Genomic DNA, 42,953 nt, shown 5'->3' with positions numbered 1-42,953 from the left:
CTTCATGCTGGATCGTCCTTTTCATCGGTCGATCCACCTTATGCCCCTGTCTCAGAAACCGGCACCTCCTCTCTCAGACGCGCAACGAAATGGGCGAGGCGCAACGAAATGGGCGAGGCGCTCGCCAACTGGGTGTACTTGGCACTCGACAGGTTGCAGCCAATGGCATGAGGAACGCCGGTTGCGAGGTGACGAATACTGGGGCGGCGCTGGTCTCTTGCGGATCGGGCCTTCCGCCGCAGGCCCGCAACAGGCGCTTGCAAGCGGCAGCCGGTTGGCCGGGTCGAACGCCGCAGAAACGCATGAGCGACAAGATGCCGCGCGCAACCGCCAGGCCAGGAACGCGGCGCCGGCGGGAAAAGAGGGCAAGAGAGAGCCACCGGTCAGCTCTCTCTTGCCACCCGAAGGACCCTCACCACCACGCTTGGGTCAAACGGGCCGAACTCTCTGTCGGCCTGTCCTGTTTAGCCTGACGCAAGGTCAGGCGCAAACATCAACCGCTCCCGATTTTAGATAATTCTCCTTGGCCTCATCCGCCGGCTCGGCTAGGTTCGCGCCGCAATCCGAAACCAGGAGCACAGGATGGCGCAACGCCTTCATCTCGTCTTCGGCGGCGAACTGGTCGATCCTACCCGCACCGAATTCCGCGACACCAAAGACATTCACATCGTCGGCGTCTTTCCGAACTATGCCACGGCCCATGCCGCCTGGAAGGCCGAGGCGCAGCGCACCGTCGACAGCGCCCATACCCGCTATTTCATCGCCCATCTGCACCGGCTGCGCGACGAGGAACGCGAGGTCAGCCCGACCGAGGAACTGGGCGCCTGAACGCGCCCGCGCCGCCATGGCCCCCGTCACGGCGACCGCCTCGCTGGCACTCTGGCTGCACCTGCAGCGCCGCGGCGCCATGGCGCCGGGCGCGGAAACCCCGCCCGACCCGCCCGCGGGCGAGGGGCCGCTGATCCTGCTGCATCTTTCCGACCCCGCGCGCGAGGCCCCGCCCGTGGCGGCGCTGATCCGCGCCATGCTGGCGCGCCGCCCCGGCCTGCGCCTGGCCCTGACCGGCGGCGTCGCCCCCGAGGGACTGCCGCCCGACCTGCGCCTGGTCCGGCTGCCGCGGCCGCGCGATCCGACCTCGGTGCGGGCGGTGCTGGACCGGCTGGCGCCGCGCGCGCTGCTGCTTCTGGGCGAGCAACTGCCGGCGGCGCTGATCGCCGGCATGGCCGAGCGCAACCTGCCGACGGTCCTGGCCGAGGCGCGGCTGACGACGCAGACCGGGCGCGGCCACTGGCGCGGCGCGATCAACCGCGCCCTGATGGCGCGCATCACCCGCATCCTTGCCCCCGACTCCATCGCATTCGCCGCCGCCCGGCAACTGGGCGCGGCACCCGAGCGCATCGAGCTGACCGGTCCGGTGACCGAGACCCTGCCGCCCCTGCCGGTGAACGAGGCCGAGCGCCGGGCGCTGGCGCAGATCCTGGGCGGGCGCCACATCTGGCTGGCCACCAGCCCGACCCTGCCCGAGGTCACCGCGGCGCTGACCGCGCATCGGGCGGCGCTGCAGCACAATCATCGCGCCCTGCTGATCCTGGCCGGGCTGCCCGGGGACGCCCCTTCGGCCATCCGGGCCGAGGCGGAATCGCTTGGGCTTTCGGCGGTTTTGCGTTCGGACGATGACGATCCTTCGCTCGACGACCAGGTGCTGATCGCCGAGGACAGCCATGAGATGGGCCTGTGGTATCGGCTGGCGCCGGTCTGCTTCATGGGTGGCACGCTGCTGCCCGGTCCCGGTCTCGCGCCGCGCCATCCGTTCGAGCCGGCGGCACTGGGCTCGGCCATCATCCACGGCCCGGCGACGCAGGCGCATGCCGCGGAATGGGTGCAGCTTGACGGCGCCTCGGCAGCGCGCACGGTCACCGGCGCCGCCGGGCTGAGCCGGGCGGTCGCCGATCTTTCCGCCCCCGATCAGGCGGCGATGCTGGCCGGCAACGCCTGGTCGGTCAGCACCGGCGGCGCCGCCGTGCTGCGCCGCATCGCCGATACCGTCATCGACGTGATGGAGCGCCCGGCATGAGCCGCAGCGCCCCCGATTTCTGGTTCCGCCCCGCGGGGGCGGCGGCGCGGCTGCTGTCGCCGCTGGGCGCGGCCTATGCCACAGCCACCGCGCGCCGGCTGGCCCGCGGCACCCGCGCGCGCCTTGGCGTGCCGGTGATCTGCATCGGCAACCTGAATGCCGGCGGCACCGGCAAGACCCCGGCCACCATCATGCTGGCGCAGTTGCTGCAGACCCGCGGCATCGCGGCGCATATCGTCTCGCGCGGCTATGGCGGCAGCGAAAAGGGGCCGCTGCAGGTGCAGGAATCGCGCCACCTCGCCGCCGAAGTCGGGGACGAGCCGCTGCTGATGGCGGCCTTCGCCTCGGTCTGGGTCGCGGACAGCCGGCTTGAGGGGGCGCGGGCCGCCAGCGCCGCCGGGGCGCAGGCGATCCTGCTGGACGACGGTTTTCAGGACCCGTCGCTGGCCCATGACCTGTCGCTGGTGGTGGTCGATGCCGCGCGCGGTTTCGGCAACGGGTTGTGCCTGCCGGCCGGGCCGCTGCGCGAACCCGTTGCCCGAGGCCTGGCCCGCGCCGACCTGCTGCTGTCGATCGGCGACGCTGCGGCGCAGGCGCGGTTCGACCGGGAATGGGGCGCGCGCCTGGCGCTGCCGCATCTGCGCGGGCATCTGGCGCCCTTGCAGACCGGCATGGACTGGCAGGGCCAGCGCGTGCTGGCATTCGCCGGCATCGGCCATCCCGAGAAATTCTTTGCCACCCTGCGCGGCCTTGGCGCCGAGGTCGTCCGCGCCGAGGCGCTTGCGGACCACCAGCCCTTCACCCCGCAGCTTCTGACCCGGCTCGAGACCGAATCGCGGCTGTCCGGCGCGCAGCTGGTAACGACCGAAAAGGATGCGGCGCGGCTGCCTCGCAGCTTTCGCCCCAGGGTTCTGGTGCTGCCGGTGCGGCTGCAACTGCAGGACCCGGCGCCGCTGATCGCGCGGCTGGCGGCACTGGGGCTTTAGCAAGAAAGCCCCGGGCGATCCGGGGCCTTCCTGTGTGGGGCCTATTTGCCGGCTTCGGCCAATTTGGCGTCGATGATCTTCTTCAGCTCGTCCCAGGGCTGGTTCTGCACGGTTTCCCCGGCGATGACGAAGGTGGGCGTGCCCTCGATCGCGTCCTTGCTGGCATGGGTCTGGAAGGTGGCGACCAGATCGGCGACCCGCTGCTTGTCGTTCCAGCAGGCGTCCATCTGCTCGGGGGTCATGCCGGCCTTGGCGCCGATCTTGCGCAGATTGGCGGCGATCTCTTCGCCGGTCTTGGCGGAAAGCCAGGTCTTCTGGTCGGCAAAGATCAGGTCCGAGACGGCGTAATACTTGTCGTCGCCGCCGCAGCGCGCGAGAATCCCGGCCCAAAGCCCGACGGCATCGAAATAGACATCGCGCTGGATGAAGCGAACCTTGCCGGTGTCGATGTACTCCGCCTTCAGCCTGGGCCAGTTCTCCTCATGGAAGGCGGCGCAGTGGCTGCAGGTGAAGCTGGCGTATTCGACCATGGTCACCGTCGCGTCCTCCTGGCCCAGCACGATGTCGGGCAGGACCTTGCCCTCAAGCGTCGGCACGGCGGTCTGCGCATTCTCGGCGGGTTTCGCCTCTTGCGCCGCCAGCGGCAGCGCCGAGAGGGTCAGCGCGGCCGCGGCAGCGGCGACAAGAGAACGGCGAAGCAGCATCATGGATTGGCCTTTCGGTCGTTGGGGTCCCTGCGGGACAGGATGTTCAGCGCCATCTGCCGCATGGCGGCGGCAAGCGCGGGGTCGTGAAAGCCCGCTGCGACGCGATCGGCGGCGGCATGGCAGGCGGGATCGGGGGGCGCGGCGCGGCGCGGCGCGGCCAGAAAGGCGGCCTGGCCCTCGGCAAAGCCGGTGGGCGCGGTCTGGGTCAGCACGATGCGCGACACGGCGTTGAAGCCGTAGCATGCGTTCACCCTGTCGCGGATCTGCGGCAACTGCATCTCGATCATCGGCGCGCGCGCGCCGGAAACCAGCAGCGTCAGCGTGGCACCAAAGCCCTTGCCATGGCCGATCTTCACCGGACGGGCATGGGCGGCGATCTCGGGGCCGACGACATCGGCCCAATGCGTCAAGAGCCGCGCCACGGCAAAGCCACGGCTTTCGCCGGCCTGGCGCACCCGCTGCGCCACAAGCTGCGCCGCCGCCTCAAAGCCGCGCATCCGACGGCGAGGTTGCGAATCCTGCCTGTTCTGGGCCATGCTGTCCCGCCTGTTGAACCTGCCCGCCAGTCTGGACCGGCGCGCAGCCGGACGCCAGAGAGATGAGCCTGAAAATTGCGTGACACAAGGGTGATCGCCGCCGAACTGCAGCACTGGTATGACCGCCACGCGCGCGACCTGCCCTGGCGGGTGCCGCCCGGCCGCGGCCGCGCCGATCCCTATCGCGTCTGGCTGTCCGAGGTGATGCTGCAGCAGACCACGGTCGCGGCGGTGAAAGCCTATTTCCAGCGCTTTACCAGCCTCTGGCCCACGATCGAGGCCCTTGCCGGCGCCGATGAGGCGCAGGTGATGGCGGAATGGGCCGGGCTTGGCTATTACGCGCGCGCCCGCAACCTGATCGCCTGCGCCCGCGCCGTCGCCGCCATGGGCGCATTCCCCGACACGCGCGCCGGGCTGGCCGCCCTGCCCGGCATCGGCCCCTATACCTCGGCCGCGATCGCGGCCATCGCCTTCGAGCGCCCCGAGGCCGTGGTCGACGGCAATGTCGAGCGCGTCTGCGCCCGGCTGTTCGCGCTTCAAACAACTCTGCCCGCCGCCAAGCCGGAACTGCGGGCGCTGGCCGCCAGCCTGACGCCGCAGACCCGGCCCGGCGATCACGCGCAGGCGATGATGGATCTGGGCGCCACGGTCTGCACGCCGCGCAACCCCGCCTGCGGCATCTGCCCGCTGGCCGGCGACTGCCGCGCCCGCGCCGCCGGCATCGCGGCCGAGCTGCCGCGCAAGGCCGCGAAACCGGCCCGGCCGCAGCGCCGCGGCCTGGTCTGGATCGGCCATGCCGCCCATGCCGTGCTGGTCGAGACGCGCCCGGCGCGCGGGCTGCTGGGCGGCACGCTGGCCTTTCCCTCCAGCGGCTGGGACGGCAGCGACCTGCCGCCTCCGGCCATTGCCGACTGGCAGGAAATCGGACTGGTGCGCCATGTCTTCACGCATTTCACCCTGGATCTGACGGTGATGGCCGCGCGGCTGACCGGGGCGCCGCAGCGCGGCACCTTGGCGCCGCTGCAGGATTTCGACCCCGGCGCCCTGCCCGGGCTGATGCGCAAGGCCTGGGCGCTGGCCCGCCCCGAAATCGCCGCGCCCCTGCCCCGTGCACGCCACAGCTGACTGCCCAACCCCCGGCGCGAAAAGGCCCCGTCCAGCCTGCGCCGGACGGGGCAAGGTGGTCCCGGTCGCGCCAGAGCTCGCGATGCGTCGGGACCAGGCGATCGGGGGAATCAGTGGGCGCGGCGCTCGTCCGCCTCCATCTCGGCGCGGATCTGCTGGCGCAGGATGTCGATGGGCACCATCCGCCCCTCGCGGCGGAAATGCCAGTAGGTCCAGCCGTTGCAGCTTGGCGCGCCCTCAAGTGCTGCGCCGACCTGATGGATCGAGCCCTTGACATCATTGCCCACCAGGCTGCCATCGGCGCGAACCTTGGCCTTGTGGCGGCTGTTCATGGAATACAGTTCCTCGCCCGGGCGCAGCATGCCGCGCTCGATCACCTGGCCGAAGGGCACGCGCGGCTCGGCGCGCTTGGGGCGGATGGTGGCGATGGCATCGCTGTCAAAGCGGCGCACGCGGGCGATGCGCTTTGCGGCCACTTCGCGATAGGCCGCCTCGCGCTCGATGCCGATAAAGTCGCGGCCCAGCATCCTGGCCACCGCGCCGGTGGTGCCGGTGCCAAAGAACGGATCCAGCACCACGTCGCCCGGGTTGGTCGAGCCGACAAGGATGCGGTGCAGCAGCGCCTCGGGCTTTTGCGTCGGATGCGCCTTGCCCCCGTCCGCGTCCTTCAGCCGCTCGCCGCCGGTGCAGATCGGCAGCACCCAGTCCGAGCGCATCTGCACGCCTTCGTTCAGCGATTTCAGCGCCTCGTAGTTGAAGGTGTATTTCGCGCCCTCGGACCTGCTGGCCCAGATCATCGTCTCATGCGCGTTGGTCAGGCGCTTGCCGCGAAAGTTCGGCATCGGATTGGCCTTGCGCCAGACCACGTCGTTCAGGATCCAATAGCCCTGGTTCTGCAACTCGGCGCCGACGCGAAAGATGTTGTGATAGGATCCGATGACCCAGATCGCCCCGTCAGGTTTCAGGATGCGGCGCGCCGCCGCCAGCCAGTCGCGGGTGAACCGGTCATAGGCGGCAAAGCCCGAGAACTGGTCCCAATGCTCGTCCACGGCATCGACGCGGGAATTGTCAGGGCGGTGCAACTCGCCCTTGAGTTGCAAGTTATAGGGCGGATCGGCAAAGATCAGATCGACGCTCATCTCGGGCAGCGAGTTCATGATCTCGATGCAGTCGCCTGCAAGAATCTGGTTAAGGGGCAGCGTTCGCGCCATGGCGCGGGATCTGGTATCAAGCTTGCTCATCATTGCCTCGGGTTTCGGCTGTTTGGTCGCCGATTGCATTGCCCAATGATGATTCACCGCTGATTCGCCGTCAAATTCTTTATTGAATCAAGGTCTTGCGGTTTGATCTTTACACAAGATGTTGTGGATCGGCGCGAAGCTGCGCCTATGATGTGGGGTTATCCCCAGATCTAGCAGCGCCTGCCGGTGCGCCGGCGTCGGGTATCCGGCATTGCCCTCCCAGCCATAGCCGGGGTGCTGTTGCGCCAAATCCACCATGATGCGGTCGCGCATCACCTTGGCCAGAACCGAGGCCGCGGCGATCGACAGCGACCGCGCATCGCCCTTGACCACCGCCTGTCCGGGCAGATCCAGCCCCCGGGGCAGCATATTGCCGTCGACCAGCACCAGCGAGGGGCGCCGGCGCAGCCCGGCGATCGCCCGGCACATGGCCAGATGCGAGGCGCGCAGGATGTTCAGCGCGTCAATCTCTGCGACGCTGGCATGGGCCACCGACCAGTCGCAGCAGGCCATGATCTGCTGGGCCAGGGCCTCGCGCCGCCTCGCCGTCAGTTTCTTGGAATCGTCCAGCCCCTCGGGGATGCATGCGGCATCGAGGATCACCGCCGCCGCCGTCACCGGCCCGGCCAGGGGGCCGCGGCCGACCTCGTCGACACCGGCGACCAGCCGCGCCCCCTGGCGAAGTGCTGCCTCCTCCAGCGCATAGTCGGGCGGACTCATGCCTCGACGGTCACCCGGGCGATGGTGACCTCTTCCAGGTTCACGCCCGCGCCCTCGCGGTCGACAACCAGGAAATCCGCGGCGCGGTCCAGCGGCGTCAGCACCCCGTGCCAGACCCCGGCGCGCAGGTTCACCCCCATGCCGGCAGGCACCAGAAAGGCGATCGGCGTCCCGGGCCTGCCGCCCTCGTCCGGCGCCACGATCGACAGCCATGGGTCGGACCCCAGCGGCACGAATGCCTGGCTGCCCAGCGGGTGACGCTCGAGCAATGTGCAGTCATAGGGCAGGCTCACCGGCTCGGAGCGGAAGATCGAGATGATCGCCTCGCCCTCGCCGCGCTCGACCGTGGCCAGCGCGTGATGCCTTTCGCAGCGCCCGGCATTGATCATCTTGCTGGGCGTGGCGCGCGGGGTCAGCAATTCGCCGAATGGAGCGAATGCCTCGGCGGTGATCGGCCTCGTCTTGATGCTGGTCATGTCTTGTTCCGTTTCCCAAATACCCGAGGTCCGGGGCAGTGTCCCCGGCCTGTTGCTCAGAACCGCGGCAGCCGCGGCAGGAAGATGGTCAAAAGCCCCATCAGCGGCAGATAAGAACAGATCTGGTAGACGAATTCGATGCCTTTCGCATCCGCGATTACCCCCAGAACCGCAGCAGCTATGCCACCCATTCCGAAGGCCAGGCCAAAGAAGATGCCGGCGATCATGCCGGTGCGGCCCGGCACCAGTTCCTGCGCAAAGACGATGATCGCCGGAAATGCCGAGGCCAGGATCAGCCCGATCAGCACCGTCAGAACCCCGGTCGCGGCCAGGCCCACATGCGGCAGCGCCAGGGTAAAGGGCAGCACGCCCAGGATCGAGAACCAGATCACCTTCAGCGTGCCGACGCGGTCGCCCACCAGCCCGCCCAGCATCACCCCCGCGGCCATGCCGCCCATGAACAGGAACAGCATGACCTGCGCGCCCTGGGTCCCAAGTCCGAAGCGCTCGATCAGGAAGAAGGTGTAAAAGCTCATGATGCTGGAAATGTAGACATGCTTGCTGAAGGTCAGCGCCGCCAGCACGACGATCGCCGCACCGATGCGCCGGCGCGACAGGGGCAGCGCCCCGGCATGGCGCGCAGCCACGCTCTTCCTGCGGCCCTCGGCCCAGCTGCCGATGCGCCACAGCGCCGCCGAGCCCAGCATGGCGGCGATGGCGAACAGCGCCACCGAAGGCCGCCCCAGCGGCACCACCACAAAGGCCGCCAGCAGCGGCCCCATGGCCTGGCCGAAATTCCCGCCCAGCTGGAACAGCGATTGCGCGGTGCCGAAACGCCCGCCCGAGGCGATGCGCGCCACGCGCGAGCTTTCGGGATGAAACACCGCCGAGCCGACGCCGATCAGCATCGCCCCCGCCAGCAGCACCCAGTATTCATGCGCCAGCCCCAGAAGCAGCACCCCGACCACCGTCGAGCCCATGCCGACCGCCAGCGAACGCGGCATCGGATGGCGGTCGGTGACCATGCCCACCAGCGGCTGCAGCAGCGAGGCCGTCACCTGAAAGGCGAAGGTCATCATCCCGATCTGCCAGAAGGACAGCGAGAACTCCTCGCGCAGCAGCGGATAGATCGCCGCCAGCATGGATTGCATGATGTCGTTGACCATGTGGCACAGGCTGATCGCGATCAGCACCGCCCATGCGGTCACCGCGGCATCCGGGCCGCGGAAGGTCGAAGCTGCCGGCATGAAGTCACCTCTCGTGGCGTCCCCGGTTTGTCCTGCCCGACCGCGCGAATGTCAACCGCGGGGCACCCGCCGCGACGGCCGGACCGCAATCGCGCGACGGTTGCCGCATCCGCTTGCCTTGCGCCCCGGATTTCGGCACAGTTGCAGGCAAAACGACAAGACCACAGGCAAACAGAGCGAACCCGAGCATGACCCCCAACCGCCCCGGCAGCGGCCGGATCTTCTGCCTTGCGCTGACGCTTGCCGCGACGGCGCTGGCGCCGGCCGCGGCCCAGACCGGCGCCGCCACGGCAAGCGCCCAGACCTCGAACGCCTCGGCCAGCAAGGCCCTGGCCGCGATCACCGCGGCCGAGATCGAGGCCGCCAGCTATGACGGCGGCGACCTGCCGCCCGGCCAGTCCGCGCTGACCGCCAAGGTGCAGATCCTGCTCGACCGCTCGGGCATCTCGCCCGGGGTGGTGGACGGCTGGCGCGGCGGCATGAGCGAAAGCGCGATCAAGGCCTTTCAGCGCCGCGCGGGCCTGCCGATGACCGGGCGCATGGACCATGTGATCTGGGATCTGCTGCACGGCTTTGCCGCCCTGCCGCTGACCATGGAATACACGATCACCGAGGCGGATGCCGCCGGGCTGGTGGACAGGATCCCGGCCGATTACGGCGAGAAGGCCGGCATGAGCTCGCAGGGCTTCACCAGCGTGCTGGAAAGCCTCGCCGAGCGCTTTCACATGGACGAGAAATTCCTCGCCAAGCTGAACGCCGGCAAGCAGTTCCTGCCCGGCACCACCATTGCCGTGACCACCCCGGCCAAGCCGATCCGCGCCAGCGTCACCCGCATCATCATCGACAAGGACACGCGCCGCGTCGCGGCCTATGACGCCAAGGGCCGGCTGGTGGCGGATTACCCGGCCACCGTCGGCTCCTCGGACACGCCCTCGCCGCATGGCAATCATGTCGTCGATGCCGTGGCGGTGAACCCGACCTACACCTACAACCCGCAGCGCAATTTCAAGCAAGGCGAGAACGACAGCGTGCTGATCATCCCGCCGGGGCCGAACGGGCCGGTGGGCAATGTCTGGATCGACCTCAGCGAGCCGACCTATGGCATCCACGGCACCGCCACGCCGTCGCGGCTGTTCGTCAACCAGTCGCATGGCTGCGTCCGGCTGACCAACTGGGATGCGCTGGAACTGGCGCATATGGTCAAGCCCAGGGTCACCACGGTCGAGTTCCTGCCCGCGGGCACCAGCATTGCCGACGTGACCGGCACAGACCCCGCGGCGACGGCGACCACGGCGGCACCGGTCAGGATCGCCGCCACCCGCCCGCGGCCGAGGGCCGAGCGCCTGCCCGCACCGGAGAGTTCCGACATGGCGCAACCGGCGCAGCCGGTGCCGGAGGTGGCGCAACAGGTGCCAGCGGCGGCGCCCGATCCGCTGGCGGCCACGCTGAGCAGCGCCATGGCGGGCGCGGGTGTCACCGTGGTTCCGGCAGCGGCCCCGGCCGCAGCCCTCGCCGCCGGGACGCAGGCCATGCCCTCGGCGCTGGCCCAGGGGCCGGCACAAGCCGCGCCCATGTCGCAGGCAAGGCCCGCGCAGCCGCCCCGGCGCCTGCTGCCCTGAGCGCCTGCTGTCCTGAGCGCCTGCTGTCCTGAGCGCCTGCTGTCCTGAGCGCCTGTGCCGCGCGCGGAGATCGGCCATGGCCGCGCAGCCGCAGGAGAATTGGGGCAACAGAAGGATGCAGGCCGCCCCGGATGCCGGCGGATAGACCGGAGTGAGCCTGCCGCCCATCCGCCGGCACCGGACCCGGCCCGGCGGGGGCGGTCACTTGCCCATGACCTCTTCCTCGACGCGCATGCCGCCGACGACGCCCAGGGATTTCAGCTTGCGATGCAGCGCCGAACGCTCCATGCCGACGAATTGCGCCGTGCGGCTGATATTGCCGCCAAAGCGGTTGATCTGGGCCAGCAGGTATTCGCGCTCGAACAGTTCGCGCGCCTCGCGCAGCGCGAGGCAGGTGATCTGCGGCCCCAGCGCCAGGGCCTCACCATTCGTGCCGCCGCCGTTCTGCGGCTCGAGCTCGGACGGCAGGATCGGGCCGGTGCCGTCGCCCAGGATCAGCACGCGCTCGATCACGTTGCGCAACTGCCTGATATTGCCCGGCCAGCCCATGGCCTGCAGCGCGGCGCTGGTCTCCTCGGGCAGGGCGCGCAGCGCCAGCCCCTGGGCTGTGTGCAACTGGTCGATGAAATGCTCGGCCAGCAGCGGGATGTCATCGCGCCGCTCGGCCAGCGAGGGCACGGCGACCGGCACCACGTTCAGCCGGTCGTAAAGCTCCTGGCGGAAACGGCCGGCGGCGATTTCCGCCGCAAGGTCGCGGTTGGTCGAAGAGATCACCCGCAGGTCCACCCGCACCTTGTCGGTGCCGCCCGAACGCTGGAACTGCTGTTCGGTCAGCACGCGCAGGATCTTGGGCTGGGTGCCGAGTGGCATGTCCGCCACCTCGTCAAAATAGATCACCCCGCCATGCGCCTGTTCCAGCAGGCCCGGCTCGATGCCGCGCTCAGAGGTCTCGCGGCCGAAAAGCACCTCCTCCATGTGGTCGGGCTCGATCGTGGCGCAGGAGACGGTGACGAAGGGCGCCCGCGCGCGCGGGCTTTGCGCGTGGATGTAGCGCGCCGCGGTTTCCTTGCCGGCGCCCGGCTCGCCGGTCAGCATGACGCGGCCGTTTGATTTCGTTACCTTGTCCAGCTGTTCGCGCAGGCGCCGGAAGGGCGCGGAATTGCCCAGCATCTCGCCCGCTTTCGCATCGGCGCGCTTCAGCGTCGAGTTCTCGCGCCGCAGCCGCGAGGTCTCCATGGCGCGGCGGATCACCACCAGAAGCTGGTCGATGTTGAAGGGTTTCTCGATGAAGTCATAGGCGCCCTGCCGGATCGCCGCCACCGCGATCTCGATATTGCCATGCCCCGAGATGATCACCACCGGCACGTCGGGGTTGTTGCGCTTGACCTGCTTGAGGATGTCGATCCCGTCCATCTTGCTGTCCTTGAGCCAGATGTCGAGGATCATCAGCGCGGGTTCGGCGGCGTTCAGTTCCGCCACCGCCTGGTCGGAATTGGCGGCAAGACGGGTGCCGAAGCCTTCGTCGCGCAGGATGTCGGCAATCAGTTCGCGGATGTCGCGTTCGTCATCGACAATCAGAATATCGCTCATTTCGTGGTTTCCTGCTCGTGTTTGAGGCGGCGCGCCGAGAGGCGCACCGGCTGGCGTTCGCGCGGCAGACGGATCTCGGCCATGGCGCCCCGGCCTTCGGGGGCGTCGGTCAGGACCAGGCTGCCGCCATGTTCCTCGACGATCTTCTTGACGATCGGCAGTCCCAGCCCGGTGCCGCCGGGCTTCATGGTGACATAGGGTTCAAACAGCCGCGTGCGGTCGGCGGGCAGGCCGGGGCCATTGTCGGTGATGCGGATGGTGACGGCATCGGGGGCCACCGTCAGCACCAGCGCGACCCGCGGCACCCAGGCCTCGGGCGGGTCGGCGCGCAGCTCGTCGATGGCCTCGCCGGCGTTCTTCAGCAGGTTGGTGAACACCTGCCCCATCATGCCGGCATCGGCATCGACGATCACCGGCTGATCGGGAATCTCCGAGACCAGCGCGCCTTGCAGCGCGTCGCGCTGCATCAGCTCGGTCTCGCGCAGCAGCTTCGCGATGTCGGTTTCCTTGCGGTCGGGTTCGGGCATGCGGGCAAAGCGAGAGAATTCGTCCACGATGCGGCGCAGGTCATTGGTCTGGCGGATGATGACCTCGGTATATTGTTCCAGCGCCTCGCGTTCAGTGCCGGCGATCGGGCCGAATTTGCGCCGCAGCCGTTCGGCGGAAAGCTGGATCGGGGTCAGCGGGTTCTTGATCTCATGCGCGACGCGGCGGGCCACGTCGCCCCAGGCGGCCATGCGCTGCGCCGAGACCAGGTCGGTCACATCGTCCAGTGCCACCACATAGCCCTCGAGGCCGCCGGCGGCGCCGCGCCGGATCGCCATGCGCACCAGCAGGCTTTCGACGCGGCCCTCGCGCGACAGGCGCACCTCGTCCTGCACCGATTCGTTGACCGATTGCGCCAGGCGTTCGAACAGCGGTGCGAATTCCGGCACCGCCTCGGAGAGCAACCGGTCATGCGCGGTCGCCGGATCCAGGCCCAGAAGCCGCGTCGCCGAGCGGTTCAGGAAGTCGATCTCGCCCGCCGCATCGAGTCCGATCACGCCGGCGGTGACCGAGGACAGCACGGAATCGAACAGCCGGCGCTGGTCGTCGGCGGCGCGATAGATCTCGACCAGTTCGGCGCGCTGCTGCTTGAGCTGCCGCGTCATGCGGTTGAAGCTTTCGCCCAGGGTCTGGATCTCGTCTCCGGTGTCGGCCGCGGGAATCTGCAGGTCCAGATTGCCCTTGCCCACCTGTTCCGAGGCCTCGGCCAGCCGTCCGATCGGCCGCGACAGCCGTTCGGCGAACCACAGGCCCAGCCACATCGCCGCCGCCACCAGCAAAAGCGCAAAGCCCAGATACAGCAGCGAGAATTCCAAGAGCACCCGGCCGCGTTCCTGTTCCAGCCGCTGGTATTCGCCCACCGTCTGGCGGGTGTCGTCCAGCAGCCCCAGCAGGCTGCCGTCCACGTCGCGGGTGACGTAAAGATAGCGGTCGGCCAGCGGCTTCAGCGGCACCAGGGCACGGAATTCGTTGTTCTGCCAGTCCTCGATCAGCACCAGCCCGGTGCTTGCCGCCTGGTCGAACTGCGCCGGCGTCGGCTGTTCATACCAGAACTGATAGCTGCGCTCGCCGCGGGCGCGGATGGTGCCGCGGCCGTCGATGACATAGGCCTCGCGCAGCCCGCGCTGGATCTGCGCCTGGCCCTGGCCCAGCAGCAGCCGCAATTCGCCGTCGTCCAGCATCGGGTTCTGCCGCGCCGCCTGGGTCAGCGCCCCGGCCAGCAGCTTGGCGTCATTGGTCAGGTCGCGGCGGTGTTCCTCCTGATAGGCCTCGGCCGCGGCCAGCGAGGTCGAGACCACCTGCTGCACCTGGTTCGAAAACCAGCCCTCGAGGCCGATGTTCACCGTCAGCCCGGCAAACAGCGCCACCAGCACCGTCGGCACCAGCGCGATGGTGGCGAATATCCCCACCAGCCGCATGTGCAGCCGCGAACCCGCCGCCGACTTGCGCCGCGCCGCGACGATGCGCGCCATGCGCGCCGCCACCAGCCCGGTCAGCACGATCAGGTAAAGCAGGTCGGCCAGCAGCACCAGGCGCAGAGCCGACCCGCCCGTGCCGGCCCCGGCCAGGGGACCGATGACCGCAAAGGTCAGCACCGCCAGCAGCGGCCCCAGCAGCACCAGACCCAGCGTTGCCGCATTGCGATAGCGCCGCAGCCGCCAGCCACGCGCCAAGCGATCCCATGTGCCTGTCGACAGCGTTCCCGCCACCTTGCCCGTCCTCGCGTCTCGCCGCTGTATCGCGGCCGTTCTGTGGCCGTTCAGCGACTGATGCAGGGCCATCTGTGGCCATTTTACATCAATTTGCGACGCCTGGCCACATCGATGTTCAGGTCGGTCAGCTTCTTGCGCAAGGTATTGCGATTTATGCCCAGAAGTTCGGCGCAGCGCATCTGGTTGCCGCCGGTGGCGTCCAGCGCGATCTGCAGCAGCGGCCGCTCGATCTCGTGCAGGATGCGGTCGTAAAGGCCCGGCGGCGGCAGGTCGTCGCCATGCAGGTCGAAATAGCGCTGCAGATGCATTTCCACCGATTGCCCCAGGCGCATGGCGGCAGGCTCGGGCGCGGCAGCCGCCAGCGCGGCCGCGCGCGGCGGGGCGGCGGCCGCGGGTTCGGGTAGCGCCGCGCGCAACTCGGCCTCGGTGATCTCGGGCCCGGCGGCGGTCAGCGCCAGGCGGCGCATGAGGTTCTCCAGTTCGCGCACATTGCCCGGAAAGACATGCGCGCGCAGCCGCGCCTCGGCCCCCGGGGCCAGGTCGCGCTGCGGCAGGCCCTGGCTGCGGGCGCGCGCCAGCAGGTGGCGGGCCAACACCGGGATGTCGTCAAGCCGCGCGCGCAGCGGCGGCACGGCGATCGTCACCCCGGCCAGGCGATAGTAAAGATCGGCGCGCAGCCGACCGGCGGCGACATCGGCCTGCGGATCGGGGCCCGAGGTGGCGACCAGCCGCGGCACGGCATCGCGGCGGGCGCCCGATTCGGCGGCCTCGATCATGCCGACCAGCCGTGCCTGCGCGCCGGCGTCGAAACCGGCCAGATCCTCGATCAGCAGCGTGCCACCGCGGGCGCGGGCGGCGGCGGCATGCATGGCCTCGTCGCGCTGGTCGGCGGCGGTCAGCACCACCAGCTGCGCCTCGCGCCGGTCGGAGAGGTCGTGGAAGGACCGCGCGACCACGCTCTTGCCCACCCCGGCCTCGCCGGCGATCAGCACCGGCAGATCGGCCTTCAGCACCCGCGCCACCATGCGAAACAGGGTCTGCATCGCCGGCGCATGGCCGATCAGCGGCAGCGAGGGATCGGCGGCGACCGGCGCCGGCCCGGGGGCGGCGGGTTCCTGGCGGCGCTGGCGCCGCGCCAGCGCCTGCCCGGCGCGCGCCAGCAGGTCGGGCAGGTCGAAGGGCTTGGGCAGATAGTCGAAGGCCGCCGCCTCGGTGGCGCGGATCGCGGTGACAATGGTGTTCTGGGCCGAGATCACGATCACCGGCAGGCCCGGCCGCGCCCGGGAGATGGCCGGGATCATGTCGATGCCATTGCCGTCGGGCATCATCACGTCAGTGATGACCAGATCGCCGCGCCCCTCCTCGACCCAGCGCAGCAGCTGCGCCAGCGAGCCGGTGGCATGCACCCGGCAGCCGGCGCGGCCCAGCGCCTCGGTCAGCACCGTGCGGATGGTGCGGTCGTCATCGGCGATCAGAACGGTGCCATCCATGCAAAAACCTCAGGCCTTGGGCAATGAGATGCGGAAAACGGTGCGGCCGGGCCGCGAGTCGAGGGCAATCCAGGCGCCGTGATCGGCAACGATCTTCGACACCAGCGCCAGCCCCAGCCCGGTGCCGTTCTCGCGCCCCGAGACGAAGGGCTCGAAGACCTGCTCGGCGATGGAATCGGGGATTCCGGGGCCGTCGTCCTCGATCTCGATCTGCAGCGGCAGGCAGCGGCCCTGCGGCGCATCCCGGCCCGGCGCCAGGCGCAGCGTGCCGTCGTAAAGCGTGCGCAGGCGGATGGTGCCGGCCTCAGACCCGTCGCGGCCGATCGCCTCGGCGGCATTCCTGACCAGGTTCAGGCAGACCTGCACCATCTGGTCGGCATCGGCCAGCGCCGGCGGCAGCGAGGGGTCGTATTCGGGCAGGATGCGCAGCCCCTTGCCAAAGCCCAGCTGCGCCATGCGCCGCACGCGCTCCAGCACGTCATGCAGGTTCACCGCGGCCAGCGCCGGCGGCGAGGTGTCGCCAAAACGCTCGACCTGCTCCAGCAGCGCCACGATGCGGCGCGATTCCGCCACGATCATCTCGGCCAGGTCGCGGTCCTCGGCGGCAAGGTTCATGCCGATCAGCTGCGCCGCGCCGCGGATGCCGGCCAGCGGGTTCTTGATCTCATGCGCCAGCATCTCGGCCATGCCGATAGCCGAGCGCGCCGCCTGCCGCGCCGCCTGTCCCGGCCCCAGCCGCGCCGGCAGCGCATGCGGGGCGATCAGCAGGATGGTGCCACCCTCGGGGCTGGCGGCGGGGGCGGCATGCAGGGTGCCCAGCCGGTCCGAATGCCCGCCCAGGCGGTCGCCGATCTCGAAGCGCACGCGGTCGCGGTTCAGCCCGTCATGGCCGCCGCGCATGTGTTCCAGAATCGAGGCCAGGGTCGGCACGATGCGCAGCCGCTTGCGCAGCTCGGGGCCCTCAAGCGCCAGGCCCAGCGACGAGCGGCATGATACGTTCAGGAACGCCTCGGCCTGGTCGTTCATCGCCACGATCCGGCCCTGGGCGTCAAGCAGCAGCGCCGGCAGTGGCAGCGCCGACCAGTTCGGACCCTGGGCATCCGCAGGGGTTTCGGCGGCAGGGGTTTCGGCGCGCGCCTTCATCCAGGCACCGCCTCGGCAGCGTCAAAGCCGGCGCGGATCGCCGCCAGCGCCGCCTCGGGCGTGGCGGCGCGCAGCAGTTCAGTCCGGTTCGCGGCGCCATTCGCCTCGGCATACCAGCCCAGATGCTTGCGCGCCACGCGCAGGCCCAGCTCGCGCCCGTAAAGCGACAGGATGTCGTGGTAATGCTCGGCCACGGCATCGGCCAGCGCGCCGCCGCGTGGCACCTGCGGTGCCGGCGTGCCCCAGAGTGCATGCGCGATCTGGGCCAGCCGCCAGGGCGCGCCCTGCGCCCCGCGCCCGACCATGACCGCATCCGCGCCCGATTGCGCCAGCGCCGCCCGCGCCGAGGCCGCGTCCACCACATCGCCATTGGCGACCAGCGGCGGCCTGCCGGGCAGCCTTGCCACGGCGCGGATCGCCCGCCAGTCGGCGCGGCCGGAATAGAACTGCGCCCGGGTGCGGCCATGCACGGTCAGCATGCGCACCCCCGCCGCCGCGGCCCGGGCGGCCAGGTCCGGCGCGTTCAGGCAGGTCTCGTCCCAGCCCAGCCGCATCTTCAGCGTCACCGGCAGGTCCGGCACCGCCGCGACCACCGCCGCGACCAGCGCCAGCGCGTGGTCCAGATCGCGCATCAGCGCCGCGCCCGAGAGCCCCCCAGTCACCTTGCGCGCCGGGCAGCCCATGTTGATGTCGATGATCCGCGCCCCCATGCCGGCGACGATGCGCGCGGTCTCGGCCATGGCTCCCGCCTCGCGACCGGCGATCTGCACCGAGACGGGCGCCGCGCCCTCGGTCAGCGCCTTGGCGCGCACCCCGGCGCGGGTCGAGGGCCGCGGCGTCACCATCTCGCTCGAGGCGACCATCTCGCTGACCATCAGCCCGGCGCCGCCGTGGCGGGCGACCGCGCGGCGGAACGGCAGGTCGGTGATGCCGGCCATGGGCGCCAGGAAGACCGGAGGTCCCAGCCGCAGGGCGCCAAGGGTGATCGGTTCGGACAGGGTCATGGAAAAACTCGTAAGCCGCGGCGGCGGGATGCAAAGGGGGTTGCCGCAGTCCGGGCCGGCTTCGGCGCCGCGGCGGGGGGTGTCTGCCGCAAATCCGTGCGGCCTGCCCAAATAACGTGCAAACCCCGGGGCGTCAAATGTCGCAAGCGGGCATGCGCCATGTCGCTCCTGCTCTGGCCTGCCGGCGCCGCCGGGGCTAGACTGGCCCGCAGGCGACAAGAGGAGCGGCACCATGTTTCTATCGGTCTTCGACATCTTCAAGATCGGGGTCGGCCCGTCGTCCTCGCATACGATGGGGCCGATGGTGGCGGGTGGCCGGTTCCTGGCCTCGCTGGCAGGTCAGCCCTTCCGGGCGCAGGGGCTGCGCGCCAGCCTGCACGGCAGCCTGGCCTTTACCGGCAAGGGCCATGCGACCGACCGCGCCACCATCCTGGGCCTCGCGGGCTTTCTGCCCGAGACCATGGCCATCGAAGCCGCCGAGGCGGCGCTGGCGCTGAACCGCGAGACGAAGCTTCTGTCGCCGCCGGGCCTGGGCGATCTGCACTTCGATCCCGACAAGGACCTGATCTTCGACTTCAAGCAGCCGCTGCCCGGCCATGCCAATGGCATGGTGCTGATGGCCACCGACGCGCAGGGCGATGTGATCTTTCGCGAGATCTATTATTCGATCGGCGGCGGTTTCGTGATGACCGCGGCCGAGCTCGAGGCGCGCGGCGACGAGACGCGCTCGGACGCCTCGCCCAAGGTGCCCTTCCCCTTTGCCAAGGCCGCCGAGATGCTGGAGATGGCCGGCAGGTCGGGCAAGTCCATCGCCGAGATGAAGCGCGAGAACGAGCGCATCTTCCGCACCGACGCCGAGATCAGCGCCGGCATCCACCGTATCTGGCAGGTGATGCGCGACTGCATGGACCGCGGCATGGCAACCGGCGGCACGCTGCCCGGCGGGCTGTCGATCCGCCGCCGCGCCGCCGGCCTGCACGAGAAACTGCTGGCCGAGGCCGGCATGAACCAGAACGCGCCGCATGTGATCAACGACTGGATGTCGATGTATGCCATGGCGGTGAACGAGGAAAACGCCGCCGGCGGCCAGGTCGTGACCGCGCCGACGAATGGCGCCGCCGGCACGGTGCCGGCGGTGATCCGCTACTGGCTTGAACATGTGCCCGGCGCCTCGGAAAGCCGGGTCGACGAGTTCATGCTGACCGCGGCGGCAATCGGCGGGCTGGTCAAGCACAATGCCTCGATCTCGGGCGCCGAGGCAGGCTGCCAGGCCGAGGTCGGCTCGGCCAGCGCCATGGCGGCGGCGGGGCTTTGCGCGGTGCTGGGCGGCACACCCGAACAGGTCGAGAACGCCGCCGAGATCGCGCTCGAGCATCACCTGGGCATGACCTGCGATCCGGTGCGCGGTCTGGTGCAGGTGCCCTGCATCGAAAGGAACGGGCTGGGCGCGATCAAGGCGGTCTCGGCCGCCAGCCTGGCGCTGCGCGGCGACGGCCAGCATTTCGTGCCGCTGGACGCCGCCATCGAGACCATGCGCCAGACCGGCCGCGACATGAGCGACAAATACAAGGAAACCTCGCTGGGCGGGCTGGCGGTGAACGTGCCGAACTGCTGAACTGTTGCAAGGATCCGCGCATGCCCGGCCGCCGTCGCCGCCGCGGCCTGTCGGCGCTTGCCCAAGCCCGGGCCTTCCTGTAGCCAAGTGGCACAAGCAAAACCCAAGGAACCGGGACAGAGCAGATGAAAATCCGTTCGGCATTCGCCGTTCTCTCGATGACTGTTGCCCTTGCCGCCTGCGGCAACCTGCCCTTCCAGCAGCAGGAACGCGCCGCCGAGGCCCCGGGCCATTCCGGCCCGCCCACGGTCTCGCCGCTTGAGCAGCCGATCGAGACCGGCGCTGCCGGCCGCGCCGTCGCCACCGCCGAGGCCAGCACCACCGCCACCGCCATGTTCAAGGCCGCGGGCCCCGGCTGGACCGCCACCGCCGCCGACAAGACCGCCGTCTATGAACGCCCCGGCCAGAAGTCGCTGGGCGTCGCCGTGCGCCGCATGAGCTATGCCCGCGGCACCGAGTTCATCGGCAATATGAACGGCCAGGTCTTTGCCCTGAACATCCGCGCAGAAGCCTGCGAGACCAATGGCGGCAAGTGGCCCTTCACCGCCACGCTGCGCGTCGGCAGCCAGCGCCTGACCGGCTGCGCCGCGGCCACCGATGTCATGCCCAAGGCGCAGGCCAGGGCCTCGAGCGCCGGGCCGAAGCCCAAGGCGGCTGCCAAGCCCGCCGCGCCCGCCGCCAAACCCGCGGTGCCGAAAGCCGCCGAGACCCTGCCCGCCGCCGCCGAACCGGCCAAGCCTGCCGCCGAGCCCCCAGCTGTCGTCGCCCCGGCGGCGACCCCGGCGCCCGAGGCCCCGGCGGCAGCGCCGGCGACCCCGGCACCCGAGGCACCGGCACCCGCCGAGGCGCCCGCCGCCGAAAAACCCGCCACAGAAAAGCCCGCCGAAGACAAACCCGCCGCGACCGGGGGCGTGCCCGCCCCGGCGCTGATCCTGCCGGTGCCGCCCGCCGCAGGCAACTGACCCCGATGCGGGGCGCCGGTGCCAGCAGGCCCGGCGTCCCGCCCCCGTCCGCCGCCCGGCGCGCGGCGACCATGACCTGAGAGGACCGCCCATGCGCGCCCATTCGACGCTTCTTCGCCGCCTCATGGCCTCGGCCGTGCCGGTGGCGTTGCTTCTGGGACCGGGAAGCAGCCCGGCCCGTACCGACCCCATGATCGGCGACACGCTGAACGCCTATGGCCTGCCCGGCGCCATCGACACGCCCACCGCCGAGATGCTGCCCGACGCCACCTTGGGCGCCACGCTGTCCTATTCCGACCTGGCCCGGCGCAACACGCTGACGTTCCAGGCCCTGCCGCGGCTGACCCTGGCGCTGCGCTATTCCCGCATCGACAGCCATTCGGAATCGCGCGGCTACATCTGGGATCGCAGCTTCGATCTGCGCTATCAGTTCCTGGACGAGGACCCCGAGGGCTGGCGCCCGGCGCTGGCCGTCGGGTTGCAGGACTTCATGGGCACCGGCATCTACAGCGCCGAATATCTGGTGGCGACCAAGACAATCACGCCGCGACTGCGCGTCTCGGCCGGCCTCGGCTGGGGCCGCCTGGCCAGCGCCGGCAGCATCGGCAGCATCGGCACCCGCCCCGACCCCGACGAAGAGGAAGGCGGCACCCCCAATGTGGACCAGTGGTTCCGCGGCGATTTCGCGCCCTTCGTCAGCGCCACCTGGGCTGCGACCGACAGGCTTTACCTGACGGCGGAATATTCCGGCGACGACTATGCCTGCGAGACCGGCGGCGGCGACGGCTGTGCCCGCGGTGCCTGGATCAGCGACAAGGACGAGTTGAAGAACCGGCTGAACCTGGGCTTTGCCTATCGCATCGGCCAGAATTATCAGCTGGGCGGCTATGTGCTGGGCGGCAAGCAGTTCGGCGTGCAGATGAGCGTGGCGATGAACCCGCGCCAGGCCCCCTACCCCTCGGGCCTGCAGAAGGCGCCGGCGCCGGTGCGTCCGCGCGTCTCGCCCGGCGCCGATCCCGAGGGCTGGTCCGGTGCCTGGTCCGCCGATCCGACGGCGCAGCCGGCGATCCAGAAGGCGCTGGGCGACGCGCTGGCCAAGGAAGGCCAGGTGCTGGAAAGCATGGCGCTGGACGCGAACCGCGCCGAGGTCCGCATCCGCAACACCCGCTACATCCAGCAGGCCGAGGCCATCGGGCGCACCGCGCGGCTGATGACCCGGGCGCTGCCGCCCTCGGTCGAGACGCTGGTCATCACCACCTCGAAAGAGGGGCTGCCCACCACCTCGCTGACGCTGAAACGCTCGGATGTCGAGCGGCTGGAAAATACCGAGGCCGGGCTGATCGCCGAGGCCGCGGTGCTGACCAGCGCCGATCCGCGTCCGGGCAACCTGGTGCTGACGCCGGGCCTGTTTCCGCGGCTGAGCTGGGCGCTGAAGCCCTATTTCTCGTCCTCGATCTTCGACCCGGACGATCCCTTCCGCTATGAGATCGGCGCCGAACTGGCCGCCGAATACGAACCGCTTCCGGGTTTCATCCTGTCGGGCAGCGTCCGCCAGCGCGTGCTGGGCACAACGGAACAGGAAGGTCCGGGCGGCATGACCCCCGAGGAATACGAGGCGCTGGACAGCGACTATAACGCCAATGGCGTGCCGCGCGTGCGTTCGGACGGGCGCATGTATTCGGGCAATACCAGCCCGGTCGTGTCGCGCCTGACCGCCGCCTGGTATGCCAAACCCGCCGAGACGGTCTACTCCCGCGTCACCGTCGGCCTGCTGGAGCGCGCCTATGGCGGCGTCTCGGGCGAGGTGCTGTGGTGGCCGGCGAATTCGCCGCTGGCGCTGGGCGCCGAGGTGAACCGCGTCAGAAAGCGCGATTTCCGCGACGCCCTCGGCTTTCGCGATTACGAAGTCACCACCGGTCATGTCTCGGCCTATTACGAATTCAGCCACGGCATCACCGCGCAGCTGGATGTCGGCCAGTATCTGGCCGGCGACAAGGGCGCGACGCTGACGCTGAGCCGCAGCTTCGCCAATGGCTGGCAGGTCGGCGCCTGGTTCACCAAGACCGACATGAGCACCGAGGATTTCGGCGAGGGTGCCTTCGACAAGGGCGTGACCATCTCGGTGCCGCTGGGCTGGGGCATGGGCGAGCCCTCGCTGCGGCGCGTCGGCGGCGACATCCGCTCGCTCTCGCGCGATGGCGGCTCCAAGCTGCGGGTCAGTGGCCGGCTTTACGACAAGGTCCGCGACAGCCATTCGGGCCAGCTTTACCAGGGTTGGGGGAGGTTCTGGCGATGAACCGCGTGACACGGGCCCTGCTGGGCTGCGCAATGCTGATCGGGCTGAGCGCCTGCGGCAATGCCACCGACAAGAACGATTCGATCTATGTCAAGCTGGCGCAGGCCGCCCGGCAAGGCGTCGCGCAGCGCAATGCCAAGCCGGCCCCCGCGCCCGATCCCTCGGCCATGGCGGCCGAGGCGCTGCGGGTGAACCCGGGCCCGCTGATCCTGGTCGGGCTGGAAAACCTTGGCCGCACCCAGGTCCTGGCCCTGACCGGCGAGAATGCCGGGGCGCGCACCTACATGACCGCAAACGAACAGGCACTGGTCCTGCGCGGCGGCATGCTGGCCGGCACGCGCGGGCTGGGCCACGACCTGTCGGTGGCCGAGATGTCGGGCTCGGCGGCGCTGGTCCGCGCCGGGCGCAGCGGTCAGGCGCAGCGCGTCATGCGCTACTGGACCGGCGACGGGCTGGAGCGGCCGCTGCCGATGGATTGCACCATCACCCCCGGCCCGAAACCCGGCGTGATGCTGGAAAGCTGCGAGGGGCTGGGGGCGAAATTCCAGAACAACTATCTGGTGCAGGGCGGACGCATCACCGTCTCGCGCCAGTGGATCGGCCCGGCGCTGGGCTATGTCACCATCCAGGAACTGCGCCCCTGAGCGCAGCCGCCCGGCCGGAAACGAAAAGACCTGCATCGGCAGATGCGGGTCTTTTCGTTTCCGCGACCGGCACGCATCACGCATGGCCGGCGCGCAAAAGGAAAGGGCCGGCCCGAAGGCCAGCCCCTGTCGGTCCCACGCGGGTCCGAATTACTCGGCCGGGGTGGTGCTGTCGTCGTCGTCGTCGTCGCTGTCCGAAGCAACGGCAGCGATGACGCCCAGCAGCAGCAGCGCCGGAACGACGAGGCCATAGTTCGACGAACCGGCGTTTTCTTCAACGACGACCGGCTCGACTTCCACGACGGGGGCGACATAGCCACCGGCGAGAGCGGTCGAAGCGGTCAGGCCCAGGGCAAGGGCGAAAGTAGCGATTTTGGTCATGATCATGCTCCGTTCAGTACTTTGAAGGCTGCCGTTCCCAGCAACATCGCAGCGACAGTCGCATAAACCCAAGGGCTTGGAAAGCGGTGTTCATCGGGCAAATGCGCGCGTCCGGGGCGACTGTTGCATATTAGCCAACACCTTCCGGATTTGGCGGGATCCCGCCCGCGACATGGCGGGATCACGCCGGATTTTCGGTCACGGCGCGGGCGGCCTGGCGCGGTAAAGCCCCAAAATCACGGCATGAATCACTACGGCGGCCGCCACGATCGAGGGTCCTGCCGGCGTGTCAAGACGCAGGCTGGCCCAAAGCCCGCCAAGCACCGCGACGGCGCCGATCAGGGTGGCGGAACCGGCCATCTGCTCGGGCGTTCGGGCGAATCCGCGCGCCGCGGCGGCCGGCACCACCAGCATGGCAGAGATCAGCAGCGCGCCGACAATGCGAATCGCGATCGCCACCACCAGCGCCAGAGCCAGCGACAGGATCAGCCTCTCACGCGCCGGATCGATTCCCGCCGCCATGGCCAGCTCCTCGTTGACCGAGGCGGTGACCAGCCGCTGCCAGCGCCAGATCAACAGCGCCAGCACGGCCGCCGCCCCGCTCCAGATCCAGACCAGATCCGCGCGGCTGACCGCCAGGATGTCGCCAAAGAGGAAGGCCTCGAGCCCGCCGCGCAGGCTGGGCACGAAACTGGCCGCGACCAGGCCGAAGGCCAGCGCGCCATGCGCCAGCACCGCCAGCACGGTGTCCGCGGTCTGCCCGCGCCCGGTCAGATGCGCCACGATCAGCGCCACCGCCAGCGCGACGCCCAGCGTGCCCAGATAGATCGGCAACGAGAAAGCCAGGCTCAGTGCCACGCCCAGGATCGCCGCATGGGCGGTGGCGTCGCCGAAATAGGCCATGCGCCGCCAGACCACGAAAGAGCCCAGCGCCCCGGTCGCCAGCACCAGCCCAAGCCCGGCCAGCGCCGCGCGGATCAGGAAATCGTCAAGCATCTTGCCTCGGGTGGTTGTGGGCGCAATCGGGGCCGTGGACATGGGGCTCGGCGACGTGGTCGTGGTCATGGTCGTGATGGTGCTGATACAGCGCCAGCGTGCCATGCGACTGCGCCCCGAACATGGCGCGATAGGCCGGGGCGGCGCTGACCGCCTGGGGCGTGCCCTCGCAGCAGACATGGCCATTCAGGCAGACCACGCGATCAGAGGCACGCATCACCACCAGCAGGTCGTGGCTGACCATCAGCACCGCGGCGCCGGTCTGGGCGCGCACCTCCTCGACCAGCTGATAGAAGGCGACGATGCCGGGCTGATCCAGCCCCTGGGTCGGCTCGTCCAGCACCAGAAGCTGCGGCGCGTTCAGCAGCGCGCGCGCCAGAAGCACGCGCTGGAACTGCCCGCCCGACAGCGCGGCGATCTGGCGCCCCTCAAGCCCGGGAACGCCGGTGCGCTCCAGTACCGCCCGCGCCTCGGCATCCAGGACCCGGCGCGGCAGCGACAGAAAGCGGCGCACGGTCATCGGCAGGGCGCGTTCGATATGCACGCGCTGCGGCACATAGCCGATGCGCAGCCCCTCCTGCCGGGTGACGCGGCCGGAATCCAGCGACACATGGCCCAGAAGCGCCCTGACCAGCGTCGACTTGCCCGAGCCGTTCGGGCCGACGACGGTGACGATCTCGGCCGGGCGGATGTGGAAATCGACATGGCGCAGCACCGGCAGGTCGGCCCCGGCATGGCTGACGGAAAGATCGCTGGCGCGGATCAGGTCAGGCATCGGCGGCCCCGGCGCAGCGGGCGCAAAGCCCCAGCAACTCGACCGTGCGCCGCTCGATGCGAAAGCCGGCGCCGGCGGCCAGCGCCGCCAGCGCCACGCGCAGCTCTGGCGCATCGGCCTCGGCCACCTGTTCGCAGCCGCGGCAGATCAGGAAGGCGGGGGAATGGTCGCGCTGCTGCGACAGGCAGGCGGCATAGGCGTTCAGCCGCCGCACGCGATGCGCAAGACCCTGTTCGACAAGGAAATCCAGCGCCCGATAGGCGACCGGCGGCTGCTTGCCGAACCCGTCCGCCGCCAGCCGTTCCAGCACCTCGTAGGCGCCCATGGCACGATGCGATTCCAGCAGAATCTCGAGTGCGCGGCGGCGCACCGGGGTCAGGCGCACGCCCTCGCGCCGGGCCTGGGCCTCGGCGCGCTGCAGCACCGCCTTGGCGCAATGGGCGTGGTCGTGGTCGTGAAACGGGTCGGCGGGAGGGTCGGGAAACTGCGGCATGTTATATTATCACAATTGGCTTGACGCGTTACGATATAACATAAATAAATCGCGCAACCCCGCAAGCGAGTGATGACATGAGCCCGAACTTTCTTCTGCCCCTCGTCATGGTGACAGCGCTGGCCGGCCCCGCCCTGGCCGAGGTGCCGCGCGTGCTGGCCGATACCCCGGTCACCGCCTCGCTGGCGGCGCTGGTGATGGGCGATCTGGGGCAGCCCGAGGTGCTGGTGCCGCAGGGCGGCGATCCGCATCATTTCCAGCTGCGCCCCAGCCAGGCGCGCAGCCTGCAGGACAGCGATCTGCTGGTCTGGGTCGGCCCGGCGCTGACGCCCTGGCTACAGCGCGCCGCCTCGGGCCTTGGTCCCGGCGCGCAGTCGCTGGCGCTGCAGGATCTGGCGCCGGGCGGTGTCGCGGGCGACGATCCGCATGCCTGGCTTGACCCCGACATTGGCCGCGCCTGGTTGCAGGCCATTGCCGCCGCGCTGGCGGCGCGTGACCCGGACCACGCCGAGACCTATGCCGGCAATGCCCGGCGGGCAGGGCAGGAGATCGCCGATCTCGACCGGCAGTTGCAGGCGCTGCTCGCGCCGCAGGCCGGCAAGGGCTTTGTCGTGCTGCACGATGCCTATGGCCATTTCACCAGCCATTTCGGCCTGGCCCCGGCCATCGCCATCGGTGCAGGCGACGCCGCCAGCCCTTCGGCGGCGCGGCTGCGCGACATCGGCCCGCGCATTCGCGCCGCAGAGGCGCGCTGCGCCTTCGGCGAGGCGAATCACGATCCGCGGCTGCTGGATGGCGCGACCCAGGACATGGGGTTGCGCCGCGGCGCGGATCTGGACCCCGAAGGGGCTGCGGCGCCCCCCGGCCCCGGGCTTTACGCCGCATTGCTGCGCAATCTCGGGCAGGCGCTGGCGGATTGCCTGAATGACTGAAAGCCGCCCGCCGCGACCCCGGAAAACGCGGTGTGCATACCTGAGCGTTTTCCTTTGACATACCTAAGGGAATTTGTCAGGTTGCGCGTGTCACGACCCGCAACAAGGACCAGGACATGACCGCGACCAGCCATGCCGAATTCGCCCGTTCCGGCGCCATCGCGCTGCAGCGTTTCCCCGAATACAATGCCGAGGCCCTGACCGCCGGCGGCAACCAGGCGCTGATCGTGCTGGGCGATCAGGTCTACAACCTGCGCATCACCCGCGCCGGCAAGCTGATCCTGACGAAATGACCCGGGCCGGGGCACAGGCTTGCCGCGCGCCCCGGTGCTGACGCCGCAAGCTAGCCGCGACGCGGCCCCTTGCCCGTGGGCCGCGGTCCCTTGCCGGGGGCACGTCCGGGGTTGCCGGGGCCGGACCTGCCCATCGGCTTGCCCCCGGGCTTGCCGGGACGGAATCCGCCGGGCTTGCCCTCGCCACGCGGCTTGAAGCCCTCGGAGCGCGGCTTGAACCCGCCTTCGCCCTCGGGGCGCTTGAAGCCGGATTTCTTGAATTCGGGTCTGGAGCCCGGCTGGCGCTCGCCATCCTCGCGCTTGGCCCAGGGTTTGCGGTCGCCATCTTCGCGCTTGGCCCATGGTTTGCGCTCGCCGTCCTCGCGCTTGACCCAGGGTTTGCGCTCGCCGTCCTCGCGCTTGGCCCAGGGTTTGCGCTCGCCGTCCTCACGCTTGGCCCAGGGTTTGCGCTCGCCATCCTCGCGCCGGGCGAAGGGCTTGCGCGCGCTCTCGGCGCCGGCGGCGCCGCGCTCGCGGAAGCTGCGCGGCCTGTCCTCGGGCTCGCCGGTCAGCAGCCCGCCCAACTGATCGCGCAGCACCTTGCGCTTGACCTCGCGCACCTCGTTCGCCTCAAGCCCGGTCAGCTTGAACGGGCCATAGCCGATGCGGATCAGCCGGTTCACGATCAGCCCGACATGGGCCATGGCGCGGCGGATCTCGCGGTTGCGGCCCTCGCGGATGCCCACGGTCAGCCAGGCATTGGCGCCCTGCTGGCTGTCGAGCGCGATCTCCATCGGGGCGAATTCCTCGCCCTCGATGGTGACGCCGCGGCGCAGGGGGGCAAAGGTCAGGTCATTGGGCTGGCCGTTCACCCGCACGCGGTAGCGGCGCAGCCAGCCGGTGGTCGGCAGTTCCAGCCGGCGCTTCAGCTCGCCGTCATTGGTCAGCAGCAAAAGCCCTTCCGAGTTCAGGTCGAGCCGGCCCACCGACATCACCCGCGGCAGGTCGCGCGGCAGGGCGTCGAACACGGTCTGGCGACCCTTTTCATCGGATTCCGAGGTCACCAGCCCGACCGGCTTGTAGTAAAGCCACAGCCGGGTTTCCTGCGGCGCATCCAGCGGCTTGCCGTCGACGCGGATCTTGTCGGCGGGGCCCACATCCAGCGCCGGGCTGTCGATCTTTTGTCCGTTCACGCTGACACGGCCCTCGACGATCATGCGCTCGGCCTCGCGGCGGCTGGCGACGCCGGCGCGCGCCATCACCTTGGCGATGCGCTCGCCGCCGGATTCAGGAACAGATTCGGGGGTGTCCGGGGTGTCGGTCATGGCGATCTCCTGCGCATCTCTGCGGTGGCAAAGCGGGGCTTTTACGCCTGCTGCCGCGAAATGGAAAGCAGTTCTTGCGCGAAAGGCAAGCACGGGCGACAAGCGCGCATGGATTTTGCCTCGCATATGCCCGAGGCGCTGGCCGAGGCCCGCGCCGCCGCCCTGCGCGGCGAGGTGCCGGTGGGCGCGGTGCTGGTCGCGGCCGACGGCACCGTGCTGGCGCGTGCCGGCAACCGCACGCGCGAGCTGAGCGACCCGACCGCCCATGCCGAGATCCTGGCCATCCGCGCCGGCTGCGCCGCAATGCGCTCCGAGCGCCTGCCCGGCACGCGGCTGTGGGTGACGCTGGAGCCCTGCCCGATGTGCGCCGCGGCGATCTCGGCGGCAAGGATCGCGGTGATCTATTACGGCGCCGACGATCCGCGCATGGGCGGGGTGCGCCACGGTGCGCGCGTCTTTGACCATGCGCAATGCCACCACCGGCCGCAGGTGCATGACGGCATCGCCGCGGCGCAGGCGGGTGCGCTGCTGAGGGAATTCTTTCGCGACCGGCGCTGATGCCGCGAAGGTCGAAAGAAACTTGCGCTGCACTGCAGCAAACATAGACTGCGGGGCGGGCAAACATGGGGGGACGGCAATGTTTCAGAAGATCCTGATTGCGAATCGCGGCGAAATCGCCATTCGCGTGATGCGGGCGGCCAACGAACTGGGCAAGAAGACGGTCGCCGTCTATGCCGAGGAGGACAAGCTGGGCCTGCACCGCTTCAAGGCGGATGAGGCCTACCGCATCGGCGAGGGGCTGGGGCCGGTGGCGGCCTATCTGTCCATTGCCGAAATCATCCGCGTCGCCCGGGAATCGGGCGCCGACGCCATCCATCCGGGCTATGGGCTGCTTAGCGAAAACCCCGACTTCGTCGATGCCTGCGTGGCTGCCGGCATCGCCTTCATCGGCCCGACCGCGGCGACGATGCGCGCCCTTGGCGACAAGGCCAGCGCCCGGCGCGTGGCCATCGCGGCCGGCGTGCCGGTGATCCCGGCGACCGAGGTGCTGGGCGACGACATGGACGCCATCCGCGCCGAGGCGGCGGCAATCGGCTATCCGCTGATGCTGAAGGCCAGCTGGGGCGGCGGCGGGCGCGGCATGCGCCCGATCATGTCGCCCGAGGAACTGCCCGAGAAGCTGCGCGAGGGAAGGCGCGAGGCCGAGGCCGCCTTCGGCAATGGCGAGGGCTATCTGGAGAGGATGATCCTGCGCGCCCGCCATGTCGAGGTGCAGCTGCTGGGCGATAGCCACGGCGGGCTTTACCATCTTTACGAACGCGACTGCACAGTGCAGCGGCGCAACCAGAAGGTGGTCGAGCGCGCCCCCGCCCCCTATCTGACCCCCGAACAGCGCGCCGAGGTCTGCGATCTGGCGCTGAAGATCGGCCGCGCCGTCGGCTATCAGAACGCCGGCACCGTCGAATTCCTGATGGATATGGACGACGGCCGTTTCTACTTCATCGAGGTGAACCCGCGCGTGCAGGTCGAGCATACGGTGACCGAAGAAGTCACCGGCATCGACATCGTGCAGTCCCAGATCCAGATCAGTGAGGGCGCGACGCTCGCCGAGGCCACCGGCGTCGCCCGGCAGGAGGACATCCGCCTGCAGGGCCACGCGCTGCAATGCCGGGTCACGACCGAGGATCCGCTGAACAATTTCATCCCCGACTATGGCCGCATCACCGCCTATCGCAGCGCCACCGGCAATGGCATCCGCCTGGACGGTGGCACCGCCTATTCCGGCGGGGTGATCACGCGATTCTATGATTCGCTGCTGGTCAAGGTGACGGCGCATGGCCAGACGCCGGAAAAGGCCATCGCCCGCATGGACCGGGCGCTGCGCGAATTCCGCGTGCGCGGCGTGGCGACGAATATCGAATTCGTCATCAACCTGCTGAAACACCCGACCTTCCTGAACGACACCTATACCACCAAGTTCATCGACACGACGGCGGATCTGTTCGCGTTCAGGAAGCGCCGCGACCGCGCGACCAAGCTGTTGATCTATATCGCCGATATTTCGGTGAACGGCCACCCCGAGACTGCCGGCCGCGCCTTGCCCGCCGCCGAGGCGCGCAAGCCCCTGCCCCCCGCGCCGAAGGCCACCCCCGCCCCCGGCACGCGCCAGCTGCTGGAGGCGAAGGGCGCGAAGGCCGTCGCCGACTGGATGCTGGGCGAAAAGCGGCTGCTGATCACCGACACTTCGATGCGCGACGGCCATCAAAGCCTGCTTGCCACGCGCATGCGCAGTATCGACATGATCCGGGTGGCGCCCAGCTATGCCGCGAACCTGCCGGGACTGTTTTCCGTCGAATGCTGGGGCGGCGCTACCTTCGACGTGGCCTACCGCTTCTTGCAGGAATGTCCCTGGCAGCGGCTGCGCGACATCCGCGCCCGCATGCCGAACCTGCTGACGCAGATGCTGCTGCGCGCCAGCAATGGCGTCGGCTATACCAATTATCCCGACAATGTCGTGCAAGGCTTCGTGGACCAGGCGGCGGCGACCGGGGTCGATGTGTTCCGGGTCTTTGACAGCCTGAACTGGGTCGAGAACATGCGCGTCGCCATGGATGCGGTGATCGCGTCGGGCAAGATCTGCGAAGGCACGATCTGCTATACCGGCGATCTGCTGGACCCAGGCCGCGCGAAATACGACCTGAAATACTATGTCGGCATGGCGCGCGGCCTGAAGGATGCCGGTGCGCATGTGCTGGGACTGAAGGACATGGCGGGGCTGTTGAAACCCGCCTCGGCCAGCATCCTCGTGCGCGCCCTGAAAGAGGAAGTGGGCCTGCCCGTCCATTTCCACACCCACGACACCGGCGGCATTTCCGGCGCCACCATCCTGGCTGCCGCCGCAGCCGGGGTGGATGCGGTGGATTGCGCCATGGACGCGCTTTCGGGCAATACATCGCAGCCCTGCCTGGGTTCCGTGGTCGAGGCCCTGCGCCACACCGAACGCGACACCGGCCTCGACATGGCGGCGATCCGCCAGATCTCGAACTATTGGGAGGCGGTCAGGGGCCAGTATGCGGCCTTCGAATCCGGCCTGCAGGCGCCGGCCTCGGAAGTCTGGCTGCACGAGATGCCAGGAGGCCAGTTCACCAATCTCAAGGCGCAGGCGCGCAGCCTCGGCCTTGAGGACCGCTGGCACGAGGTCGCCCGCACCTATGCCGAGGTGAACCAGATGTTCGGCGACATCGTCAAGGTCACCCCCAGCTCCAAGGTGGTGGGCGACATGGCGCTGATGATGGTGGCCCAGGGGCTGAGCCGCGCGCAGGTCGAGGATCCGGCAATCGAGGTCGCCTTTCCCGATTCCGTGGTGGACATGATGCGCGGCAATCTGGGCCAGCCCCCGGGCGGCTGGCCCGCAATGCTGCAAAAGAAGGTGCTGAAGGGCGAGGTGCCGCTGCTGACCCGCCCCGGCGCCAGCATGGCCCCGGTCGATCTGGAGGCCACCCGCGCCGAGGTGAGCCGCCTGCTTGAGGGCAAGCCTGTCGATGACGAGGACCTGCACGGCTATCTGATGTATCCCAAGGTGTTTCTCGACTACATGGGCCGGCACCGGCAATACGGGCCGGTGCGCACCCTGCCCACGCCCACCTTCTTTTACGGCATGGAGCCGGGCGAGGAGATCTCGGTCGAGATCGACCCCGGCAAGACGCTGGAAATCCGCCTGCAGGCCATCGGCGACACCGACGACCAGGGCGAGGTGCGGGTGTTCTTCGAATTGAACGGCCAGCCCCGGGTGATCCGGGTGCCGAACCGGCTGGTCAAGTCCCAGACCCGGGCCCGGCCCAAGGCCGATCCGGGCAATGGCTGCCATGTCGGCGCGCCGATGCCCGGCGTCGTCGCCTCGGTCGCGGTTACGGCCGGGCAGAAGGTCGGCGTGGGCGCCATGCTGCTGACCATCGAGGCGATGAAGATGGAGACCGGCATCCATGCCGACCGCGCCGGGGTGATCAAGGCGCTGCACGTCAGCCCCGGCCAGAGCATCGACGCCAAGGACCTGCTGATCGAGATCGAATAGCCCCGGCCCCACCCCGGCACCCGCCCTGTACCTGCCCCGCCCGCGCCATGCCGCGGGCGGTTTCGTTCCGGCCGCACCCGCAATATTCACCATTGCGTATATTCGTTTTAACGTATATACAGCTGCGGAAACCCGACGATGCAGACATGAGGCCATGCCATGACCGACTCTCCCGAAGTGACGGCGTTTTACGAACCGCGCACCGGTTCGGTGCAATATGTCGTCGCCGATCCCGCCACCGGACAATGCGCCATCATCGACCCGGTGCTGGACTATGACGAGAAATCCGGCGCCACCGCCACCACCGAGGCCGCGCGCATGCTGCAGTTCATCGCCGACAGGGGCTACAGCCTGGCCTGGATCCTTGATACCCATCCCCATGCCGACCATCTTTCGGCAGCGGCCTGGCTGAAGACGCGCACCGGCGCGCCCACCGGCATCGGCGCGCAGGTGGTCGCGGTGCAAAAGCTGTGGCAGGGCTATTACAACCTGCCCGACATGGCCACCGACGGCTCGCAATGGGACCGGCTGTTCGAGGATGGCGACAGTTTCATGCTGGGCAGCATCCCGGTGCGGGTGATGTTCTCGCCCGGGCATACGCTCGCCTCGATCACCTATGTCATCGGCGACGCGGCCTTCGTGCATGACACGATCTTCATGCCCGACAGCGGCACGGCGCGCGCCGATTTCCCGGGTGGCAGCGCCAGCGCGCTGTGGCACTCGCTGCAGGCGATCCTGGCGCTGCCCGAGCGGACGCGCATCTTTACCGGCCATGACTATTGCCCGGGCGGCCGGGCCGCGGCCTGGGAATCGACCGTGGCCGAGCAGAAGGCCAAGAACATCCACATGGCAAAATACCGCAGCGAGGCCGAGTTCGTCGCCGCGCGCGAGGCGCGCGACCGCAGCCTGCCCATGCCACGGTTGATCCTGCACGCGCTCCAGGTGAACACCAATGGCGGCCGCCTGCCGGCCCCGGAATCGAACGGAAGGCGCTATCTGAAGATCCCGCTGAACCTGTTCGAGGCGGCCTGGTGATGGAAAATTTCACCCCCTTCGCCTCGGCCCTGGGCGGGGCGCTGATCGGCTTTGCCGCGGTGCTGCTGATGGCGACGCTTGGCCGGGTGGCGGGCATGACCGGTATCCTGTCCGGCATGGTCTTCGGCCCCGAGCGCGGCTGGCGCGCCGCTTTCCTTCTGGGCGCGGTTCTGGCGCCAGCCGGGCTGGCGGCGCTGGGCCTGCCCATCGGCTTTGCCAGCCCGGTGCCATGGCCGGGGCTGGTCATCGGCGGGCTTGTCGTCGGCATCGGCGTCAGCTATGGCGGCGGCTGCACCTCGGGGCACGGGATCTGCGGCAATGCCCGGCTGTCGCCGCGTTCGCTGGTGGCGACGGCAAGCTTCATGCTGAGCGCGGGCATCACCGTCTATGTCATCCGCCATGTGATTGGAGGGTTCTGACATGCAGCTGCTGGTTGCATTGGCCTGCGGGCTGGTCTTTGGCGCCGGCATCGCGGTCTCGGGCATGATCAGCCCGGCCAAGGTGCTGGATTTCTTTGACATCGCCGGCAACTGGGACCCTTCGCTCGCCTTTGTCATGGGCGGCGCGCTGGCGGTCGCGATGATCGGCTATCGCCTGGTTCTGCGCCGGACGCAGCCGCTGCTGGCGCCGGCCTTCCAGTTGCCGACGCGGCGCGACCTGGACCCGGCGCTGATCCTCGGCTCGGGCCTGTTCGGGGTGGGCTGGGGCATCGCCGGCTTTTGCCCCGGAGCCTCGATCCCGGCGCTGGGGCTGGGCCAGCCCGATGCGCTGATCTTTGTCGGCGCCATGCTGGCCGGTATCGCCATCGCCCGGCGACTGCGCGCATGATGCTGCCGGTGCGGCACTGGGCGCGCGGCTATGGCAGCACGGCGCTGGCGGCGGACCTGCTGGCGGCGGCGATCGTGACGATCATGCTGATCCCGCAAAGCCTGGCCTATGCCATGCTGGCGGGGCTGCCGCCCGAGGTCGGGCTTTACGCCTCGATCCTGCCGCTGGTGGCCTATGCGGCCTTCGGCACCTCACGGGTGCTGGCGGTGGGGCCGGTGGCGGTGGTGTCCCTGATGACCGCCTCGGCCATCGGGCCGGTGGTGCAGGCAGGGCTGGCCGGGCCCTTGCAGGCGGCGCTGGCGCTGGCGCTGCTCTCGGGCGCCATGCTGCTGCTGGCGGGCGCGCTGCGGCTGGGGTTCCTGGCGAATTTCCTCAGCCATCCGGTCATCTCGGGCTTCATCACCGCCTCGGGCATCCTGATCGCCGCCGGCCAGGCCGGGCACATGCTGGGCGTGGCGGCCCCGGGCACCACCCTGCCCTCGATCGCCGCCGCGCTGTGGCAGCGGATCGGGCAGACCAACCCATGGACCATGGCCATCGGCCTGGGATCGCTGGGCTTTCTTCATGCGGCGCGACGCTGGGCGCGGCCCGGGCTGCGGCGCCTCGGCCTGCCGCCCCGGCTGGCCGACATGCTGGCGCGCGCCGCGCCGCTGCTGGCGATCGCGGCGGCGATCTTGCTGGTCCGGGCACTGGATCTGGAGGCGCGCGGCGTGGCGCTGGTCGGCGCCATCCCGCGCGGCCTGCCGCAACCGGGCCTGCCGCCCATGTCGATCGACCTGCTGCTGGCGCTGGCGCCGGCGGCAGGGCTGATCTCGGTCGTGGGCTTTGTGGAATCGGTCTCGGTCGGGCAGACGCTGGCGGCGCAGCGGCGCGAGCGCATCGCCCCCGACCAGGAGTTGATCGGCCTCGGCGCCGCCAATATCGCCGCCGGGCTGAGCGGCGGCTACCCGGTCACCGGCGGCTTTGCCCGGTCCGTGGTCAATGCCGACGCGGGCGCGCAGACGCCGGCGGCGGGGCTCTTCACCGCCCTAGGCATCGCGATGGCCTCGCTGTTTCTGACGCCGCTGCTGGCGCAGTTGCCGCAGGCGGTGCTGGCCGCCACCATCATCCTCGCCGTGCTGGCGCTGGTCGACCTGCCGGCGATGCGCCGCGTCCATGCCTATTCACGCCAGGATTTCGCCGCCATGGGTGTCACCATCCTCGCCACCCTGACCCTGGGGGTGGAACAGGGGATCACCGCCGGCGTCGCCTTGTCGCTGATCTTGCAGCTTTACCGCAGTTCGCGCCCGCATTCGGCCATCGTCGGCCAGGTGCCGGGGACCGAGCATTATCGCAACATCGACCGCCACCAGGTGCTGACCTGGCCCGAGATCCTGTCGCTGCGCGTCGACGAAAGCCTGTATTTCGCCAATGCCCGCTTCCTTGAGGACCGCATCGCGGCGCTGGTGGCGGACAACCCGCGCCTGCGCCATGTCGTGTTGATGTGCCCGGCGGTGAACCATATTGACGCCAGCGCCCTGGAAAGCCTTGCCGAGATCAACCGCCGCCTCGGCGAATCCGGGGTGAAGCTGCATCTGAGCGAGGTCAAGGGCCCGGTCATGGACCGGCTGCGGCGCAGCGACTTTCTGTCGCAGCTGGGCGGCGAGGTCTTTCTGTCGCAGCACCAGGCGGTCAGCCGGCTGCGCGCCCAGGATCAGCGGGCGCAGAAACTGTCGTAAAGCACCGCGATCACCCGCCGCGCCGGCTCGCTTTCGATGCGATACCAGATGGTCTGGCCGTCGCGGCGGCCGGCGATGATGCCCTCGCGGCGCAGCAGCGCCAGATGCTGCGACACGGTGGAATCGCGGATGCCCAGGAAATGTGCCAGTTCGCCCACCGAGCGCTCGCCGTTGCCCAGCGCGCAAAGGATCAGCAGCCGGTGCGGATTGCCCAGCGATTTCAGGAAGGTGCCGGCGGCGTCGGCGGCGCCGCGCATCGCCTCGGGGTCGATGGTATCCGGATCAGAGCTGGCGTTCATTTGCAAAAATCTACAGGAATGCGAATATATCGTCAATGCGCGCCCCTTGCGCGCGGCCAATGGCACGGAGGATCACGGCATGGGCCTGCTGGTGGACGGTATCTGGTGCGACGAATGGTATGACACCGAAAGCAGCGGCGGGCGCTTTCAGCGCAGCGTCACCACGCATCGCAACTGGATCACCCGCGACGGCCGGCCCGGCCCCAGCGGCAAGGGCGGCTTTGCCCCGGACAGCGGCCGCTATCATCTCTACGTCTCATATGCCTGCCCCTGGGCGCATCGCACGCTGATCTTTCGCGCCCTGAAGGGGCTGGAGCGCCATATCGGCGTCTCGGTCGTCGATCCCGACATGCTGGCCGAGGGCTGGACCTTTGCCACCGACTTTCCCGGCAGCACCGGCGATCGCCAGTTCGGCCTGCCCTTCCTGCGGGATATTTACCTGCGCGTCGATCCCCGCGCCTCGGGGCGGGTCACCGTGCCGGTGTTGTGGGACAGCGCGACCGAGAGCATCGTCAGCAACGAAAGCGCCGAGATCATCCGCATGTTCAACAGGGCCTTCGACGGGCTGACCGGCAACCGCGACGACTATTGCCCGCCCGAACTGCTGGGCCAGATCGACGCGCTGAACGCACGGCTCTACGAGCGGGTGAACAACGGCGTCTACAAGGCGGGCTTCGCCACCTCGCAGCCCGCCTATGACGAGGCGGTGACGGCGCTGTTTCACGAGATGGACTGGCTCGAGGCGCATCTGGCGGCAAACCGCTATCTGTGCGGCCCCCGCCTGACCGAGGCCGACTGGCGGCTGTTCACCACCATGGTGCGCTTCGATCCGGTCTATCACACGCATTTCAAGTGCAACCGCGCCTGGCTGCGGGAATACCCCAGCCTCTGGGGCTGGGCGCGCGAGCTTTACCAATGGCCCGGCGTGGCCGAGACCGTGCATTTCGACCATATCGTGCGCCACTACCACTACAGCCATGCGACGATCAATCCGCACCGCATCATCCCGATCAACCCGCTGATCGACTGGACCGCCCCGCATGGCCGCGAGCGGATCGCGCCGCTTCCCTAGGATTTCCCTCTGGATTGACATTGCCTCCGGCTCGGGTATTGACTCGGGTCGGGCCAGATGGCCCGGCAGGCCCGCAGCAAAGGCCCTTCGACCGTCGACGCGTCCTGTCAGCCAGTCCCGTGACCGAGACACAGCCGGAGAAGTCCCATGCTTGCCCCCTTCCTGATCATGCTGCGCGAGGGGCTGGAGGCGGCCCTGATCGTCGGCATCATCGCCGGCTATCTGCGCAAGACCGGCCGCCAGGAGTGGCTGCCCGCGATCTGGCTGGGGGTGCTGCTGGCGGCGGCGGTGTCGCTGTTCGCGGGCGCCGCGATCCAGTTGATCAGCGCCAGCTTTCCGCAAAAGGCGCAGGAACTGTTCGAGGCGGTGATCGGCCTGATCGCCGTGGTGGTGCTGGTCAGCATGGTGTTCTGGATGCGCCGCGCTTCGCGCACCATCAAGTCCGAACTGCACGCCTCGATCGACGAGGCCCTGGCGCACAAGGGCCCCGCCGGCACCTGGGCGCTGATCGGCATGGTATTCCTGGCCGTGGCGCGCGAGGGGCTGGAATCGGTGTTCTTCCTGCTGGCGATCTTTCAGCAAAGCCAGGGCCCTGCGGCGCCCATCGGCGCGCTGCTGGGCCTGGCCGTCGCGATCGCGGCGGGCTGGGCGATCTATGCCGGGGCGCTGCGGCTGGACCTGCGGCGCTTTTTCCGCTGGACCGGGGTGTTCATCCTGCTGGTCGCAGCCGGGCTGCTGAGCACATCCCTGCGCGCCCTGCACGAGGCCGGGCTGTGGAACGGCATGCAGGAACGCGTCTTTGACCTGGGCGCGGTGCTGCCCGAATCCAGCGCCCTGGGCACGGTGCTGTCGGGCGTCCTTGGCTATCGCGAGGCGCCGACCCTGGGCGAGGCGCTGGTCTGGGGCATCTTCCTGGCGGTGACGCTGGTGCTTTTCCTTCGGCCGCAGTCGGGCAGCGTGCCGGCACAGGCCCAAACCGCGGGACGCAAACCATGACTTCTTCTTCGCGGGGCATGTCCCTGGCGATCGCCGGCGCGGCGGTGCTGGTGCTGGCCGGCGGCGTCGCCTTCTGGCTGGCGACGCAGCGCAATGCCGCGACCACGATCGGTGCCGATCAGCTGGTCACCGTCAAGGCCACCACCTGCGAGCCCAATGCCATCACCGTGGCCGGCGGCCGGCGCCGCTTCGAGATCGTGAACGCCAGCGACCGCCCGATCGAGTGGGAAATCCTCGATGGCGTCATGGTCGTGGCCGAGCGCGAGAACATCGCCCCGGGCTATCGCACCACCCTGGAGGTGCAGCTGCAGCCGGGGGAATACGCCATCACCTGCGGGCTGCTGTCCAATCCGCGCGGCACGCTCAGCGTCACCGCCTCGGACGAGGCGGCGCAGGCGGCATCCGAGGTGACGCTGCGCAAGTTCCTCGGGCCGCTGGCGGAATATCGCGTCTATCTGGTCATGCAGGGCAATGCCGCGCTGAAGGCCGCCGAGGCGCTGCAGGCCGCCATCGCCGCGGGCGATCTGGAGGCGGCCCAGGCCGCCTGGCGCGAGGCCCGCCTGCCCTATCGCCGCATCGAGCCGCTGGCCAGCCGATTCTCGGACCTGGAAGGGCGCATCGACCCGCAGGCGCTGTATCTGAAGGACCGCGAACAGGACCCGGCCTTCTCGGGCTATCACCGGCTGGAATACGGGTTGTTTCACAATGCCAGCACCGAAGGTCTGGCGCCGGTCGCCGATCAGCTGGTGGCGGATCTGCGCGCGCTGGCCGCGCCGCTGAAGGAAACGCCGCTGGATCCCGGGCTGCTGATCGAACTGCCGGCCGAGGCCGCGATCCAGATCGCCCAGGCGCAGGTGCCGCAGGGCGAGAACCTTTACGCCGGCAACGACCTTGACGACCTGGCCGCCAGCATGGAGGGCATCGGCAAGCTGGCCGGTCTGCTGCGGCAGGTGGTCGCGGGTGTCGACCCGGCGCTCGACTCTGCCATCGGTCAAGATATTGCCGCGGTGGACGGACAGATCGCCGCCATGCGCGCGCTTGACCACGCGAGCTATGGCGAGATGCCCGCCGAACAGCGCGAAAGCCTGGCCGCGGCACTGACGCGGTTGTCGGACGATCTGCGCAAGCTGCAACCTGCAATCGGGATCAACTGAGATGACGACAAGGCCTCACGGACCGGCGGCGACGCGCCGCAGCCTGCTCAAGGGGATCGGCATCGGCGCCATGGGTGCGCTGGCCCTGCCCGCCCGCGCCCAGCAGGCGCTGCCCAATGTCGATGACGCGCCGCATCTGATCCCCGAGATCGCAGCGCGCAGCGTGCCCTTCTATGGCACGCATCAGGCCGGGATCACCACCCCGCGCCCGGCCAGCGGCATCGTCGCCGCCTTCGACGTGGTGGCGACCTCGCTTGACGATTTCGAGCGCATGCTGAAGGCGCTGACCGAACGCGCCGCCTTCCTGACCCAGGGCGGCAGCGTGCCGCAGCGCGACCCCAAACTGCCGCCGGCCGATTCCGGCCTGCTGGGCAGCGAGATCGCCCCCGACAACCTGACCATCACCCTGGCGCTGGGCGATTCGCTGTTTCAGAACCAGCCCTGGCTGGCCGGGCTCAAGCCGGCGCGACTGCAGCGCATGGTGCAGTTTCGCAATGACGCGCTGGTGGCGGAATGGTGCCATGGCGACCTGTCGCTGCAATTCTGCGCCAATCTGCAGGATACCAATATCCACGCCCTGCGCGACATCGTGAAGAACCTCTCAGAGTTTCTGGTGCTGCGCTGGATGGTCGAGGGCTCGGTGCCGCCGGTGGCGCCGGCGCCCGACGGCTCGACCCCCAGTGCGCGCAACTTCCTGGGATTCCGCGACGGCTCGGCCAATCCCGACGCCAATGACGCGGAACTGATGGCGCGCGTCGTCTGGACCTCGAGCCCCGAGGAGCCGCAATGGGCGCATGGCGGCAGCTATCAGGCGGTGCGCATCATCCGCAACATGGTCGAGCGCTGGGATCGCACGCCGTTGCGCGAACAGGAACAGATCTTCGGCCGCACCAAGGAAACCGGGGCACCGCTGGACGCGCCGCATGCCACCGAACATCACGTGCCCGATTTTGCCGCCGACCCCGACGGCGCGGCCACGCCGACGGATTCCCACATCCGCCTCGCCAATCCGCGCGACGCGGCCAGCCAGAAGAACCTGATGCTGCGCCGCCCCTTCAACTATTCGCGCGGCGCGCTGAAGAACGGCCAGCTGGACCAGGGGCTGCTGTTCATCGCCTGGCAGGCCGATCTCGAGGCCGGCTTCATCACCGTGCAGAACCGCCTGAACGGTGAGCCGCTGGAAGAATACATCAAACCCGTCGGCGGCGGCTATTTCTTTGCCCTGCCGGGGGTCAGCGGGCCGGGGGACTATCTCGGCTCATCCCTTGTCACCGCAGCCAGGCAGAGCTGATCCGCCAAGCCGAAAACCAAAGCAGAACCGGAAGGAAACGGGATGGTTGAACGAAAATCCGCCATGACAGCACTGGCGTTGGTGCTGGCCGGCTGGGGCATGACGGCCAAGGCCGCGGACCCCTCGCTGGACCTTGTGGCGCCCCTGGCCGAATACAAGATCTATGTGGCCGAGAACACCGCGCAGCTGATCACCGACGTGACGGCCTTCACCGATGCCGTGAAGGCGGGCGATGTCGAAAAGGCCAAGGCGCTGTTCGCGCCTACCCGCGTCAGCTGGGAAAAGGTCGAGCCGATCGCCGAGCTGTTCTCGGATCTCGACGTGTCGATCGACGCCCGCGCCGACGATTTTGAAAAGGCCGAGGCCGACCCTGGCTTCACCGGCTTTCACCGCATCGAATACGGCCTGTGGGAAAAGAACTCGACCGAGGGTCTGGCCGAATATGCCGACAAGCTGCTGGCGGATGTGAAGGATCTGGACAAGCGCATCGCCAGTCTGACCTTCCCGCCCGAAATCGTCGTCGGCGGCGCCGCCGTGCTGATGGAGGAGGTCGCCGCCACCAAGATCTCGGGCGAGGAGGACCGCTATTCCCACACCGACCTGTGGGATTTCGACGCGAACTTCGCCGGTTCGAAAAAAATCTATGACCTGCTGCGGCCGCTGATCGCCGGCAGCGAGGCGGAATTCGTCGCCCGCGTGGACGGCAACTTCCAGGCGGTGGACGAGGTGCTGGCGAAATACCGCACCCCCGAGGGCGGCTATGTCTCCTATGAGGAACTCACCGACGTGGACCGCAACCTGCTGGCGGCCAAGGTAAATACCCTGGCCGAGGATCTCTCGACGCTGCGCGGCAAGCTCGGCCTCGGCTGAGCCCACCCCGCGCCACGGCCCGGGCGGCCCCATGCCGCCCCGGCCCCACCTGCGCGCCGTTTCCGCACAAGTCGCCGCGCCCGCAAAATTATCCGGCATGGGCGGCTTTTTCCGCTTGCGCCTCCCCGGCGCCCCCCCTATACGACGCCTCACGCAGACGGCGACGCCGCGCTGCAGACCTCCGGTGGGGCCATAGCTCAGTTGGTAGAGCGCTTGAATGGCATTCAAGAGGTCAGGGGTTCGACTCCCCTTGGCTCCACCAAACTTAATTCACCTCCCTCAGCATCACCTAAGGCTTTGAAGATCAAGGTAGGATTTGGTGTTCGAAAGCCACGTCCTTGGGCATATCGCGGCGGTGTCGCGAAACAGGCACGAAGAAGTGCCCGCCTAACAGTGATGTCGCCTTTTTCTCAAGTATATGAAGCTCTTGCGAGGATGCGGCGTGAGTGTTCGAACATTTCAGGCGGGGTTTGCGTTGCCGCTTTCAGTTTTTGGTGTTGGGCCTCCTTGATCTTCTGGGCACCTCGAAAAATTGCCCTGACCGGGCGGCTGGGGTAGGTGTCAGAGGTATTCGGCAGGTGGAGCGTAACGATGGCGCAGATGGGTTTCTTTGATCTTTCAGACCGCTACGCGCGCCTGGACGCCAAGAAAGACCCGCTGGTCGCGATCGACGCCGTCGTGCCCTGGGAGGAATTCCGCCCAAGGCTTGAA

39 protein-coding genes, 1 tRNA gene and 1 pseudogene are annotated in these 42,953 nt (G+C 69.1%); 24 read left to right on the top strand and 17 right to left on the bottom strand.

The window, feature by feature from the left end; translation table 11 throughout:
- Positions 1-582 precede the first annotated feature (582 nt).
- From WMK75_RS09835 to lpxK, 3 genes are read left to right on the top strand one after another with little or no spacing between them, the layout of a single operon-like run.
- Positions 583-828 carry a DUF4170 domain-containing protein gene (locus WMK75_RS09835; protein WP_347267505.1) on the top strand — a complete coding sequence of 82 codons (246 nt, stop codon included), beginning with the start codon at positions 583-585 and terminating at the stop codon, positions 826-828.
- A gap of 16 nt (positions 829-844) precedes the next feature.
- On the top strand, positions 845-2,074 hold the full coding sequence (locus WMK75_RS09830) for a glycosyltransferase N-terminal domain-containing protein (protein WP_347267504.1): 1,230 nt from the start codon (positions 845-847) through the stop codon (positions 2,072-2,074).
- Entirely contained in the window at positions 2,071-3,060 is a 990-nt protein-coding gene (gene lpxK, locus WMK75_RS09825) for a tetraacyldisaccharide 4'-kinase (protein WP_347267503.1), read from the top strand. Before WMK75_RS09830 ends, lpxK begins: the two co-directional genes overlap by 4 nt.
- Positions 3,061-3,101: 41 nt before the next feature.
- Here the strand turns inward: lpxK and WMK75_RS09820 are convergent, their stop codons facing one another.
- Together WMK75_RS09820 and WMK75_RS09815 are read right to left on the bottom strand one after the other, a co-directional pair.
- Positions 3,102-3,767, bottom strand: coding sequence for a DsbA family protein (locus WMK75_RS09820; protein WP_347267502.1), 666 nt, complete (start codon positions 3,765-3,767; stop codon positions 3,102-3,104).
- Positions 3,764-4,303, bottom strand: coding sequence for a DUF721 domain-containing protein (locus tag WMK75_RS09815; protein ID WP_347267501.1), 540 nt, complete (start codon positions 4,301-4,303; stop codon positions 3,764-3,766). Before WMK75_RS09815 ends, WMK75_RS09820 begins: the two co-directional genes overlap by 4 nt.
- 75 nt (positions 4,304-4,378) lie before the next feature.
- Between WMK75_RS09815 and WMK75_RS09810 the strand changes: the two genes are divergently transcribed.
- On the top strand, positions 4,379-5,428 hold the full coding sequence (locus WMK75_RS09810) for an A/G-specific adenine glycosylase (RefSeq protein ID WP_347267500.1): 1,050 nt from the start codon (positions 4,379-4,381) through the stop codon (positions 5,426-5,428).
- A 110-nt stretch (positions 5,429-5,538) separates the two neighbouring features.
- Here the strand turns inward: WMK75_RS09810 and WMK75_RS09805 are convergent, their stop codons facing one another.
- From WMK75_RS09805 to WMK75_RS09790, 4 genes are all read right to left on the bottom strand, one after another.
- A complete protein-coding gene (locus tag WMK75_RS09805; protein WP_347267499.1) occupies positions 5,539-6,669 on the bottom strand; it encodes a site-specific DNA-methyltransferase in 1,131 nt (376 codons plus the stop codon).
- 87 nt (positions 6,670-6,756) lie between these two features.
- Entirely contained in the window at positions 6,757-7,389 is a 633-nt protein-coding gene (locus WMK75_RS09800) for a ribonuclease HII (protein WP_347267498.1), read from the bottom strand.
- Entirely contained in the window at positions 7,386-7,865 is a 480-nt protein-coding gene (locus tag WMK75_RS09795; RefSeq protein WP_347267497.1) for an ureidoglycolate lyase, read from the bottom strand. Before WMK75_RS09795 ends, WMK75_RS09800 begins: the two co-directional genes overlap by 4 nt.
- 56 nt (positions 7,866-7,921) lie before the next feature.
- Positions 7,922-9,112 (bottom strand): MFS transporter, encoded by a 1,191-nt coding sequence (locus WMK75_RS09790; protein ID WP_347267496.1) that lies wholly within the window; start codon positions 9,110-9,112, stop codon positions 7,922-7,924.
- 188 nt (positions 9,113-9,300) lie between these two features.
- Here WMK75_RS09790 and WMK75_RS09785 point away from each other — a divergent pair, with 188 nt between their 5' ends.
- Entirely contained in the window at positions 9,301-10,731 is a 1,431-nt protein-coding gene (locus tag WMK75_RS09785) for a L,D-transpeptidase (protein ID WP_347267495.1), read from the top strand.
- Between the two features lie 201 nt (positions 10,732-10,932).
- Here WMK75_RS09785 and WMK75_RS09780 read toward each other — a convergent pair whose 3' ends face one another.
- From WMK75_RS09780 to dusB, 5 genes are all read right to left on the bottom strand, one after another.
- Complete coding sequence (locus WMK75_RS09780; RefSeq protein WP_347267494.1) at positions 10,933-12,321, bottom strand: sigma-54 dependent transcriptional regulator; 1,389 nt, start codon at positions 12,319-12,321, stop codon at positions 10,933-10,935.
- Complete coding sequence (locus WMK75_RS09775) at positions 12,318-14,576, bottom strand: PAS domain-containing sensor histidine kinase (RefSeq protein ID WP_347267493.1); 2,259 nt, start codon at positions 14,574-14,576, stop codon at positions 12,318-12,320. The genes WMK75_RS09780 and WMK75_RS09775 overlap by 4 nt, the downstream gene beginning before the upstream one ends.
- Before the next feature lie 83 nt (positions 14,577-14,659).
- Positions 14,660-16,069, bottom strand: coding sequence for a sigma-54 dependent transcriptional regulator (locus WMK75_RS09770; protein WP_347267492.1), 1,410 nt, complete (start codon positions 16,067-16,069; stop codon positions 14,660-14,662).
- A 9-nt stretch (positions 16,070-16,078) separates the two neighbouring features.
- Positions 16,079-17,212, bottom strand: coding sequence for an ATP-binding protein (locus tag WMK75_RS09765; RefSeq protein ID WP_347267491.1), 1,134 nt, complete (start codon positions 17,210-17,212; stop codon positions 16,079-16,081).
- Positions 17,209-18,216, bottom strand: coding sequence for a tRNA dihydrouridine synthase DusB (dusB, locus tag WMK75_RS09760; protein WP_347267490.1), 1,008 nt, complete (start codon positions 18,214-18,216; stop codon positions 17,209-17,211). The genes WMK75_RS09765 and dusB overlap by 4 nt, the downstream gene beginning before the upstream one ends.
- A 232-nt stretch (positions 18,217-18,448) precedes the next feature.
- Here dusB and WMK75_RS09755 point away from each other — a divergent pair, with 232 nt between their 5' ends.
- The 4 genes from WMK75_RS09755 (at position 18,449) to WMK75_RS09740 (ending at position 23,733) form a co-directional block, all read left to right on the top strand.
- Positions 18,449-19,831, top strand: coding sequence for an L-serine ammonia-lyase (locus WMK75_RS09755; protein ID WP_347267489.1), 1,383 nt, complete (start codon positions 18,449-18,451; stop codon positions 19,829-19,831).
- Between the two features lie 125 nt (positions 19,832-19,956).
- Positions 19,957-20,793, top strand: a complete 837-nt coding sequence (locus WMK75_RS09750) for a hypothetical protein (protein ID WP_347267488.1) — start codon at positions 19,957-19,959, stop codon at positions 20,791-20,793.
- 91 nt (positions 20,794-20,884) lie between these two features.
- Positions 20,885-23,089, top strand: a complete 2,205-nt coding sequence (locus WMK75_RS09745; protein WP_347267487.1) for a YjbH domain-containing protein — start codon at positions 20,885-20,887, stop codon at positions 23,087-23,089.
- Entirely contained in the window at positions 23,086-23,733 is a 648-nt protein-coding gene (locus WMK75_RS09740; RefSeq protein ID WP_347267486.1) for a YjbF family lipoprotein, read from the top strand. Before WMK75_RS09745 ends, WMK75_RS09740 begins: the two co-directional genes overlap by 4 nt.
- A gap of 150 nt (positions 23,734-23,883) precedes the next feature.
- On the opposite strand, the gene WMK75_RS09735 is transcribed toward WMK75_RS09740, so the two are convergent.
- From WMK75_RS09735 to WMK75_RS09720, 4 genes are all read right to left on the bottom strand, one after another.
- Positions 23,884-24,120 carry a hypothetical protein gene (locus tag WMK75_RS09735; protein WP_347267485.1) on the bottom strand — a complete coding sequence of 79 codons (237 nt, stop codon included), beginning with the start codon at positions 24,118-24,120 and terminating at the stop codon, positions 23,884-23,886.
- Between the two features lie 192 nt (positions 24,121-24,312).
- On the bottom strand, positions 24,313-25,110 hold the full coding sequence (locus WMK75_RS09730; protein ID WP_347267484.1) for a metal ABC transporter permease: 798 nt from the start codon (positions 25,108-25,110) through the stop codon (positions 24,313-24,315).
- Positions 25,103-25,885, bottom strand: a complete 783-nt coding sequence (locus WMK75_RS09725) for a metal ABC transporter ATP-binding protein (protein WP_347267483.1) — start codon at positions 25,883-25,885, stop codon at positions 25,103-25,105. Before WMK75_RS09725 ends, WMK75_RS09730 begins: the two co-directional genes overlap by 8 nt.
- A complete protein-coding gene (locus WMK75_RS09720; protein WP_347267482.1) occupies positions 25,878-26,378 on the bottom strand; it encodes a Fur family transcriptional regulator in 501 nt (166 codons plus the stop codon). Before WMK75_RS09720 ends, WMK75_RS09725 begins: the two co-directional genes overlap by 8 nt.
- A gap of 77 nt (positions 26,379-26,455) precedes the next feature.
- Between WMK75_RS09720 and WMK75_RS09715 the strand changes: the two genes are divergently transcribed.
- Entirely contained in the window at positions 26,456-27,310 is an 855-nt protein-coding gene (locus WMK75_RS09715; protein ID WP_347267481.1) for a zinc ABC transporter substrate-binding protein, read from the top strand.
- A gap of 116 nt (positions 27,311-27,426) precedes the next feature.
- On the top strand, positions 27,427-27,603 hold the full coding sequence (locus WMK75_RS09710) for a hemin uptake protein HemP (RefSeq protein ID WP_347267480.1): 177 nt from the start codon (positions 27,427-27,429) through the stop codon (positions 27,601-27,603).
- Positions 27,604-27,653: 50 nt separating this feature from the next.
- Here WMK75_RS09710 and WMK75_RS09705 read toward each other — a convergent pair whose 3' ends face one another.
- A complete protein-coding gene (locus WMK75_RS09705) occupies positions 27,654-28,907 on the bottom strand; it encodes a pseudouridine synthase (RefSeq protein WP_347267479.1) in 1,254 nt (417 codons plus the stop codon).
- Between the two features lie 108 nt (positions 28,908-29,015).
- Here WMK75_RS09705 and WMK75_RS09700 point away from each other — a divergent pair, with 108 nt between their 5' ends.
- The 6 genes from WMK75_RS09700 to sulP all read left to right on the top strand — a co-directional run bounded on the left by WMK75_RS09700 (position 29,016) and on the right by sulP (position 36,560).
- Entirely contained in the window at positions 29,016-29,465 is a 450-nt protein-coding gene (locus tag WMK75_RS09700) for a nucleoside deaminase (RefSeq protein WP_347267478.1), read from the top strand.
- Positions 29,466-29,544: 79 nt separating this feature from the next.
- Complete coding sequence (locus tag WMK75_RS09695; RefSeq protein WP_347267477.1) at positions 29,545-32,979, top strand: pyruvate carboxylase; 3,435 nt, start codon at positions 29,545-29,547, stop codon at positions 32,977-32,979.
- A gap of 159 nt (positions 32,980-33,138) precedes the next feature.
- Positions 33,139-34,014 (top strand): MBL fold metallo-hydrolase, encoded by an 876-nt coding sequence (locus tag WMK75_RS09690; RefSeq protein ID WP_347267476.1) that lies wholly within the window; start codon positions 33,139-33,141, stop codon positions 34,012-34,014.
- The gene (locus tag WMK75_RS09685) at positions 34,014-34,433 is read left to right on the top strand and encodes a YeeE/YedE family protein (RefSeq protein WP_347267475.1); all 420 of its coding nucleotides are present in this window, start codon (positions 34,014-34,016) and stop codon (positions 34,431-34,433) included. Before WMK75_RS09690 ends, WMK75_RS09685 begins: the two co-directional genes overlap by 1 nt.
- A gap of 1 nt (position 34,434) precedes the next feature.
- The gene (locus WMK75_RS09680) at positions 34,435-34,842 is read left to right on the top strand and encodes a DUF6691 family protein (protein ID WP_347267474.1); all 408 of its coding nucleotides are present in this window, start codon (positions 34,435-34,437) and stop codon (positions 34,840-34,842) included.
- Positions 34,839-36,560: a sulfate permease gene (gene sulP, locus WMK75_RS09675; RefSeq protein ID WP_347267473.1), complete on the top strand. Its 1,722-nt coding sequence runs from the start codon at positions 34,839-34,841 to the stop codon at positions 36,558-36,560. The genes WMK75_RS09680 and sulP overlap by 4 nt, the downstream gene beginning before the upstream one ends.
- On the opposite strand, the gene WMK75_RS09670 is transcribed toward sulP, so the two are convergent.
- Positions 36,536-36,859, bottom strand: a complete 324-nt coding sequence (locus WMK75_RS09670; RefSeq protein WP_347267472.1) for a metalloregulator ArsR/SmtB family transcription factor — start codon at positions 36,857-36,859, stop codon at positions 36,536-36,538. The two genes, sulP and WMK75_RS09670, sit on opposite strands and share 25 nt — an antisense overlap.
- Before the next feature lie 79 nt (positions 36,860-36,938).
- Between WMK75_RS09670 and WMK75_RS09665 the strand changes: the two genes are divergently transcribed.
- The 7 genes and pseudogenes from WMK75_RS09665 to WMK75_RS09635 all read left to right on the top strand — a co-directional run.
- Complete coding sequence (locus tag WMK75_RS09665; RefSeq protein WP_347267471.1) at positions 36,939-37,931, top strand: glutathione S-transferase family protein; 993 nt, start codon at positions 36,939-36,941, stop codon at positions 37,929-37,931.
- A 147-nt stretch (positions 37,932-38,078) separates the two neighbouring features.
- A complete protein-coding gene (efeU, locus tag WMK75_RS09660) occupies positions 38,079-38,927 on the top strand; it encodes an iron uptake transporter permease EfeU (protein ID WP_347267470.1) in 849 nt (282 codons plus the stop codon).
- Positions 38,924-40,081 carry an iron uptake system protein EfeO gene (efeO, locus tag WMK75_RS09655; RefSeq protein WP_347267469.1) on the top strand — a complete coding sequence of 386 codons (1,158 nt, stop codon included), beginning with the start codon at positions 38,924-38,926 and terminating at the stop codon, positions 40,079-40,081. The genes efeU and efeO (WMK75_RS09655) overlap by 4 nt, the downstream gene beginning before the upstream one ends.
- A gap of 1 nt (position 40,082) precedes the next feature.
- Entirely contained in the window at positions 40,083-41,372 is a 1,290-nt protein-coding gene (gene efeB, locus WMK75_RS09650) for an iron uptake transporter deferrochelatase/peroxidase subunit (protein WP_347267468.1), read from the top strand.
- Positions 41,373-41,414: 42 nt separating this feature from the next.
- Entirely contained in the window at positions 41,415-42,242 is an 828-nt protein-coding gene (gene efeO, locus WMK75_RS09645) for an iron uptake system protein EfeO (RefSeq protein ID WP_347267467.1), read from the top strand.
- Between the two features lie 186 nt (positions 42,243-42,428).
- Positions 42,429-42,504, top strand: a tRNA-Ala gene (locus WMK75_RS09640).
- Between the two features lie 329 nt (positions 42,505-42,833).
- Positions 42,834-42,953, top strand: a pseudogene (locus WMK75_RS09635) (IS5/IS1182 family transposase); the annotation flags it as partial.

The organism is Paracoccus sp. (in: a-proteobacteria) (assembly GCF_039808215.1).
Lineage (GTDB): Bacteria > Pseudomonadota > Alphaproteobacteria > Rhodobacterales > Rhodobacteraceae > Paracoccus.
Note: the sequence above shows the minus strand (reverse complement) of the source record. Positions and strands in the feature narration are given on the sequence as shown.

Excerpts from the sequence above, each read along its gene's own strand:
- WMK75_RS09695 (WP_347267477.1), top strand. The coding sequence starts at position 29,545 with ATGTTTCAGAAGATCCTGATTGCGAATCGCGGCGAAATCGCCATTCGC.
- lpxK (WP_347267503.1), top strand. The coding sequence starts at position 2,071 with ATGAGCCGCAGCGCCCCCGATTTCTGGTTCCGCCCCGCGGGGGCGGCG.
- sulP (WP_347267473.1), top strand. The coding sequence starts at position 34,839 with ATGATGCTGCCGGTGCGGCACTGGGCGCGCGGCTATGGCAGCACGGCG.
- WMK75_RS09735 (WP_347267485.1), bottom strand. The coding sequence starts at position 24,120 with ATGATCATGACCAAAATCGCTACTTTCGCCCTTGCCCTGGGCCTGACC.
- WMK75_RS09785 (WP_347267495.1), top strand. The coding sequence starts at position 9,301 with ATGACCCCCAACCGCCCCGGCAGCGGCCGGATCTTCTGCCTTGCGCTG.
- WMK75_RS09805 (WP_347267499.1), bottom strand. The coding sequence starts at position 6,669 with ATGAGCAAGCTTGATACCAGATCCCGCGCCATGGCGCGAACGCTGCCC.
- WMK75_RS09710 (WP_347267480.1), top strand. The coding sequence starts at position 27,427 with ATGACCGCGACCAGCCATGCCGAATTCGCCCGTTCCGGCGCCATCGCG.
- WMK75_RS09745 (WP_347267487.1), top strand. The coding sequence starts at position 20,885 with ATGCGCGCCCATTCGACGCTTCTTCGCCGCCTCATGGCCTCGGCCGTG.
- WMK75_RS09685 (WP_347267475.1), top strand. The coding sequence starts at position 34,014 with ATGGAAAATTTCACCCCCTTCGCCTCGGCCCTGGGCGGGGCGCTGATC.
- WMK75_RS09750 (WP_347267488.1), top strand. The coding sequence starts at position 19,957 with ATGAAAATCCGTTCGGCATTCGCCGTTCTCTCGATGACTGTTGCCCTT.
- WMK75_RS09740 (WP_347267486.1), top strand. The coding sequence starts at position 23,086 with ATGAACCGCGTGACACGGGCCCTGCTGGGCTGCGCAATGCTGATCGGG.
- WMK75_RS09680 (WP_347267474.1), top strand. The coding sequence starts at position 34,435 with ATGCAGCTGCTGGTTGCATTGGCCTGCGGGCTGGTCTTTGGCGCCGGC.
- efeB (WP_347267468.1), top strand. The coding sequence starts at position 40,083 with ATGACGACAAGGCCTCACGGACCGGCGGCGACGCGCCGCAGCCTGCTC.
- WMK75_RS09770 (WP_347267492.1), bottom strand. The coding sequence starts at position 16,069 with ATGGATGGCACCGTTCTGATCGCCGATGACGACCGCACCATCCGCACG.
- WMK75_RS09790 (WP_347267496.1), bottom strand. The coding sequence starts at position 9,112 with ATGCCGGCAGCTTCGACCTTCCGCGGCCCGGATGCCGCGGTGACCGCA.
- WMK75_RS09755 (WP_347267489.1), top strand. The coding sequence starts at position 18,449 with ATGTTTCTATCGGTCTTCGACATCTTCAAGATCGGGGTCGGCCCGTCG.
- WMK75_RS09800 (WP_347267498.1), bottom strand. The coding sequence starts at position 7,389 with ATGAGTCCGCCCGACTATGCGCTGGAGGAGGCAGCACTTCGCCAGGGG.
- efeU (WP_347267470.1), top strand. The coding sequence starts at position 38,079 with ATGCTTGCCCCCTTCCTGATCATGCTGCGCGAGGGGCTGGAGGCGGCC.
- efeO (WP_347267467.1), top strand. The coding sequence starts at position 41,415 with ATGGTTGAACGAAAATCCGCCATGACAGCACTGGCGTTGGTGCTGGCC.
- WMK75_RS09835 (WP_347267505.1), top strand. The coding sequence starts at position 583 with ATGGCGCAACGCCTTCATCTCGTCTTCGGCGGCGAACTGGTCGATCCT.
- WMK75_RS09690 (WP_347267476.1), top strand. The coding sequence starts at position 33,139 with ATGACCGACTCTCCCGAAGTGACGGCGTTTTACGAACCGCGCACCGGT.
- WMK75_RS09705 (WP_347267479.1), bottom strand. The coding sequence starts at position 28,907 with ATGACCGACACCCCGGACACCCCCGAATCTGTTCCTGAATCCGGCGGC.
- dusB (WP_347267490.1), bottom strand. The coding sequence starts at position 18,216 with ATGACCCTGTCCGAACCGATCACCCTTGGCGCCCTGCGGCTGGGACCT.
- WMK75_RS09830 (WP_347267504.1), top strand. The coding sequence starts at position 845 with ATGGCCCCCGTCACGGCGACCGCCTCGCTGGCACTCTGGCTGCACCTG.
- WMK75_RS09715 (WP_347267481.1), top strand. The coding sequence starts at position 26,456 with ATGAGCCCGAACTTTCTTCTGCCCCTCGTCATGGTGACAGCGCTGGCC.
- WMK75_RS09765 (WP_347267491.1), bottom strand. The coding sequence starts at position 17,212 with ATGAAGGCGCGCGCCGAAACCCCTGCCGCCGAAACCCCTGCGGATGCC.
- efeO (WP_347267469.1), top strand. The coding sequence starts at position 38,924 with ATGACTTCTTCTTCGCGGGGCATGTCCCTGGCGATCGCCGGCGCGGCG.
- WMK75_RS09665 (WP_347267471.1), top strand. The coding sequence starts at position 36,939 with ATGGGCCTGCTGGTGGACGGTATCTGGTGCGACGAATGGTATGACACC.
- WMK75_RS09725 (WP_347267483.1), bottom strand. The coding sequence starts at position 25,885 with ATGCCTGACCTGATCCGCGCCAGCGATCTTTCCGTCAGCCATGCCGGG.
- WMK75_RS09720 (WP_347267482.1), bottom strand. The coding sequence starts at position 26,378 with ATGCCGCAGTTTCCCGACCCTCCCGCCGACCCGTTTCACGACCACGAC.
- WMK75_RS09730 (WP_347267484.1), bottom strand. The coding sequence starts at position 25,110 with ATGCTTGACGATTTCCTGATCCGCGCGGCGCTGGCCGGGCTTGGGCTG.
- WMK75_RS09700 (WP_347267478.1), top strand. The coding sequence starts at position 29,016 with ATGGATTTTGCCTCGCATATGCCCGAGGCGCTGGCCGAGGCCCGCGCC.
- WMK75_RS09670 (WP_347267472.1), bottom strand. The coding sequence starts at position 36,859 with ATGAACGCCAGCTCTGATCCGGATACCATCGACCCCGAGGCGATGCGC.
- WMK75_RS09815 (WP_347267501.1), bottom strand. The coding sequence starts at position 4,303 with ATGGCCCAGAACAGGCAGGATTCGCAACCTCGCCGTCGGATGCGCGGC.
- WMK75_RS09780 (WP_347267494.1), bottom strand. The coding sequence starts at position 12,321 with ATGAGCGATATTCTGATTGTCGATGACGAACGCGACATCCGCGAACTG.
- WMK75_RS09795 (WP_347267497.1), bottom strand. The coding sequence starts at position 7,865 with ATGACCAGCATCAAGACGAGGCCGATCACCGCCGAGGCATTCGCTCCA.
- WMK75_RS09820 (WP_347267502.1), bottom strand. The coding sequence starts at position 3,767 with ATGATGCTGCTTCGCCGTTCTCTTGTCGCCGCTGCCGCGGCCGCGCTG.